58 protein-coding genes and 1 tRNA gene (2 of these 59 cut by a window edge) are annotated in these 57,010 nt (G+C 48.7%); 24 read left to right on the forward strand and 35 right to left on the reverse strand.

Annotated elements, in window-relative coordinates; translation table 11 throughout:
• Both QWY27_RS02750 and QWY27_RS02755 read left to right on the forward strand, forming a co-directional pair.
• Nucleotides 1-757 carry the final stretch of a DHHW family protein gene (locus tag QWY27_RS02750; RefSeq protein WP_290194466.1) on the forward strand. 1,205 nt of this gene lie to the left of the window's left edge, so the window shows 757 of its 1,962 coding nt (coding positions 1,206-1,962); the start codon falls outside the window, past its left edge; the stop codon is at nucleotides 755-757.
• Nucleotides 758-780: 23 nt separating this feature from the next.
• Nucleotides 781-2,253: an SGNH/GDSL hydrolase family protein gene (locus QWY27_RS02755; protein WP_290194467.1), complete on the forward strand. Its 1,473-nt coding sequence runs from the start codon at nucleotides 781-783 to the stop codon at nucleotides 2,251-2,253.
• 16 nt (nucleotides 2,254-2,269) lie between these two features.
• Here the strand turns inward: QWY27_RS02755 and QWY27_RS02760 are convergent, their stop codons facing one another.
• The gene (locus QWY27_RS02760; protein WP_290194468.1) at nucleotides 2,270-3,226 is read right to left on the reverse strand and encodes a transglycosylase SLT domain-containing protein; all 957 of its coding nucleotides are present in this window, start codon (nucleotides 3,224-3,226) and stop codon (nucleotides 2,270-2,272) included.
• A gap of 245 nt (nucleotides 3,227-3,471) precedes the next feature.
• Between QWY27_RS02760 and QWY27_RS02765 the strand changes: the two genes are divergently transcribed.
• From QWY27_RS02765 to mmsB, 5 genes are read left to right on the forward strand one after another with little or no spacing between them, the layout of a single operon-like run.
• Nucleotides 3,472-3,906, forward strand: a complete 435-nt coding sequence (locus tag QWY27_RS02765) for a type II toxin-antitoxin system RatA family toxin (RefSeq protein ID WP_290194469.1) — start codon at nucleotides 3,472-3,474, stop codon at nucleotides 3,904-3,906.
• Nucleotides 3,903-4,262, forward strand: coding sequence for an RnfH family protein (locus QWY27_RS02770; RefSeq protein ID WP_290194470.1), 360 nt, complete (start codon nucleotides 3,903-3,905; stop codon nucleotides 4,260-4,262). The genes QWY27_RS02765 and QWY27_RS02770 overlap by 4 nt, the downstream gene beginning before the upstream one ends.
• Before the next feature lie 57 nt (nucleotides 4,263-4,319).
• Entirely contained in the window at nucleotides 4,320-5,474 is a 1,155-nt protein-coding gene (locus QWY27_RS02775; RefSeq protein WP_290194472.1) for an acyl-CoA dehydrogenase family protein, read from the forward strand.
• Nucleotides 5,471-6,664, forward strand: a complete 1,194-nt coding sequence (locus QWY27_RS02780) for an enoyl-CoA hydratase/isomerase family protein (protein WP_290194473.1) — start codon at nucleotides 5,471-5,473, stop codon at nucleotides 6,662-6,664. Before QWY27_RS02775 ends, QWY27_RS02780 begins: the two co-directional genes overlap by 4 nt.
• On the forward strand, nucleotides 6,661-7,545 hold the full coding sequence (gene mmsB / locus QWY27_RS02785) for a 3-hydroxyisobutyrate dehydrogenase (protein WP_290194475.1): 885 nt from the start codon (nucleotides 6,661-6,663) through the stop codon (nucleotides 7,543-7,545). Before QWY27_RS02780 ends, mmsB begins: the two co-directional genes overlap by 4 nt.
• 16 nt (nucleotides 7,546-7,561) lie before the next feature.
• Here the strand turns inward: mmsB and ygfZ are convergent, their stop codons facing one another.
• A complete protein-coding gene (gene ygfZ / locus QWY27_RS02790) occupies nucleotides 7,562-8,599 on the reverse strand; it encodes a CAF17-like 4Fe-4S cluster assembly/insertion protein YgfZ (protein WP_290194477.1) in 1,038 nt (345 codons plus the stop codon).
• Nucleotides 8,600-8,653: 54 nt separating this feature from the next.
• Between ygfZ and mltG the strand changes: the two genes are divergently transcribed.
• From mltG to QWY27_RS02815, 5 genes are all read left to right on the forward strand, one after another.
• On the forward strand, nucleotides 8,654-9,664 hold the full coding sequence (gene mltG, locus QWY27_RS02795) for an endolytic transglycosylase MltG (RefSeq protein WP_290194479.1): 1,011 nt from the start codon (nucleotides 8,654-8,656) through the stop codon (nucleotides 9,662-9,664).
• The gene (gene tmk / locus QWY27_RS02800; RefSeq protein ID WP_290194480.1) at nucleotides 9,661-10,299 is read left to right on the forward strand and encodes a dTMP kinase; all 639 of its coding nucleotides are present in this window, start codon (nucleotides 9,661-9,663) and stop codon (nucleotides 10,297-10,299) included. Before mltG ends, tmk begins: the two co-directional genes overlap by 4 nt.
• Complete coding sequence (gene holB, locus QWY27_RS02805; RefSeq protein WP_290194482.1) at nucleotides 10,299-11,366, forward strand: DNA polymerase III subunit delta'; 1,068 nt, start codon at nucleotides 10,299-10,301, stop codon at nucleotides 11,364-11,366. The genes tmk and holB overlap by 1 nt, the downstream gene beginning before the upstream one ends.
• Nucleotides 11,367-11,384: 18 nt before the next feature.
• A complete protein-coding gene (locus QWY27_RS02810; protein ID WP_290194485.1) occupies nucleotides 11,385-12,152 on the forward strand; it encodes a TatD family hydrolase in 768 nt (255 codons plus the stop codon).
• Between the two features lie 128 nt (nucleotides 12,153-12,280).
• Complete coding sequence (locus QWY27_RS02815; RefSeq protein WP_290194487.1) at nucleotides 12,281-12,967, forward strand: ankyrin repeat domain-containing protein; 687 nt, start codon at nucleotides 12,281-12,283, stop codon at nucleotides 12,965-12,967.
• Here the strand turns inward: QWY27_RS02815 and QWY27_RS02820 are convergent.
• From QWY27_RS02820 to QWY27_RS02835, 4 genes are read right to left on the reverse strand one after another with little or no spacing between them, the layout of a single operon-like run.
• On the reverse strand, nucleotides 12,958-13,785 hold the full coding sequence (locus QWY27_RS02820) for a DUF3298 and DUF4163 domain-containing protein (RefSeq protein ID WP_290194489.1): 828 nt from the start codon (nucleotides 13,783-13,785) through the stop codon (nucleotides 12,958-12,960). The two genes, QWY27_RS02815 and QWY27_RS02820, sit on opposite strands and share 10 nt — an antisense overlap.
• Nucleotides 13,786-13,817: 32 nt before the next feature.
• Nucleotides 13,818-14,297, reverse strand: a complete 480-nt coding sequence (locus tag QWY27_RS02825) for a glutathione peroxidase (protein WP_290194599.1) — start codon at nucleotides 14,295-14,297, stop codon at nucleotides 13,818-13,820.
• 10 nt (nucleotides 14,298-14,307) lie between these two features.
• Nucleotides 14,308-15,723, reverse strand: coding sequence for a deoxyribodipyrimidine photo-lyase (phrB, locus tag QWY27_RS02830; protein WP_290194491.1), 1,416 nt, complete (start codon nucleotides 15,721-15,723; stop codon nucleotides 14,308-14,310).
• A 5-nt stretch (nucleotides 15,724-15,728) separates the two neighbouring features.
• Entirely contained in the window at nucleotides 15,729-16,268 is a 540-nt protein-coding gene (locus tag QWY27_RS02835) for a peroxiredoxin (RefSeq protein ID WP_290194492.1), read from the reverse strand.
• Nucleotides 16,269-16,361: 93 nt separating this feature from the next.
• On the opposite strand from QWY27_RS02835, the gene QWY27_RS02840 reads away from it, so the two are divergent.
• Nucleotides 16,362-16,718 (forward strand): hypothetical protein, encoded by a 357-nt coding sequence (locus QWY27_RS02840; protein ID WP_290194494.1) that lies wholly within the window; start codon nucleotides 16,362-16,364, stop codon nucleotides 16,716-16,718.
• Between the two features lie 12 nt (nucleotides 16,719-16,730).
• Here QWY27_RS02840 and QWY27_RS02845 read toward each other — a convergent pair whose 3' ends face one another.
• Complete coding sequence (locus tag QWY27_RS02845; RefSeq protein ID WP_290194495.1) at nucleotides 16,731-17,135, reverse strand: DoxX family protein; 405 nt, start codon at nucleotides 17,133-17,135, stop codon at nucleotides 16,731-16,733.
• Nucleotides 17,136-17,235: 100 nt separating this feature from the next.
• Here QWY27_RS02845 and QWY27_RS02850 point away from each other — a divergent pair, with 100 nt between their 5' ends.
• The 3 genes from QWY27_RS02850 to QWY27_RS02860 all read left to right on the forward strand — a co-directional run bounded on the left by QWY27_RS02850 (nucleotide 17,236) and on the right by QWY27_RS02860 (nucleotide 20,526).
• Complete coding sequence (locus tag QWY27_RS02850) at nucleotides 17,236-18,036, forward strand: crotonase/enoyl-CoA hydratase family protein (RefSeq protein WP_290194497.1); 801 nt, start codon at nucleotides 17,236-17,238, stop codon at nucleotides 18,034-18,036.
• A gap of 74 nt (nucleotides 18,037-18,110) precedes the next feature.
• A complete protein-coding gene (locus tag QWY27_RS02855) occupies nucleotides 18,111-19,469 on the forward strand; it encodes an MBL fold metallo-hydrolase RNA specificity domain-containing protein (protein ID WP_290194499.1) in 1,359 nt (452 codons plus the stop codon).
• 73 nt (nucleotides 19,470-19,542) lie between these two features.
• On the forward strand, nucleotides 19,543-20,526 hold the full coding sequence (locus QWY27_RS02860; protein WP_290194500.1) for a ketopantoate reductase family protein: 984 nt from the start codon (nucleotides 19,543-19,545) through the stop codon (nucleotides 20,524-20,526).
• 33 nt (nucleotides 20,527-20,559) lie between these two features.
• On the opposite strand, the gene QWY27_RS02865 is transcribed toward QWY27_RS02860, so the two are convergent.
• From QWY27_RS02865 to QWY27_RS02925, 13 genes are all read right to left on the reverse strand, one after another.
• Entirely contained in the window at nucleotides 20,560-21,327 is a 768-nt protein-coding gene (locus tag QWY27_RS02865) for an aldolase/citrate lyase family protein (protein ID WP_290194502.1), read from the reverse strand.
• Nucleotides 21,328-21,365: 38 nt separating this feature from the next.
• Nucleotides 21,366-22,466, reverse strand: coding sequence for a tartrate dehydrogenase (locus QWY27_RS02870; protein WP_290194504.1), 1,101 nt, complete (start codon nucleotides 22,464-22,466; stop codon nucleotides 21,366-21,368).
• Between the two features lie 115 nt (nucleotides 22,467-22,581).
• Nucleotides 22,582-24,192, reverse strand: coding sequence for a vWA domain-containing protein (locus tag QWY27_RS02875; protein ID WP_290194506.1), 1,611 nt, complete (start codon nucleotides 24,190-24,192; stop codon nucleotides 22,582-22,584).
• 4 nt (nucleotides 24,193-24,196) lie between these two features.
• Entirely contained in the window at nucleotides 24,197-24,715 is a 519-nt protein-coding gene (locus tag QWY27_RS02880) for a hypothetical protein (RefSeq protein WP_290194508.1), read from the reverse strand.
• Between the two features lie 59 nt (nucleotides 24,716-24,774).
• Nucleotides 24,775-25,488, reverse strand: coding sequence for a coiled-coil domain-containing protein (locus tag QWY27_RS02885; RefSeq protein WP_290194510.1), 714 nt, complete (start codon nucleotides 25,486-25,488; stop codon nucleotides 24,775-24,777).
• A gap of 10 nt (nucleotides 25,489-25,498) precedes the next feature.
• Complete coding sequence (locus QWY27_RS02890) at nucleotides 25,499-27,088, reverse strand: formylglycine-generating enzyme family protein (protein WP_290194512.1); 1,590 nt, start codon at nucleotides 27,086-27,088, stop codon at nucleotides 25,499-25,501.
• Nucleotides 27,081-28,229 carry an ABC transporter permease gene (locus QWY27_RS02895; RefSeq protein WP_290194514.1) on the reverse strand — a complete coding sequence of 383 codons (1,149 nt, stop codon included), beginning with the start codon at nucleotides 28,227-28,229 and terminating at the stop codon, nucleotides 27,081-27,083. Before QWY27_RS02895 ends, QWY27_RS02890 begins: the two co-directional genes overlap by 8 nt.
• An 82-nt stretch (nucleotides 28,230-28,311) precedes the next feature.
• Nucleotides 28,312-29,025 carry an ABC transporter ATP-binding protein gene (locus QWY27_RS02900; protein ID WP_290194516.1) on the reverse strand — a complete coding sequence of 238 codons (714 nt, stop codon included), beginning with the start codon at nucleotides 29,023-29,025 and terminating at the stop codon, nucleotides 28,312-28,314.
• 5 nt (nucleotides 29,026-29,030) lie between these two features.
• Nucleotides 29,031-31,019 (reverse strand): vWA domain-containing protein, encoded by a 1,989-nt coding sequence (locus QWY27_RS02905; protein WP_290194517.1) that lies wholly within the window; start codon nucleotides 31,017-31,019, stop codon nucleotides 29,031-29,033.
• A 1-nt stretch (nucleotide 31,020) separates the two neighbouring features.
• Nucleotides 31,021-32,028, reverse strand: a complete 1,008-nt coding sequence (locus QWY27_RS02910; protein ID WP_290194519.1) for a hypothetical protein — start codon at nucleotides 32,026-32,028, stop codon at nucleotides 31,021-31,023.
• Nucleotides 32,025-34,739 carry a putative virulence factor gene (locus tag QWY27_RS02915; protein ID WP_290194521.1) on the reverse strand — a complete coding sequence of 905 codons (2,715 nt, stop codon included), beginning with the start codon at nucleotides 34,737-34,739 and terminating at the stop codon, nucleotides 32,025-32,027. Before QWY27_RS02915 ends, QWY27_RS02910 begins: the two co-directional genes overlap by 4 nt.
• Nucleotides 34,740-34,745: 6 nt before the next feature.
• Nucleotides 34,746-37,727 (reverse strand): virulence factor SrfB, encoded by a 2,982-nt coding sequence (locus QWY27_RS02920; protein ID WP_290194523.1) that lies wholly within the window; start codon nucleotides 37,725-37,727, stop codon nucleotides 34,746-34,748.
• Nucleotides 37,728-37,741: 14 nt separating this feature from the next.
• The gene (locus QWY27_RS02925) at nucleotides 37,742-39,289 is read right to left on the reverse strand and encodes an SrfA family protein (RefSeq protein ID WP_290194524.1); all 1,548 of its coding nucleotides are present in this window, start codon (nucleotides 39,287-39,289) and stop codon (nucleotides 37,742-37,744) included.
• Nucleotides 39,290-39,553: 264 nt separating this feature from the next.
• Here QWY27_RS02925 and puuE point away from each other — a divergent pair, with 264 nt between their 5' ends.
• From puuE to QWY27_RS02955, 6 genes are all read left to right on the forward strand, one after another.
• Entirely contained in the window at nucleotides 39,554-40,504 is a 951-nt protein-coding gene (gene puuE / locus QWY27_RS02930) for an allantoinase PuuE (protein WP_290194527.1), read from the forward strand.
• Nucleotides 40,505-40,602: 98 nt separating this feature from the next.
• The gene (locus QWY27_RS02935) at nucleotides 40,603-40,983 is read left to right on the forward strand and encodes a DUF6072 family protein (protein WP_290194529.1); all 381 of its coding nucleotides are present in this window, start codon (nucleotides 40,603-40,605) and stop codon (nucleotides 40,981-40,983) included.
• Nucleotides 40,984-41,092: 109 nt separating this feature from the next.
• On the forward strand, nucleotides 41,093-41,833 hold the full coding sequence (locus QWY27_RS02940) for a 4'-phosphopantetheinyl transferase family protein (protein ID WP_290194531.1): 741 nt from the start codon (nucleotides 41,093-41,095) through the stop codon (nucleotides 41,831-41,833).
• 31 nt (nucleotides 41,834-41,864) lie between these two features.
• Nucleotides 41,865-42,926, forward strand: a complete 1,062-nt coding sequence (locus QWY27_RS02945) for a threonine aldolase family protein (RefSeq protein WP_290194534.1) — start codon at nucleotides 41,865-41,867, stop codon at nucleotides 42,924-42,926.
• Nucleotides 42,923-43,282 carry a hypothetical protein gene (locus tag QWY27_RS02950; RefSeq protein WP_290194536.1) on the forward strand — a complete coding sequence of 120 codons (360 nt, stop codon included), beginning with the start codon at nucleotides 42,923-42,925 and terminating at the stop codon, nucleotides 43,280-43,282. Before QWY27_RS02945 ends, QWY27_RS02950 begins: the two co-directional genes overlap by 4 nt.
• 65 nt (nucleotides 43,283-43,347) lie before the next feature.
• The gene (locus tag QWY27_RS02955; RefSeq protein WP_290194538.1) at nucleotides 43,348-43,764 is read left to right on the forward strand and encodes a hypothetical protein; all 417 of its coding nucleotides are present in this window, start codon (nucleotides 43,348-43,350) and stop codon (nucleotides 43,762-43,764) included.
• Nucleotides 43,765-43,844: 80 nt separating this feature from the next.
• On the opposite strand, the gene QWY27_RS02960 is transcribed toward QWY27_RS02955, so the two are convergent.
• The 9 genes from QWY27_RS02960 to QWY27_RS03000 all read right to left on the reverse strand — a co-directional run bounded on the left by QWY27_RS02960 (nucleotide 43,845) and on the right by QWY27_RS03000 (nucleotide 51,048).
• Nucleotides 43,845-43,921 (reverse strand) — tRNA-Pro (locus tag QWY27_RS02960).
• Nucleotides 43,922-43,932: 11 nt separating this feature from the next.
• On the reverse strand, nucleotides 43,933-44,322 hold the full coding sequence (locus QWY27_RS02965; protein ID WP_290194540.1) for a MerR family transcriptional regulator: 390 nt from the start codon (nucleotides 44,320-44,322) through the stop codon (nucleotides 43,933-43,935).
• 40 nt (nucleotides 44,323-44,362) lie between these two features.
• Complete coding sequence (locus tag QWY27_RS02970) at nucleotides 44,363-44,680, reverse strand: integration host factor subunit alpha (RefSeq protein ID WP_290194542.1); 318 nt, start codon at nucleotides 44,678-44,680, stop codon at nucleotides 44,363-44,365.
• Between the two features lie 36 nt (nucleotides 44,681-44,716).
• Nucleotides 44,717-47,128, reverse strand: a complete 2,412-nt coding sequence (gene pheT, locus QWY27_RS02975) for a phenylalanine--tRNA ligase subunit beta (RefSeq protein ID WP_290194545.1) — start codon at nucleotides 47,126-47,128, stop codon at nucleotides 44,717-44,719.
• Between the two features lie 27 nt (nucleotides 47,129-47,155).
• Nucleotides 47,156-48,178, reverse strand: coding sequence for a phenylalanine--tRNA ligase subunit alpha (gene pheS / locus QWY27_RS02980; RefSeq protein ID WP_290194547.1), 1,023 nt, complete (start codon nucleotides 48,176-48,178; stop codon nucleotides 47,156-47,158).
• 95 nt (nucleotides 48,179-48,273) lie between these two features.
• Entirely contained in the window at nucleotides 48,274-48,633 is a 360-nt protein-coding gene (gene rplT, locus QWY27_RS02985; protein ID WP_259659573.1) for a 50S ribosomal protein L20, read from the reverse strand.
• A 13-nt stretch (nucleotides 48,634-48,646) separates the two neighbouring features.
• Complete coding sequence (rpmI, locus tag QWY27_RS02990) at nucleotides 48,647-48,844, reverse strand: 50S ribosomal protein L35 (RefSeq protein ID WP_259659572.1); 198 nt, start codon at nucleotides 48,842-48,844, stop codon at nucleotides 48,647-48,649.
• Nucleotides 48,845-49,084: 240 nt separating this feature from the next.
• Complete coding sequence (locus QWY27_RS02995) at nucleotides 49,085-50,629, reverse strand: YifB family Mg chelatase-like AAA ATPase (RefSeq protein WP_290194553.1); 1,545 nt, start codon at nucleotides 50,627-50,629, stop codon at nucleotides 49,085-49,087.
• Nucleotides 50,630-50,784: 155 nt separating this feature from the next.
• Nucleotides 50,785-51,048: an accessory factor UbiK family protein gene (locus QWY27_RS03000; RefSeq protein WP_290194601.1), complete on the reverse strand. Its 264-nt coding sequence runs from the start codon at nucleotides 51,046-51,048 to the stop codon at nucleotides 50,785-50,787.
• A 280-nt stretch (nucleotides 51,049-51,328) separates the two neighbouring features.
• Between QWY27_RS03000 and glnK the strand changes: the two genes are divergently transcribed.
• Both glnK and amt read left to right on the forward strand, forming a co-directional pair.
• A complete protein-coding gene (glnK, locus tag QWY27_RS03005; protein ID WP_290194555.1) occupies nucleotides 51,329-51,667 on the forward strand; it encodes a P-II family nitrogen regulator in 339 nt (112 codons plus the stop codon).
• Nucleotides 51,668-51,694: 27 nt separating this feature from the next.
• Entirely contained in the window at nucleotides 51,695-52,933 is a 1,239-nt protein-coding gene (gene amt / locus QWY27_RS03010) for an ammonium transporter (protein WP_290194557.1), read from the forward strand.
• A 64-nt stretch (nucleotides 52,934-52,997) separates the two neighbouring features.
• Here the strand turns inward: amt and ptsP are convergent, their stop codons facing one another.
• The 6 genes in view from ptsP to thrS are tightly spaced (at most 42 nt apart) and all read right to left on the reverse strand, a layout consistent with a single transcriptional unit that may run on beyond the window.
• Nucleotides 52,998-54,710, reverse strand: coding sequence for a phosphoenolpyruvate--protein phosphotransferase (gene ptsP / locus QWY27_RS03015; RefSeq protein ID WP_290194602.1), 1,713 nt, complete (start codon nucleotides 54,708-54,710; stop codon nucleotides 52,998-53,000).
• 28 nt (nucleotides 54,711-54,738) lie between these two features.
• A complete protein-coding gene (locus QWY27_RS03020; RefSeq protein WP_290194559.1) occupies nucleotides 54,739-55,008 on the reverse strand; it encodes an HPr family phosphocarrier protein in 270 nt (89 codons plus the stop codon).
• 42 nt (nucleotides 55,009-55,050) lie between these two features.
• Entirely contained in the window at nucleotides 55,051-55,446 is a 396-nt protein-coding gene (locus QWY27_RS03025; RefSeq protein WP_290194561.1) for a PTS sugar transporter subunit IIA, read from the reverse strand.
• Nucleotides 55,447-55,449: 3 nt separating this feature from the next.
• Nucleotides 55,450-56,415: a glutathione synthase gene (gene gshB, locus QWY27_RS03030; RefSeq protein WP_290194563.1), complete on the reverse strand. Its 966-nt coding sequence runs from the start codon at nucleotides 56,413-56,415 to the stop codon at nucleotides 55,450-55,452.
• 3 nt (nucleotides 56,416-56,418) lie between these two features.
• Nucleotides 56,419-56,961 (reverse strand): translation initiation factor IF-3, encoded by a 543-nt coding sequence (gene infC / locus QWY27_RS03035; protein WP_290194604.1) that lies wholly within the window; start codon nucleotides 56,959-56,961, stop codon nucleotides 56,419-56,421.
• Between the two features lie 18 nt (nucleotides 56,962-56,979).
• Nucleotides 56,980-57,010 carry the end of a threonine--tRNA ligase gene (gene thrS, locus QWY27_RS03040; RefSeq protein WP_290194565.1) on the reverse strand. Its footprint extends 1,919 nt past the window's final position, so 31 of the gene's 1,950 nt are visible here — the last part of the coding sequence; its start codon lies off the right edge, out of view; it ends in the stop codon at nucleotides 56,980-56,982.

Raw genomic sequence — 57,010 nt, forward strand, 5'->3', positions numbered from 1 at the left:
GCGCTCTGCGCTTCTGCCTGAAGTGCGTTTTGCTGATGTGATTGCCGAGATGGAAGGTCATCAAGATCAACCTTTATTTTATAAGTCGGATCATCACTGGACCGGGCTGGGCGCCTATTATGCTTATCGTGCGTGGGCCCGAGCTTCAGGTGTTCAACCGCTGGATCTTTCGGCTTTTGATAAGCGTTCTGTGCCCGGCGTGGCAGGATCCTTTTGGAGTTTGACTCAGGCACCGGAACTGCGTCATGCTGACAAAGAATCCTATTATTACGTACCCAAAACTGTGACATTTGATGGCACGCAGTACACCGGATCTCAACAGAGAACGCCGATTCCGCAGCCTTTTTTTGCTGAAAAAAGTCGTGGTTATATTGTGTTCTTAGGTGGTGACATACCACTTCTTGTTTCAAACACGAGTGCGGGGACGGGTCGTACAGCACTTGTTGTCAAAAATTCTTATGGCAATGCCTTTGCCCCTTATTTACTTCCTCACTTTGATCGAGTTGTTGTTTTAGACTATCGCTATGTTTCACGTAACATTCAGGATATTGTTGATACATTCGGTGTCACTGATCTTGTTTTTGTGAACGCAACCATCACGGCAAACTCAGGTGCTCATCAGGAGCGTATGCGCCAAGTCGCTCGAGGCACATCTACCGCTTGGCTCACCGAAGCTGAAAAACGCAAAATTAAACAAGATCAGGAGGCCGCTGCACAGGCCCAGTCTTCTGCCGTTTCAACAAGTCCTTCGCAATGACAAAGTACCCACCGGAGAACGCTATGTTCCTGACTCAATCACTTTCATCTCCTAAGCAGACACGGCACAATAGAGTTCTTTTAGTTGGTATGCTCAGTGCGCTCAGTTTTATTCTTGCTTCTTGCGCGCAAGCAGACAGGGTTTCTGAGCAATCCTCAACCCTGACTACTTCACAAGCTCTCACACAATCCGTTCAAGTACCTCAGCCCAGATTGCCCTCCGGACCGCGTCCATCCAGTGGCTTAGTATTTGTGCCGGGTGACCGGATTGTTTGGCTGGGAGACAGTATTACAGCCGCACATACCTATGGTCGCTATGTAGAAACTTTTTTTCTCCTTAGACGTCCCGATTTGAACTTAACCTTTATTAATGCCGGGATTGGTGGACATTCAGCTCTGAATGGTCTGAATCGAGTTGAGCAGGACGTTCTTGCTCTCAAACCCTCTGTGGTGGTTGTGAACTTTGGCATGAATGACGCAGGCTATCCAGCGGGTAGCCCTCATGCGGCGTTCATTCAAAATATGGATGCCATCATTGCACGTTTGCGTCAGGGCGGGGTTCAACGCATTATTTGGGTTGAACCTACACCTGCGCATATTGCAGGCATTCCGGCCCAGTCTAAACTTGTTGAGAGACAGAGGCAACTTGAACGTTATGTGGCAGAAATGCGTCGCCATTCTGTCGGTTCTGACGTGATCAAAGTGCAATGGCATGATCAGATGAAGCAGGCGCTCAATGCTGCCGCAAGCAAGCCAGATTTCAAACTAATCCCCGACCGCATTCACCCCAGCGCTGCGGGTCATGCTGTGATGGCTGTTGAGTTTTTGCGCCAGATTGGCGCGAATCTTGAACCATCTGTCATTGAGAGCACACTTCGCAACAACACCCTAGAAACTGAATTCAGGCAAGTCAGTGCTGACAATAAAAAGACTTTCAACGTTCGATCCAGTATGGAGCGTTCTACAGGTGCCAGTGTGGATATTTCCACTGCGATTCCTCCAGTGCCTATGCTTTATAGTGCCGAGCAAACCAAGCTGCTGGCCAATCAATCTCTTGAGGCACTCAGAGGCTTGACTTGGCGGGTCAAAGGCTTGGAGCAGGGCGCACGTTTCACAGTCAAAATCGATGGGTTTTCTGTTGGCACGTTTAGTGGTGCTGAATTGGCAAAAGGCGTAGATGTCATGCCAGGCGATCAATCTCGCAAGCCATTGTCTGTCGCAGCCAAGAGAGAACTGCAAGCCTGCGCGCTGAAAGATCAATACGTGTTTTTAAACGATTTCGAGTGCTTGTTTGACATGCTCTACCAAAAAGATCAGCTCCGTATGCTGATGCGACCAGATCGTGTCCGTGACTTGCCAGATTTTGGCTCAGTTCGTCTTGCGACTTACACAAACTTTACGAATGCTTGGATTGATTCGGCGAGTCAGGCTATTACGGAAAAGGCCCTGCAAATAAGACGAACACCGCATATCTTATCTCTTACCCAAGTACGCTAATCGTTTCATTTACAGATCAATCTTTCAAACTTGGTTTGGAAATCACGACGCTGGTTCCCGCTTGGAGGGTTTGGCCCAAGTGAAAGCCATTCATCTGTCTTGTTCGATTAGGATCGACCTGTAGTTTTTTAGCTAATACTTCGACGGTTTGGGGTATGTCCACGACAACTGTGCTCCATGGTGAGAGCGGTTGATCGTAATTGCGATAGTTTTCCTGAAATCTCTCAACATTGGCCACAGGAATTAATAGACTTTGGTTCTTTGTTGCGGGGATAAATGTCTTGTTAAACGACGGATTTAAATCCACAAACTCATCGTTTGATATACCAGCCAGTTTCGTGACAACGCTGATGTCGATTGTCCGTGTGACATCTAGGCGGGTAAAGTAAGGTTTGTTGCGGATATCGGGTAAGGTGATTTTATATTTCTCGGGATTCTCTATGATGTGTCTGATTGCAAGCAGCTTGGGGACAAAAACCATGGTCTCGATTGGCATGTTCAAACTCAAATAATGAGTAGGTAGCTTTCTGCGCTGATTATTCGCGATCGCTTTTGAAACATTGCCCGGCCCCCAATTGTAGGCTGCTAGTGCAATATGCCAGTCACCATATTTGGCGTGAAGTTCTTGCATCAGATCAAGCGCTGCTTCGGTTGAACGGACAATATCGCGACGCTCATCTTTGATAGGTGTATGGACTAAATTCAGGTGTCTGGCAGCTACCGGCATCAACCCCCATAATCCAGCCGGATTCAGTCCTTTTCCTCGTCGAACATTAAAACTGCTTTCTAAAAAAGGAAGCAATGCAAGTTCCGCTGGCATATTGCGTTTCTTGACTTCTTCAAGAACGTAATAGATATAAGGTCTAGAAAGCTCAAGGGTGTCTTTGAAATGCGTCCCACTTGCGCTGTAAAGTGAAATTTGACGTGCGACCAGAGGTGTGTCGAGCGGCGCAAGGGCAAAACCTTCACGCATAGATGTCCAAATGCTAACGACTTGTCGTTGCGCATGCACGCGATCTTGTGTTTCAAGGTCATTCGCAGTTGACTGACTAATGTATGCACAGCCTGACAAGATAATTGCGAAGCAGAGCAGCCCGAAGAGATAGGCATTATTTTTACAACTACACATAAATTCAGCCCTTATTCAAGCTGAAAGACGCTCCCTAAGATTAACGTCTAACGGTAAAATCTGGACATTCTAGCTAATCACGACCCATCATGCATTCCGTAGAGCGCTCCGTTCTGGTGCCCCACAGTGCCGGACAAATGTTTGATCTGGTAGCCGATGTTGAAAAATATCCCCAATTTATGCCTTGGTGTGGAGGAGCCACAGTGTCTTCTCGTGACGCAAACGGGATGCAGGCCTCCATTACTATTTCGCTTGCCGGAATCAGACAAACATTCACTACTCGTAATAAACACCAGTATCCACACTGTATTGAACTCGAGCTTGTGGATGGCCCCTTTTCTGTATTGACAGGAAAATGGGAGTTCATTTCTTTATCAGAAGATGCTTGTAAGGTATTGTTTACACTGAGATATGCGTTTTCCAACCGTGCCCTTGAAACCTTGGTTGGGCCTATTTTCAATCGCATTGCGACGAGCTTCATTGACTCCTTTACTCAGCGTGCTCAGGTTTGCTACGGCGAATGAATTCAACCACTGCACCTCAAATAAGCTTGGTGATGATCAATATTGCAGTGGTCTCGGCACCTGATGGGCAGCTCTGGTACCGTGAGTGCTCAATGCCTGTCGGCACCACGATCGAGGAAGCTTTAGTTGAGACGGGGTTTTTTCTGGCATTTCCGGAGCAATCTAAGGACAAAGTTGTCGTGGGTGTATTTGGCAAGCGGTTATCACTGAGCCATTGCCTGGAGGATCATGATCGAATCGAAGTTTACGCCCCATTGCGCGTGGATCCGAAAATTGCTCGGAGACGTCGCGCAGCGCATCGCGAAAAAACCAGACATATCAAAAAGAAAATGCCGGTTAGTGATCTCACCCGCTAGGTGAACACTGAGATTATAAAAAACGTCCAGACTCGGGCTGTTGTCAGGAGGAAATAAATGGAGTTTGAACTAAATGAGGAACAAACAGCCTTTGCAAAACTAGCAAAAGATTTTGCCGCGGGAACTTTTGCACCTCATGCCGCGCGCTGGGATGAAGAAGAGATTTTTCCTCGTGAAGCGCTCAGAGAAGCTGGCAGACTAGGATTTTGCAGCGTGTACGCCTCGCCAGTTATTGGTGGTTTGGGATTGTCCAGACTGGACGCAAGTCTGATATTTGAAGAAATGGCTGCGATTGATCCTTCTACCACGGCCTTTCTCACTATTCATAATATGGCCACCTGGATGATCGGCCAATGGGGAAGCTCAACAATTCGCGACCACTGGGGGCCATCACTTGCCACGGGCGAACACCTAGCTTCTTATTGCCTAACGGAGCCAGGTTCGGGGTCAGATGCCGCGTCTTTACGGACCTCAGCCACCTTTACTGACGGTCACTATGTTCTAAATGGATCCAAAGCATTTATTTCTGGAGCAGGTGAAACGGATCTATTGATTGTGATGGCACGAACCGCAGGTGCGGGTGCGGGTGGAATCTCTGCTTTTGCGATACCCGCTCATTCACCCGGTATTACTTACGGTCGAAAAGAGCGCAAGATGGGTTGGAATAGTCAAAGCACACGCGCAGTGACATTCGATCACGTCAAAGTGCCTGCTGATCATCTGCTCGGCCAAGAGGGGGAGGGTTTTAAAATCGCAATGCGCGGTCTCGATGGTGGCCGGATCAACATTGCGAGTTGTTCTGTTGGCGCCGCCCAAGGTGCGATCGAGACATCAAGAAGTTATATGCAAAACCGCAAACAGTTTAATCAACCCCTCACGAGTTTTCAGGCCTTGCAATTTAAATTCGCGGATATGGTGACCCATACTGTGGCTGCACGGCAAATGGTTCGACTCGCAGCTTGTAAACTTGATGCCGGAGCTGCCGATGCAACGACCTACTGCGCGATGGCCAAACGTTTTGCCACAGATATAGGATTTTCTGTCTGTCTGGATGCTCAACAATTGCTCGGTGGTTATGGTTATTTGCGTGACTATCCTCTTGAGAGATTGGTGCGAGATACGCGTGTCCACCAGATTCTGGAAGGCACGAATGAAATCATGCGTGTCATCATTGCACGTCATTTTTTAGAGAAGGGCGGAGAGTTGAGATGATTGCTGGTTCGCAAGATTTAGTTATTTGTGAAGAGTTGAGTGGTAAAGACGGCGCAAAGATAGGTATCGCACAGCTCAATGCACCCAAAACTTTAAACGGTCTTTCACTCGAGATGACACGCATGCTGACCGCCAACATGAAAGCATGGGCTGACGATCCGGCTTTGGCGGTGATTGTCTTAAAGGGCGCTGGAGAAAAAGCATTTTGCGCAGGTGGGGATCTTCACGCCCTCTACCACAGCATGAGGGAAAATGTTTCTGGTCAGCCTATGCAGAACGCGTACGCAGGGACATTTTTTGCCGAGGAGTACGCGTTGGATTACCTGATCCACACCTATCCAAAACCCATTTTGGTATGGGGCGACGGGATTGTAATGGGCGGTGGAATGGGTCTCATGATGGGCGCGAGCCATCGCGTTGTGACTGAAACCACTCGCATGGCGATGCCTGAAATCTCGATTGGCCTGTTTCCCGATGTTGGCGGTACATGGCTGTTGAATCGACTTCCTGGAAATGCCGGCTTGTTCCTCGGCTTGACTGGCGCGCAAGTAGGTGCAAGCGATGCCTTATTCGCCGGCATGGCAGACTATCATGTTCAGCGTGATCGGTGGAATGATCTTCTGGTTCGCCTGTGTGCTCAGGAGTGGGAGCGCGTTGCACAATCGCCCACTCATCCGCTCTCTGATAAAGAGTCAGCAGAACTGGCTAACAATCACGATCGGTTGCATCTCCTCTTGACTAAACTTTCATCTGAGCCAGACAGCTCAGTACAACCTTTACAAGTTCATCTGCCCTTGATTCGGCAACTTTGCGGTGGCGAGGATCTGGATCGAATCGTTCGTAACATTCAGCAATTAACCGATCATCCAGATCCCTGGCTTCAGCGCGCTGCTCAATCCTTAGCGCATGGCTCCCCGGGTTCTGTGCGTCTGACCTTTGCCTTATTAAGACACAATAAGCTGTTGTCTCTGGCGGAGGTTTATCGAGTCGAATGGTTCGCAGGACTCATGGCTGCCGCCCATGGAGATTTTGCAGAAGGTATTCGCGCTTTATTGATTGATAAAGACAAGCAGCCCAAGTGGAATCCCGCCACGCTTTCTGAAGCCGATGAGAAGTGGGTGAAAAAGTTTTTGACTATGCCGTTTCCCGCTGACCAGCACCCACTTTTTCGCCTTGGAGAATCACAATGAGCAAGATTGCATTTATCGGACTCGGCAACATGGGCGCCCCCATGGCCGCAAATCTTTTGAAAGCCGGACATATGCTCAAAGTATTTGATTTAATGGCGCATGCTGTGCAGTCTTTGGTTGACCAAGGCGCCGAGGGCGTCTCCTCAGCCACCAAGGCTGTCGAAGATGCAGAGTTTGTCATCACGATGCTTCCGGCAAGCAAGCATGTCGAGGCACTCTATCTTGGTCACGATGGCTTGCTCAGACATTGTCCGAAAAGTGCCTTGATTATTGATTGCAGCACGATTGCTGCTGAAAGTGCGCGCCGTGTAGCCAGCGCTGCTCAACAACGAGGACTAAGCATGTTGGATGCGCCTGTCTCTGGTGGAACAGGCGGAGCCATTGCGGGAACACTGACCTTTATTGTGGGGGGGGAAGCCGTTGATCTCGCCCGCGCCCGTCCAATACTTGAAAAAATGGGGAAAAATATTTTTCATGCGGGTGCAGCCGGTGCCGGTCAAGTTGCAAAGATTGCCAACAATATGCTTCTTGGGATTGCGATGGCAGGAACAGCCGAAGCGCTTGCCTTGGGTGTAGCCAATGGCTTGGATCCAAAGGTTCTGTCTGAAATTATTTCAAAGAGCTCAGGCTGCAATTGGTCTGTTGAAAAATATAACCCCTGGCCAGGGGTCATGGAAAATGTTCCCGCCTCTAAAAACTATTCAGGAGGATTTGGCGTTGATCTCATGCTCAAAGACTTGGGTCTCGCGTCTGAGGCGGCAATCAGCACGGGTTCGGTGATCGCGCTTGGTGAGCTTGCAAGAAACCTCTTTGCCTTGCATAGTAGTCAAGGCAACGGCCAGCTTGATTTTTCGAGTATTGTGAATTTGATTAAGCGGTGAGCTGTTTAATCTGGGTTCAACGTATCGTGTAGGGTAGCGCAACTGTTTCTATCATGGCCCCATTTTCAGCAGCTGTACTAAGCTGCTGTCGATCTAATGCCTCAAATGTCGTTTCAAACAGAAGCCAGCTAAATACTTGCGTGCCACTTTTTTCGGTTGAGACGTTAATGAGCCTTCCGCAGGGTTCTCCAGATTGTGAGACATCGAAAATGTCCGCACCCGGGGTGAGTATTCCAGCAGATTCTGCGGACACTTTACCAAGCACCATGCGTTTTTTCAATGTGCCGCGATAATGACTACGCGCGACAATTTCCTGACCTGGGTAACACCCTTTGGTGAAACTCACCCCGCCAATCAACTCTAGGTTAAGGGTTTGGGGGATGAAGAGGTCTTGGGTCTTTGATTCGATCCAGGGGAGTCCGGTTTTGATGTCTTGGGTCTCCCAATCTGAGGGAAGACCAATGGTAAATGCATGGCTGAGCGCCTCGCAAGCGCAATGATGTTCTGAACTGGCCATCCACCACCAGCGACGCAACGGCTCGCCGGATGAAGCGTTCAGCCCAGAGGACGGTGCGGCGATCCATATGCCAGTCGAGGCATGATTGGTTTCCCACTCATCTATTGGCAAAGGATGTCCCAGCACATTGCTCAGGCTCTGGACGTTTGTTTGGGAGGCCGCAACGCCAACGACATGGCTTTCAATAGTCTTTAAAACCAGCTTTGAGCGCAAGACAAACATCGAGAGACGCTTGAGTACAGCAGAAAGAATGTCTTGACGCATCATGCCAATCACTAGAGGCACATCCTCGGAATTTGGGGCCTGTCCGAGAACCATCGTCGACAACAAACGACCTTGTGCGGTGCAATATCCAGCTAAACGAGACTGACCGATTCCCGGTGAAACGATGTCATTAGTGAGTTGTCCCTGAAGAAAGGTCAACGCATCCTGCCCCCTGGCCTCAAACACTGCCAGCGTGTCCAACGGGTAGGCAGTCGCGATGCAGTGAGATGTATTGGCAATGTGGCTCGGGGAAGGTGTCAAAATCGGATGCATGAGGCCTCTTAGCGCGATGAAATGCGATAACTTACATATTAAACTGTCGGACATATGAATGCTCTCAATAAACTATTCCTCTTTGTGGTCTTACCGGCACTGATTGCGATCGCCGCAGCGATCGGTGCAGTGTATTACTGGGTCAATCATCCGCTCACACTTCCAAGTCCAAAAGTCGATCTGTTGGTTCCCAAGGGAGCGACACCTGCCAGTATCGCTTCCCAAATCAATCAAGCTGGAATTGAGCTCAATTCAGCCGCCTTTGTTTTAATGGCAAAATTGACTGAACTTGACACCAAGCTCAAGGCCGGCGGCTACCAGCTCGTGACCGGGGACAGCCCTCTCAAAATCTTAAGGCGAATGGCACAAGGCGACGTGACCTCCAGGCAGATCACGCTTGTTGAAGGCTGGAATATGCGTCAAATTCGTGCTGCGCTTGCCCAGCATGGTGATCTGAAGAAAACGCTAGAAGATTTATCTGACGCCGATTTGGTTAAACAGATAGGCTTGCAACACCAGCATCCCGAAGGATTATTTTTTCCGGATACGTATATTTTTCCAATCGGCACGACTGATCTGGATATCCTTGAGCGTGCCGCGCGCGCGCAGCAACAAATACTGGAGCGAGCCTGGGCCTCACGTCAAGAGAACTTACCGTTGACTTCACCCTATCAAGCACTGATTCTAGGGTCAATTGTTGAAAAGGAAACTGGAAAGGCATCGGATCGGGCACGAATTGCCGGTGTATTTATCAACCGACTTAGACTCAACATGCCGCTACAAACTGATCCAACCGTCATTTACGGCATGGGAGAAGCTTATCAGGGAAAAATTCGCAAAAAAGATTTGCAAACTGATCATGCATGGAACACGTACACGCGAGGTGGATTACCTGTCAGTCCGATTTCGAGTGTTGGCCAGGCATCGCTCAATGCCGCGCTGAATCCTGAAAAGCATGACTACCTTTATTTTGTAGCCAAAGGGGACGGCACCAGTGCTTTTGCACGGACGCTACCCGAGCACAATAAAAACGTCGCGCAATACATACTGGGGCGCAAGCCATGACGCATACAAGAAGAGGCTTGTTTTTGACGTTCGAAGGCGTTGATGGTGCAGGTAAAAGTACGCACGTTGAATGGACGGTCGAGCAGCTTAGGGCGCGCGGCCTTTCTGTCGTATCGACACGCGAACCTGGTGGGACCCCAATCGGAGAACGCTTGCGCGAACTTCTTTTGCATGAGCCAATGGGATTGGAGTGCGAGACGTTGCTGATGTTTGCCGCCCGAGCGCAACACATAAAAGAGGTAATCAAACCCGCCTTGGCTTCAGGTGCTTGGGTAGTCTGTGATCGCTTTACTGATGCGACCTTTGCTTATCAGGGTGGCGGAAGAGAATTGGGGACGGCGCGTATTGCTGCGCTCGAGCAGTGGCTGCACCCCGATTTGCAGCCCGACTGCACCTGGTTGTTCGATGTGCCTCTTGAAGTTGCACGCGAACGTCTGGATCGAACCCGAGACAAAGACCGCTTTGAAAAAGAAGCGAGCGCATTTTTCATACGAACGCGAAATGTTTATCTGTCGCGAGCGGCTCAACAGCCAGAAAGGTTTAGTGTGATGGATTCAACTGTCCCAATCGAGGATATCAGGGTGTTACTGGCCCAACAAATTGATCTGCTTGTCGCTCGGAGCGCAGCCCTTTGATGCAACCACATTTTTTGCCATGGCATACGGAGCTCGCGCGGAAATGGCTCGGCGATAAGGATCGCTTCGCACACGCTTGGCTCATCCATGGTCTGGCTGGCATTGGTAAGCGCGAGTTCGCCTTTGCTGCAGCCGCCTCTTTGCTTTGTGAGACACCCATTCAAGGATTGGCCTGTGGTCATTGTCTGGCATGTGGGTGGGTTGCCCGCGGCAATCACCCTGATCTCAAGCGTATTCGTCCTGAAGCTGTCGCCGCAGAGGAGGGGATCGATCTTGGTGCAGAGGATGACTCAGGAATCAGCGACGAAAAGACGGCTGCTGAGACCGGATCTTCAACAAAACGTGCACCCTCGAAGGATATTCGGGTAGAGCAAATACGTGGGCTAGAGCCTTGGTTCAATCACGCCACCCATCGTGGCGGTTGGCGTGTTGCGCTGATCTATCCCGCCGAGGCCCTCACAACGATCTCAGGAAATACTTTACTTAAGGTGTTAGAGGAGCCTCCGCCTTCCACGATATTTTTACTTGTCGCCGATGGCCCGGATCGACTACTCCCGACGCTCCTGTCTCGATGCCGTAGGCTGCCTTTGGCCACACCGAGCGATGAGATTGCTCAACAGTGGCTGCAAAGCAAAGGTGTGCAACAGCCTTCGACATGGCTCGCCGCAGCGGGCGGTGCGCCACTTTTAGCCAAGCAACTTTCGGAGACGGAAAGCAGTGCCTGTCCTGAATGGATAACGGAGTTTCTTGCAACTCTTGATTCAAAACATCATATAGATGTTGGCGCATTGGCCGATCGCCTCACGAAATTCAATGCAAATGTTTGGCTCGATGCCTTACAACGGCTTTCGGTTGATTTGAATTTGTGCGCACACGGTCTGCCGTGTCGTTATTATCTAGCTCAGCAGTCAAGGCTCTCTCAAATTAGCCTACATGGGGATGTTGTCCAGTTTTCTCAACTTGCATCATGGCTCAATGAACAAAAGCGTGTCGCGAGTCATCCGCTCAATGCAAAATTATTCGCTCAAGCCGTATTACAGCGACTGATAAATGTTTGTAAATTTTAAGTATCCGGATATTAATAAATGTTTGTTGATTCACATTGCCATGTAAATTTTCCTGAGCTCGCAGCGCAAATGCCAGATATTCTGACCCGTATGGAGCTGAACAGAGTGGGTCGTGCGCTCTGTGTGAGTGTGAATTTACCTGACTGGCCAGGCCTTATTGAACTAGTCGAGCAGCATGAGGCGCTCTACGCATCAGTAGGCGTACATCCGGATTATGAGGATACGATCGAGCCTACGGTCGAGGATCTGATCGAACGCAGTCGGCACCCGAAGGTGATCGCTATAGGTGAAACGGGACTTGACTATTTTCGCCTGTCAGGTGATCTGACATGGCAGCGTGACCGCTTCAGACGCCATATTCAAGCTGCCCGGCAAACTAAGCTTCCATTGATTATCCATACTCGGTCATCGTCTGAGGACACGCTTGCCATCATGAGGGAGGAGGGAGCATGTGACGCGAGAGGGGTCATGCATTGTTTTACTGAGTCTTGGGAGGTTGCCCAGGCCTCAATGGACATGGGGTTTTATATTTCTTTTTCGGGTATTGTTACTTTTAAGAAGGCACTTGAACTTCAGGATGTTGCCCGAAAGATGCCTTTGGATAGGATCTTGATTGAAACTGATTCGCCCTACTTAGCTCCGGTTCCGCATCGCGGTAAGCTTAATGATCCTTCAAAAGTCATTCATGTGGCGGAAATGATTGCTTCTCTTCGCAACGTCCCTGTTAAAGAGATTGAAGAGGCATCAACTAGTAATTTTTTCAATTTATTCAATAAGTTAAAGTAAAAATTTAAATTAATTATTAAATGTTAATTATTAAAAGTAAATTATTTTTAAATTTAAATCTTATTCTTACAAAATTATCTAACTTATTGTTTTTAAATATTTTAATTATAAAATTTATCCGGATTGATATGCATAAACAAGCTCTTCGAACATTTTTACGACAATCCATCTTTGCCTTTGTTTTGCTGGGTGCGACCGTGTCAGGATTTTTACAAACAGCTCAGGCTGCTGATCCGAAGGATTTCTGGTTCTACATTATCAATGACCGTGACCAGCAGCTAAAAGAACTTTTGCGCAGAGGGATGGATCCCAACCAGAAAAGCCCAAATCAGCAAACACCTCTGACCATGGCCGCGAGAGAAAACTCTTGGCGCGCTTTTGATGTGTTGCTTGCGAGCCCCAAAATCGATGTGAATCTCGCAAACTCCTACAGGGAGACGCCCTTGATGTACACCGCACTTTTGGGTGATCTCCCACGTTCGCAAGCACTCTTATCGAAAGGTGCAAAGGTCAATCAATCGGGGTGGTCAGCGCTTCACTATGCCGCAATCAAGGGTCACACTCAAATTGTGCGTCTGCTGCTTTCAAATGGGGCTGCTGTCAATGAACCTTCGCCGGATGGCGATACGCCCCTCATTTTGGCTGTTCGTTCGGGTGATGTGGATACTGTACAAGCACTGATTCGGGCGGGGGCAGATCCTTTGCTTTCGAATTTCAAAGCTCAAAATGCAATCGAAACTGCTCGCTCAGAGGGTAAAGGCTCGCTTGCGACCGCACTTGAAAAAGTTGCTGCTGCAAAGAAAACTCAGCCCTGAGCCTGAATTCTTTTTAAAAGTCCGATATTGACGATACCTTTCAGCTCGGAGAAGGGAACAAGGATGGTTGGCATCCCGAGCGCATAGGGTCCCAGAACATAGTGACCAAAAGTAATTGCGATGCCGTCTTCCATCAGGGCGGCGTTATCAGAAAACTGAAAGGGCCACATTTTTAGATAATCTGCCCGATTGGATTGGGCAAACTCGTTTGATTCAAGCCATTTGTAATATTGCTTTTGAAGTGCCATCTCAAAAGCGTTCATTCGCCCAGGCAAAATTAAATCATTCAGTGTGATAATTCGGTCAAAACGAGGCAGCCAGTTGATGTACTGGGCACTTGACATGCCGTGAGCGCCTCCCGAGTACAAATAGTTCTGTAACTCAATCACGACTACGGATGGTGTCGATCGTTTGACCTCGGCTGACAGCACAATTTCATATCTTGGTTCGGCAGTTTTCCAGAAGGCATTTGCGAGTTCAGAGAGACTCCGGATAGGCTGATTCTGACTGGCATCCACTTGCCCCATCGCAAGTAATGATCGCTCGAGAAACGCATTGAATCGTTCATTTCCTTCAAAACTCAGGCGTTTCAATGTGATGGAAGGACAGGTTTCCCCATGACAGTCAGGTTGAGTGCGCACAACATTGATGACACGGTAAGAGGGACCACCCGTGCTGGTTCCCACAGTGGCTTGTGGATCAATTGATTGAGGCGTATTGGTAGAAAGCGTAATGTCTTGGGCACGCTCAACTGGTGCACTGCAGCCAAACAAAAACACGAGCATCGCGATCACAGAAGAGCGAACAGAAATATTCATTTTTTTTGCTCAAGATTGTTTGTAAAGATCAATCACGATAGTGCATCCATAATTTCTTCTCGAATTGCCTCCGGCGTACTGCTTGGGGCAAAACGTTTGATCACTTGGCCATCACGACCAACTAAAAATTTAGTGAAATTCCACTTGATCATCTCTGTGCCTAGTAAGCCGGGACGGCTGCTTTTTAGCCATTCATACAGCGGGTCCGCCTGTGCGCCATTTACATCAATTTTGGCAAACATGGGAAAAGTCACACCAAAATCAAGTTCACAAAAACTTTTTATGCTTTGTTCGTCCCCAGGTTCCTGATGTCCAAATTGATTACAAGGAAATCCCATCACGACTAAACCTTGCTCTGCAAAATCCAGATGGAGTTGCTGCAGACCTTTGTACTGTTTGGTGAAGCCGCACTGAGAGGCGACATTGACAATTAAAAGAACTTTTCCGGCGTAGTCAGAAAAAGGGACGAGTTGACCGGTAATCGTTTTCAAGGTCAGATTGGGTAGCGCCACAGTTTCTTCCTTAACGAAGAGATGAGAAAGCTTCGATTGCACGCAAACGACTGCTTCGCAAATCGACAATCTGTTGGGGGTAGTTTAGTGCCTGACGACTGAGGGGGGTCGGATCATGTATCTCTTTATTGGAAAGACCGGCCAACTCCGGTAACCAGTGTCGAATAAAGGCTCCCTCGGGATCGAACTTTTCGGACTGACTGATCGGGTTGAACACGCGAAAGTAAGGCGCTGAATCCGCACCAGTCGAGGCGCTCCATTGCCACCCGCCATTATTTGCCGCTAGCTCACCATCAATGAGATGTTGCATAAAAAATTTCTCGCCTAATCGCCAGTCAAGCAATAAATTTTTAGTTAAATACATGGCGACCACCATGCGCAAGCGATTATGCATCCAACCCGTCTGGACAAGTTGACGCATAGCGGCGTCCACGATTGGCACGCCGGTTTTGGCTTGACACCAAGCGTCAAAATCGGCTGGGGCATCACGCCATTTGACTGCGTTGGTTTCGGGACGCATAGGTTGATGCATCGAGAGGGTAGGATAGCCGTAAAGAAGATGTTGGTAAAACTCTCTCCACAGCAATTCGTTCATCCAAGTCATGATTCCCGCTTGACCTGTTTCAAGCTCTCCTTGATTAAAACGAAGTGCTTGTTGCCAACAGTGTCTAACCGATAGCAGACCGGAGGCAAGGTAGGGCGAAAGGGTACTGGTTCCTGGGATTGCGGGATAATCACGGTCGCGTTTGTAATGCACCATTCGTTCACTTGCAAACATTTCAAGACGCTCGAGCGCCGCTTGTTCGCTTGCCGGCCATCCAGATCGAATCGTTTCCGTCGATGAAGGCCACCCGGTTAAAGCGGCTGGGATAGGGTCTCTTTTAACAGATGCAGAGGCGACCTGGGCTTTTGGAGTAGGCAATAGACGCAGGGGAGCAGTTCGCAATTTTTCACGACAAGCTTTAGCAAAAGGTGTGAAGACGCGGTAGTACTGATCGGAACCTGTCTTGACGCTACCGGGAACAAGCAAGGTTCCACCATGATGGCCCGTCATTTGAATCTCGTTTTGCGCCAACAAAGCATAGGCTGCACGGTCTCTTTTTCTTTCGTTCACACCGAATTCACGGTTGCAATGCACCTCAGTGACTGAATGCTTTTTGCAAAAAGCAAGCAAAGAATCGGGTAAGTCTCTCCAATGGGGAACATTAAGGATTTTCAAAGGAACATTGAGCGCATTCAGAGCGTCAGATAACTCGCGCAGTGCGCGAAGCCAAAAGTCGACTTTGTGAGGAGAGTCTCCGTGTTCAAGCCATTGCTCAGGCGACAAGACGAAAAGTCCAATGGCATCGCCTTCAGACATCGCCGCACTTAAGGCGGGTTGATCGCTTATACGCAAGTCACTACGAAACCAACAAATTTTTGCCATGATTTTTACTTTTCCGCCCAACGCTTAACCGCAGCAAGCGTGCTGCTGACGTGCTGGTCTGGACTCATGCTGTTGTGCGTGAAATAGATTTTAGAATCTGGTGTGACAACGTATGACACTCTACTGGCCATATTCGATGATATAAACATCGTGGCGTCATACGCGCGCATCACCGATCGATCAGCATCCGCAGCCACGGCGAATTTTCCACCACAGGGACCTAAAGAAAAACGTTTTAATGTCTCGATATCATCGCCTGAAACGCCGACAACAGTCGCGCCATATTTTGCAAATTCTTCATTTGCTTGGGCAAAAAGATTAGCTTCAATCGAACAGCCACTTGTAAAAGCTTTTGGATAAAAATAAACGACTACGGGTCCTTTTTTTAAGGAATCCGAAAGTGAAAAACGATAAGGCTTGCCCGCCAGTGCTGCATCCAGTGAAAATGATGGTGCTTGTTGTCCAGGTTTAAGTTGTGCCTGAGCTGTACCAAACAGCACACTGAGCATGAGCAATAATAGAATGCGAGGCAATGTAAGCGTCATGAAGTGTGTTCCTTAGATCCAAGGACAAAAAAAGCGTACAGTAGAGTAAAGTCAAATCCAGTTATCAATATACAACTCGCGTTGGGGTAAAAGATGGCTAAACCATTCGAAAAATCATTGATTATTGTTTTATCTGGTTTGTCCTTTTTTGCAGGTATGGGTCTTTTCGGTCAGAGCCATGCTCAGCGTGTGGTTCCACTACCGCCACCGCCGCCCATTATCTGGCCTGATGAGCGTCCCGCAGATCCCGCACGCTGGACTCAAGAAGACGTCACTCCCGAACAACGCTACGACACTGCCCGCAAAGAGTCGGTCGCCGCGCATCAGATTGCTAAAGACTACTGCCTATCGTTGCCTAAAGCAGATCAAGCGGTATGCCTAGCTCAAGCGCGTCTCGAGTATGAACGAGAAATGTCAGAAATCAAGATGCGCTTTGGCGTGACACCCTAGTTTTTATAGAGTTCAGTTCAATCGTCCGTTTGCTCCGCCCACACTGATCCGTCCAGCGCCTAAGAGAGCGATTGCGAGGGCCCCAAACAGGTACAAACCTTGCAGCTCAAGAAGCCACCCACCCGTTTTAGTGAGGTGAAAAAGCTGGTGACTATGTGCCAAGTAGATTGCGACCAACATATTGAGCACCACGATCAAAGCGCTCGCACGAGTGAGTAGTCCAACAATAATTAAAACCGGGGCGATAATCTCGCCAATAAATACGCCATAAGCGACCCACGCAGGCCAGCCATTGGCTTGAACCATTGCTGAAATTCCGCCAATACCGTGCATCAGTTTATGCAAACCATGCATCAATAACAAAATACCTAAAGACAGGCGAAGTACTAATTTGCCAATGTCATCGAAGCGATTCATGCAGACCCCTAAATTCATTCGTACCGTAAGAAGCATCTTAACTTGCGATTAGGTATTATTACCAACAGAACATTTTGATCAAGCAAATTAGGAGATTATTATGAGTCAAGCAGTTAGATATGAACAAGAGGGCGGAATCGTCACACTTACGCTCAATGAGCCCGACACACGCAATGCGATATCTCCTGACATTATTGAGGCGCTTGTTGGATATTTCGCGCGCATCAATGCTGATCTTTCCGTTGGTTGCGTGATTCTGACAGGTGAGGGCGAAGGCTTCTCTTCAGGCGGTAATGTCAAGCGTATGCAAGATAGAACGACCGCAGCCGTTCAAAAAGCACCAGTCGATATTCGTGCCTACTACACAAATGGTATTCAACGCGTTCCGCTTGCGTTCAACACCCTTGATGCTCCGATCATCGCTGCAGTCAACGGTGCAGCCATCGGTGCTGGGTGCGATCTGGCTTCCATGTGCGATATTCGAATTGCAGGGCGAAGTGCCAAGTTTGGCGAAAGCTTTGCGCGGGTAGGACTTGTGTCGGGTGATGGTGGCGCATGGTATTTACCGAAGGCTGTTGGGCTATCTAAAGCCTATGAGATGACCTTTACCGGTGATTTTCTGGATGCTGAGGAGGCTGCGCGGATTGGACTGGTGTCCAAGGTTGTCGATGATGCGGACTTGATGGCCGAAGCTCGCGCCATGGCATCGCGAATCGCTGCGCACCCTGTACATTCTATTCGGATGAGCAAACGATTAATCCGCGACTCTCAACATGTCAGCTTGCCGATCGCGCTTGATATGGCGGCCGCTTCACAGGCACTTGTGCAAACCACGCACGATCACAAAGAGGCTATCCTGGCTTTTGCCGAAAAACGTAAGCCAAAATTTGAAGGACGCTAAGCGAAGACCGTGAGAGCAGGGGGACTTTAACTCTGTATGATGAAGGCAATATCACGGAATGAGAGGATGCCAAAATGAAACTGACTTTCCTGGGGGCTGCCAGTACCGTCACAGGTTCTAAGACACTTCTGACGACTGAGAGCCGCCAAATTTTGGTGGATTGTGGGCTCTTTCAAGGGTTTAAAAATCTACGGGCGTTGAATTGGACTGCGTTACCATTTGATGCTCAAAAATTGGATGCGGTTGTTTTAACGCACGCGCATCTCGATCATTCCGGTGCCTTGCCTTTGCTTGTGAATCAGGGTTTTAGAGGTGCAATCTACGCGACTGCTTCAACCATCGATTTATGCAAAATCCTTTTGATTGATAGCGCCAAGCTTCAAGAGGAGGAAGCCGACTTTGCCAATCGCCACCATACGACTAAACACGAGGTGGCGTTACCTCTGTACACCGTTGCTTACGCTAAAAAAACTTTCAGGTTTTTTAAAGCAATCGAATTTAACCAATCGATTGAAGTCACAAAGGGGATTCATTTACGATTCCGCCCCGCAGGACATATTCTTGGCGCAAGTTCCGCTGAAATAACGGCTGAAGGAAAAACAGTCTTGTTTTCAGGTGACTTAGGACGTCCAAACGATCCGATTATGCATGCACCAGCACCCATTGAGCGGGCAGACTATATTGTCGCTGAATCAACTTATGGAAACCGAATACACGGCTCGGTGGATCCCGCTGATTTACTGGGCGATGTGATCAAACGCACATCTGAGCGAGGCGGAATCGTTTTGATTCCATCCTTTGCCGTGGGACGGGCGCAAGAGATATTGCTAGCCATTTACCGCTTAAAACTTAAAAAAGCCATTCCTGATTTGCCTATTTACCTGAATAGTCCGATGGCAATCGACATGACTGAAATTTACCAGCGTCATTGCAATGAACACCGTCTTAACGGACGCGAGTGTGCCGGTCTGGGCCATGTTGCAAAAATGGTGAGAACCCAAGAACAGTCAAGGGCGCTGAACGCTATTCGTTATCCATCTGTAATCGTTTCCGCAAGCGGAATGGCAACGGGCGGGCGTGTCCTGCATCACATTAAAACTCTTGCGCCCAATCATCGAAACGCCATTGTTTTTGCAGGTTTTCAAGCTGGCGGAACGCGAGGAGCCCGAATGGTGTCCGGTGAACGAACGATTCGCATCTATGGTGAGGATGTGCCTGTCAATGCGGAAATTATCGCGCTTGATGGCATGTCCGCGCATGCGGACTCATCGGAAATCATGTCATGGTTGAAAACATGCAAAAAAGCACCCAAAGCTGTTTTCTTAAATCATGGTGAACCGGACGCGGCGGATGCCTTACGTATACAAATCAAGCGATCGCTTGGTTGGAATTCCATTGTTCCTTTATTAGGTCAACAAGTGGACCTTGAGTAAAGGGGTTTGGATCATTTGATCAATTAGCAATAACCGCATAATGTATATTATGTAAAGTAAAGGATTCGAGTCGATGAAAGTATGTATTTATGGCGCAGGCGCCGTTGGTGGTCATTTGGGCGCCCGCCTTGCCTCAGCTGGCCAACACGAGATATCCGTTATTGCCCGCGGCCCGCAGCTCGCAGCGATCAAACAACGCGGTTTGACTGTTTCGCGTGGCGATGAGGTACATACAGGTTCTCCTCAACACGCAACAGACGACCCTCGAACATTGGCGCCACAAGATATTGTGATTGTCACGCTTAAAGCGCAGGCACTACCGGATGCAGCGGCCTCGATAGAAGGTTTGCTTGCGCCGGATGGTGTGGCGGTTTTTGCGATCAATGGCATTCCTTGGTGGTGGCACAAAGGTCTAGCTGTGCCTCAAACTCCCCTTTTCTCCCTTGATCCACAAGGCGAGTTATGGACGCGGTTGAAAGATCGCAGCCTGGGATGTGTGATTTACTCACCCAATGAAGTCATTGAACCAGGTGTGATTCGAAGTGCGCCAAAGGATCGCTGGATGCTCGGTGAACCTGACGGCTCGAAGTCGCCTCGCTTGGATCGCGTTGCCGAGGTTTTTCAGTCGGCTGGCATACGCGGACTGGCGACAACTGAACTGCGTCATGAAATATGGACAAAGTTATTAATTAACTGCGCGTTGAATCCTGTTGCCGCGCTCTCTCGGCTACCAACGCCTTTGATGAACAAAAATCCCGACATTATCGCGCTCAGAAAATCCATCATGCTTGAGGTCACGGATATCGCTTTGGCTTGTGGAACTGATTTGCGCGGAAAGATTGATTTGGACGAACTCTGTACGCCAACAAAGCGCTCAGGTTCAAATCGAGCCTCCATGCTGCAAGATGTTCTGGCAGGCAGAACGCTTGAGCATGAGGCTATTTTGGGGGTTGCAGTCGCGTTCGCAAAAGACCATGGCGTATCGGCCCCGCGTTGCGAGCTCATGCTGGGCTTGATGCGCGGACTTGCTGAGTCTATGCAACAACCTGCAAACTAGTCCGGCTGGATGAGTCTGGATTAGATGATTCTTTTAAGACTTGAACGCCGCGCGTAACTCTCGCACGCCTAGTGCGAGTATGCGAGCGTCTACGCCCACAGCAACAAATGTGCAACCCAGTTTCAGATAATGTTGAGCCAAGGCTCGATCAGGCGTCAATATTCCGGCAGCCTTGCCATGTTTAAGAATAGTAGTAATGCCTTTTTCAATCGTTGCGACGACTTCAGGGTGACCGGGGTTTCCTAAATGACCCAGAGCGGCTGAGATGTCTGAGGGGCCCAGAAACACGCCATCTACGCCTTCCACCGCGCAGATGTCGTCCAGATTGCTCAGTCCGGTTTTCGTTTCAGCCTGCACAAGTAAACAAATCTCGTCATTGGCTACTTTTACATAGTCTTTACGAGCGTCCCATCGTGACACTCTCGCAGAGCCATAGCCTACGCCACGAATGCCATGAGGAGGATAGCGCACCGCTTGAACAAGCTCTCGAGCCTGTTCAGCGGTGTCAACCATCGGGATTAGCAAGTTTTGAACACCAAGATCCAGCAATTGTTTAATGAGATGTGTCTGACCAATCGGTGGACGTGCCACCACTTGAGTGTTGTAGGCTGCACAGGCTTGCAACTGACTCAGAATGGTTAAGGGATCGGTTGGCGTATGCTCACCGTCGAGCAGCATCCAGTCAAACTCCGCCGTCGCACAAATCTCTGTCGCAAAGGCATCAGGGAGAGAAACCCATAAACCGATGTTTGCCTCCCCTGCTTTCAGAGACTTTTTAAAACGATTGGAATAGTCAGGCATCAATTTTCTCGCTTGCTAGATTTGCTACTTGAACTGCATTATTTGGCAAGTACTTTACTGATGGCTTCACCAATCTGTGTGGTGTTCGCCTTGCCACCCAAGTCTGGCGTATGCGGACCTTTGCTCAATACTTCCTCGATCGCTGTCACGATCGCATCATGCGCATCGAGATAGGGTTTTTGATTGGCCTGTGGCAAACCACGACCCAAATAGTCAAGCATCAAGGCACCGGACCAAATCATTGCGATCGGGTTAGCGATATTTTTGCCATAAATATCTGGCGCAGAACCGTGGACAGGCTCGAATAAGGACGGGAATTTACGATCGGGATTCAGGTTGGCCGATGGGGCTAATCCGATAGTGCCAGTACAAGCAGGCCCGAGATCCGACAGGATGTCGCCAAACAAGTTCGACGCAACGACAACATCAAAGCGGTCAGGTTGGAGGACAAAACGAGCAGATAAAATATCAATGTGCTGTTTGTCTGTTGTGACACTCGGATAGTCTTTGGCAATCACAGCCGCACGCTCATCCCAATAAGGCATGCTGATTGCGATACCGTTTGATTTAGTCGCAATGGTCAGGTGTTTACGCTGACGGCGCGAAGCCATTTCAAAGGCGAAACGTAAGACGCGGTCACAACCGATGCGAGTAAAAATAGACTCCTGCAACACGATTTCACGCTCGGTGCCTTCGAACATTTTTCCACCAACGGCAGAATATTCGCCTTCAGTGTTTTCACGAACAACAAAAAAGTCGATATCACCAGCTTTACGGTTTGCAAGCGGGCAAGGCACACCATCGAACAAACGCACAGGACGCAAGTTGATATATTGGTCAAATTCGCGTCGGAATTTGAGCAAGGAACCATACAAAGAAGTGTGATCCGCCACAATTGCAGGCCAGCCCACAGCACCGAAATAAATCGCATCGCAATCCTGAAGATGGCTCTTCCAGTCAGCGGGCATCATTTCGCCGGTTTTGGCGTAGTAGTCACATGAGGCCCACTCAAAATGTCGGTACTCGAGATTTAGACCAAATTTCTCTGAAGCGGTTTTCAAGACCCGCAGGCCTTCGGGCATCACTTCTTTACCAATACCATCACCAGGCAACACTGCAATACGAAATGGGCGACTCATGCGCTTATCCCCTTGTTAAAAGATACAGAATCTTACTCTTTTCCAGATGCGTATCGGAGGCTATAAAAATGTTGCGACGCAGCGTGAAAAGCGATAGCCAAAATGGGTAGTAACGTTATTTTTTACAATTGCTGGGACCTAGAGCATCCTGAGCGGCGCGGTCGATCCCCACTTTTAATTCGGAGAGGTTGGATACAGTGAAGACCTTTCCGCCCGTCGCTTGTGCAACGCACGCGGCAGCGCCTGAGCCACCGATGTCCACGACATTGATTTTCAGATGCGGCTTTTGACGCGCTAAATTTCTGGCAACCATGCAGGGATCACCACCACAGGACTCTCCTCCATCTGACACTATCAAAATGGTGCTTTCTTTGTTCACACCATCCACCAACTGCCCTGCTTCTAATATCCCGTCAGCCAAAGGGGTCCCCTGGCGAGGGCTCAAGCCACGCAAACGATTGATCATCTGACCTCGCTGGGACGGCGCGTAACGCCCCAAATTACGCGATGCCGGACACTCGTCAACAACGACTAAACCCGTGCTGACATCCGAGGGGAGTCGTTGAAGAACGTTCACTGTGGCTTGCTGGGCAGTGACCATACGAGTCGGTTGACTTAATAAACGCTCAAGTCTCATGCGATCTTGGGAACTGAGGAATTGCATCCCAAGGGGTCCGCGATTCAGAATGGAAAACGCCCACATCTCTTCTTCGCGCGTCGCATTAACATTCACCATCATTGAACCGGACGCATCAAATACAACCACCATTTCAGGGGCGAGTTGAGCTGGCCGATCCTCCGGGCATAAATTTTTGGCCGTTGTAATTGTTGCAGGTGGCTTCACCACAGGTTTTGGTTTTGGTGGTGGAGGTGGCGACACGGGTTTAGGAGGTTCAACCTTAGGCGGCTGCGGCGCTGGCTCAGGAACAGGCTCAGCTACTGGTTCAGCAACTGGCTCAGGATCAACAAATGGCGGATCTGCTGGTTTAGGTTCTGGTTCTGGCTCAGGGGGCACTTCAGCGACAGGCGAAGGAAGCGCAGCAATGGGCTCCTGTTGTTCAGGCGTAAACGGCGCCGGAATTTCAGATCTGGAAGGCTCTGATGCCGATGGATCTTGAGCAGGTTGCGTGCTGATTAACGCATGGAGTGGATCCACTGCATGCAGGGGTGAACGCGGGCACCAAATCCACCACACCAGTACCAGCAACAATAACAGTAAGGCTAATACCAACAACAGCCATCCGCGACGTAGAGTCAATACAGATGAAGAAGGAGAAATAACAACTGGTGGAACAAGTTTCTTTCGTGATTCTTGTGAGGGGATTGCCTGATCCCAAAAAAGTAGGACAGGTTGTCCGCCAACTGAATAGATCGCCTCTATAGGTGGATCTGCACTTGCATCGCGCAAGATTTTTAAAATTGCAGGATCATGCTCAGGATTTAAAGAATATTGATCCGCAAAATGTTGAATGGCTTTAAGGCGTTCAAAAAGCTTGCTTTTAAAATCATGTGTGGCTGGATCCGGCAAGTCTTGAAAAGCTGTCGGCTGACCCGCAAACGAAGTCTGCCACTGCACAAGACCTGCCGGCATGACTTGTGGTCTGGCATACAGCGCACTCACCGTTGGCGGAACATTGTTGCCAAGTGCACCCAATAAAGAATCGTACAGCGCCTCTAAATCCTTTACGGATTCAACAGGTAACTGACGCTGCGCGATTCTATTCATACGATTACTTGTACAAATCAGCTTCTATTTTACGCAACTTAGCAACTTCATTTTCGACTGCTTGAATTTTTGCACTCAGCTCTTGTGCATTTGCAGACCCTGTCGTGATGGGAGTTTTTTGCAAGGCATCCAAGCGCGCGCGCGCCTGATTCACCTGATCTGTGAGTGCTTGATTGCTTGGATTGCTATTTTGAACTTGTCGAAGATAGGCTGCTACGCTGCGATTAATGTTCGTGATGTCCGCGCGGCGCTTTGTAATATCAGCACTCACAAGTGTATTTTTCTTTTCCATATCAGTCATGGCTTGTCGCAGCAGCGCATTTGTTTGCCTTTCAGCGGCCAACTGAGACTCTTTATCCTTGGCTCGCGCTTCATAAGAGCCTGAAAAATCACAATTCATTTTTGTGAGTAGTCCAGCATCACGCATGGCACGAGGATCACAGCCTGCTTTGTCCATCGTGCAAGCCGCCAATAATCCAGAAAACCCAATTACAAGGGGTAACTTTAAATATTGTTTCATCATGTCACCATTATTTAAAAAATAGCTCGTTTCAACATGCCAAGCAGGTCGAATGCATCCATTTAGCCTGCAACTTTGATGGAAGACGACAGAGCCAGAGCTGTATCAATATTGCGTTGCATCAAGTCGCGGTCGCGAACGAGTACATCGAGCTTTTGCTGAAGAGGTCGAACATCGGCACCCACTGCCCGTTCCTTTTCAATGATGTCCTGAAAACCATCGATACGTGCATTGATATTAGCGAGCTCTTTTTCCAAGTAAGCTTTGTTCGCTCTGATTCGATTGAGTTCAGTTTGAGCCTTTTTCTGATCAATCTGCTTGGTTGCAATTTGTTGTTGAAGTTGTTGTAAGGTTTTTTGATTTTCACGCAGGACGACATTCACTTCTTGAATGCGTTGTCTGAGATTGTCGTTATCTTTTTGAACATCTTCTATAAAAGACTGTATGCGCTGCTCATTGTTTGAGTATTTGGCTCGACGCTGATCCAGCACATAGGCACCACCTGCTCCGATGCCACAACCTGCTACAGCTGCAATAGCCATGCATGCCGCTTTATTGCTGGAATTTGTCAGCGCACAGGCTAGTACTCCAGTTAACGCGCCCGCAGCGCATGCTTGTGCACCCGCTTTTGTAAAGAACTTTGCTGAATCTCCTTGAGTCAGTCGAGGATCCACATCGCCATCCCCTCCCCCTGTCGTTTGGCAGCCTGCCAGAAAAAATAAACTGACAAGAGCGATAAAGGCCATTCGGAATTTTAATGTTGCTTGCGACATCATTGTTTTCTCCTTAATTGACTGGAACTGCTTTACAACTGGCTAGCCATTCGGCTTGAGTAATTTTTCTATCTGTTAAGTACTTGCCCAGATGCGCCCAGTATGTATCAATATACGAGCCGAGGTTGCTGCTTTTACGGGCAAGCAATTGTTGTCGTTTAACGACGACTTCAGGGGAGATCATTTCTTTCGTATAAATTGCTCCCGCTTCTACGATGCTGTCTGAGTAAAGACTCATCGCAAGTTCCTGAGCGGCTAAACGACCGTCAACATTACGTTTGGTTAAATTGCAACGTGTTTGATCTTCTTTAGACATGGCTGAATGATTAGTACAGCTTTCGTCATAATTACGTTTGATTGCATCGTAAAAACGCCCTTCGCGATTGAGTAACACGCACATGAAGGCACCTTGTTGAAGCGCGGATCGAATTGCGATTGAACGCTGCTCATCTCGAGTTTGATTACTGCTTCGCAACTCTGTGCGCAGATTCTCTAGCTCTTTTTTAAGCTTGTCGTCCTTGAGTTCGGACATCAAGTTACCGAGACGTTCAACTGTGCTCGGACTATTCGGATTGGACAATGAACCCGTTGCATTGGCAGTGGCAGTATTGTCGCGCACACCAAGCTCTGCCCAGTCTCTTTCAATTTCTTTGCTTCGATTCGTTGAGGTCAGTGATGGCGCAACCATAACCAATCTAAAGCCAGCTGTTCGTTGTTTATTAGGTTCGGCATCGCGATAGTAGGTTTGCTCTTGACGCCAAGAGGTACGCACATCGCTTTCTGGCGTCATAAAGTTGGCACCGCGGACAATAAAGCCACCTGCCTGGCCATGAAAACGATCCAGCTTATTCAAACGAAATGATTCAAACATCATTTCGTCTGCATTCCCTAACATGTCATGTAGACCAAGTGGGTTGGGCTTGAGCAATCCAGCGAGCTGCAATTTTCCATTTGCAGACTGGGACCCCGCAAACCAGACGTATTTATTCATACCATCGGGCATGGGAAATGTGGCCTCGCGAAATTCGGTACTCGACACACTGTTGCCGCCACGTGCAGCGAATTCCCACTCGACCTCAGTTGGGAGTCGCACGAAACCGGCAACACCGTCTTCAGTTGGCAAACTTTTGAGAGCATTTTTTCTTAACCAGATATTGAGCTTGTCACTAAACTGCATGGCATCAAACCAACTTAATGAAACCTTCGGTAGCATCAGTTTCATTGATGGGCGGGGACAAGGCTCTTGCATTACAGCCTGATATTGCAATTCCGTAACTTCGTACTTTGCCATTAAGTAGTAACGACCGGGATTTGGTTTGTCCGTGGTGAAGCTTCCTGCTATGAAAGCAGGATGCGCTTGCTCAAGATAGCGTAACGCCGCACCTTCAGAGCCTAATGTCACACCAAAATCATCCAGAGGCTTTTTGACAGGAACTAAAACTTTTCGAAAGGCCATTGACCCTTCACAAGGAAGCGGCAACACCACATCGTCATCGCTTGGTTTTGGATTAAAAAACTTTTGATCCCATGCTTGGGCATTCACGCTCGAGCACGCCAAGAACATGGCTGATATAACAGTCATTCGATTAAAAAATTTATACATCACGTAGACTCTCCGCTGGCTCGATTTTGGTCGCAAAACTTCCCCCTGCACCAGACACGATAATCGCGACCACTAGCGCAGCACCCAGTGCAACCAAAAAATGAATAGGCTCAAGAAGACAGACAAATTGTCCAGCAGGCATATAGGCGCCTAATAATTGATTAAACAAATAACTGCCGAATACATACAAAATACAACCGGTTGCAAAGCCTGCAAGGGTAAGCACGCAGGCTTGCGCGACAACATAGAGTTGCATCGCCCGCCTTCCATATCCCATCAAACGAAGTAACGCTAAATCCTTGCGCTTTCGATCGATGTTGGCCATTAATGCGCCAATCAATGACGCAGCGCATCCAAGTAAAGCAATCCAGGCGATAACGGCAAAAATAAGTCCAAGGACCTTATCAATAGACTGAACTGACTTGATTTCAGCAAGGCGACTGGAGGTTTCTATGCCCTCACTTTGTAAAAGTGTGGAAAGAGGTTCGACACTTTCAAGTCGTTCGGCATAAATACGTGCTCTTGCAAAATAATTTCGCGTTTGACGCGTATCCCCTGTGTCAACCCCACTCCCCTCAACCTTGAATCCGTCCCTAAAGTCCTCGATATCGACAAGCAGAGGGAGCGTGAGAAAGGCGGCAGGACGATTGAAAGCTGTTGCTGGTAAAACACTCAGCACGCGCAAGGGGATTTGCGCTCTTTCAGAACGATTATCAAAGACGCGCGCGACCCGTAGACGAATCGTATCGCCCTCGCCCACCCCCAGTTTTGAGGCCGCTGATGCCGTTAGTACGACTTCATCATTTTTGACAGGGATCTGTATGTTTTTAAGTACTGGATCACCTTGGGCAGTAGGTATCAACTCAGCATTTTCGACAAATCGTCTGCCATCCACAAAAAGATCACCAATCGTATTGAGCGAGCGTGTCATGGGCTGCACAAAGCCAACCCCAGGAGTTTGACTCAGTCGCGCAAACCATTGATCGTCAAGCTTTGCGCTTGCCAGCATCCGGATTTCCAGATTTCTTGGGTCTGATAACAATTCGGTACGCATTTGACTGACGATGCCAAATTTCAAACCAAATAAAAGCAACAAAGGCGCGACAACAGCCACAATCGAGGCGATGATGAAAAATGACACTTTTCGGTCATGCAACAAATCGCCAATACTTAACTTAAGCAGCAATCTGAGAGGCGGCTTTGGCAGTCGGAGGAATGGGTCGTTACATCGCATCAAAAATTGTCCGACGCTGATGGCTGATCGTGCCAACAATGGATCTGATGCCAACTTCATCTACTAATGACCACTCATGGGTCACAATGAGTGCAGTGACATTCAATGCACGGGCAAACTCGACAATCAAGGCAAACAATTCTTTGGCAAGAATTGGATCCAGGGCTGCAGTGGGCTCATCCGCCAATAAAAGCTTAGGTCGGTGCGCGATGGCTCGCACAAAGGAAACACGTTGTCTTTCGCCGATCGAGAGTTGCGCAGGTGACTGCTTCAGCAAGGGGACGAGTTTCAAACGATCGATGATTTCGTCGAGTAATGAATCCGAGCCCTTTAAACCCACTAACTGGCGGGCCAAATAAATATTGTCATGGACGTTTAGGTAAGGCAAAAGCCCCCCACTCTGTGGGACAAATCCGAGATAATTTTGACGAATGCACGCCCAGCGACGTTCACGCTCACGCAAACTAATCCCCATATCGTGTGCAATGTCAAAATCAACAAGCTGATAGCGTTCAGCCGATTCAGGCTCCAGAAGTAAACCGATCGCCTCAAGCAAGGTACTTTTTCCACAACCACTTGGACCCACAATCGCGGTCACGTCGCCTGCGTTGAGCATTAAGGAAGTGAGCACCACCTCATAGGTTTGCCCCGCCAAGCCGCGGGAAACCTTTAGATTCTGTATATCGAGAATCGATTCATTCACAGTAATTAGGGTAACGATTCAAGTGGAACTGGGTAAACCGATTCACTGGGGTCGCTGCCTTTGGCAAGCGATACCCATGCGCTTGTATCCTCATTGAAGCTTTGATACTGCCTGAGTTTTGTATTGAGGCGAATAATGAATTGAGTTTGGGCTGCAACAGACATTGATTTCCAAGCTTCTTCATCTAGACCCAATACATCACTTTTGTAGGGTAAGCCTTCTAGATACTCTCCAAGAACCAGCTTGCTAAGATTTTCCGATCGTCCTTGACGAAGTTGATTTGGATCACGCCCCATTGTCGCGGCAACGGAACGCAGACGCTCAAACATAGCTGTTGGGGAAACAAGCGATGAATTGGCGGCCTCAACAATCTCTTTAACTGCCGTGCTCATGTCGCTGAGTTGTCCCTTTGTTAATAAAACGCGCACCTCAGTCGTCGGAATATTTTGTTTAACAAGATCCCGGTCGCTTATCCATGCTTTAAAGAATGGAGGCGCCTGAGTACCTGTCACGCTGCCAAGATATGCCAATTGCATGGCATGACCAATGAGAGCGGCATCACGTGCAATCGCAGCGGAGGGCGTGGAAGGTGCAGGCGCAGCAGTAGAGGGTGTGGGAGAAGCATTCAGTGCACTGCCTGCAACAGGCTCGCCTGCAGAGGCTTGTTTGATTTGGTTCACCAGAGAGTCGCCAAGCGTCGCAATCGTGTCACCAAAAATGTTTACTTGTCCAGCATCAACAGGGTAATAAAGTGGACGATTGGTAATGGAGTTAAAAGCGAGAGTCTCGTATTGACGTTGAGCAGACTGATGATTTTTAACGCCAGCGGGAGTTTTTAAATGCAAGACGTAAAGAGCAACGCCTTTTTCCTTGGCGAGTTCACGTACTGCCTGTGCATCCAGTCCGGTTGTAGAAAGAGGATCGTTCGAATCTAGTGCGCCGGCATCGGTGACCAATACGATATAACGGGCACCAAACTCATTCCAATTAATCTTCTCAAGCGCCTCTTTGACTCCAGCATAAGGATCTTCGTCAAACTTAGGCGTGGATACCTTGGTCGCTTTGAGCTCTTTGATTTTTTCAAAAAAATCAGCGCCATTTTTAACCTTTGTGGGATCGGCGTACATACGCGTGTTGTATTCGATCCCAGGTACAGCGCTCAAGGCAGAACGAAAAGCAATCAGACCAAATTTGACTTTGTCGTCTAACTTTTCCTTTTCCATGCGCGCGTAAATATTTTTAATCACTGAGCGGGTGCGTTCAATATAAGGATCCATTGAAAGCGTAGAGTCAATGACAAACACTACGCCTGCGCTGAAAGCTTTGATCGAGCTCTGTACTACTTTTGGATTCACGGCGGGGTTTGCAAGAGGATCTTGTCGACTGACAGAGGCCACCTCGAGCAAACGCACATTAAATCCACTATCACTCATCACCTCCTCTGCTTGCAAGATGGGTAACAAGTAAAAGTTTTTGCGGAAATCGACAAATAGCTCAGGTTCGCGTGCCACAACGAGTGGATTTCTTCCCGTTTTACTCATGCTGTCGAGAATTGGCGCATAGGCTGCAGCAGGATTTGAAGAATCAAGAATTTTTTCGATTGGTTCGCGATCTTTAAAAAACAAGGAAAGATTCCGATTGGCGGGATTGGTAAACGCAAGCGACATTTGCATTTTCCACTCCACAGTGCAGGCAGAGTCCAGCCAGCCAATTTTCTTACCGGTTGTATCCGGGCCGACTTCAACGAACTGTTTTCCGGAATTTTGTTGTCGCTGATAAACATAGTAACGACTGAAAGCTTCTTGGGAAGCGCCAGTTTGATCACCAGGTTTGGCAAATAACTTGCAAGTCGGAGTTGTTAACACTCTTTGATAAAGAGTGGTTTTACCTTCTTGCAAAAGAGGTTTGTTGGATTGTCCTTGGCCATGACTTGCAGCAGAAATAAATAGGAAACACACAATCAGTGCGATGCTGAAGGATCGGGATTTATTCATACTATTTCCTCAAGGCGTCGAGACGTGCTTTGGCTTCAGAGTGGTTCGCGTCCTTAGAGAGCACCACTTCATACCAGTAAATGGCAGTTTCTTTGTCTGCTGTTTTGAAACAACCTATGGCAAAACTTGCGGGATCGAACTCTTTTGCATAGGCCAAGGCAACCGGAATATCACCAGACTGGCCTTTAAAAGCGTACAGTCTTTGTGCGAGATCGCACCTGTTCGCCTTTTTGGCAGCGTCAATCACTGAAAGAACCTGAGTGGAATCCGGGTTGGTTTTTAGACAGCTTTGAATAAATATCAAATCATCTTTAACTGTTGCCAATGCCTCCGCACTACATGCAGGAGGCTCAGCCGGGGTAGCTGCAACAACTGGGGCGGGATTGGATGACTCAGTCACAGACTCACTTGACGGAGTCGCAACCGCCACAGGCTCCTGATTCATTTTCAACCACGCAAACAGTCCGACCCCGGCAACAAGCAAAACCAAGGCAAGAGCAATAAGCAGTAATTTATTTGATTTTTTTGTCTCAGGAACGATAACTGGCTCAGGTATGGGAGCGACCTCGACAAGCGCAGGCTCTGGTTCAGGCTTGACGACTGACTGCGAAACGTGTGAAACAGGGCTGACACTTTGTCCAGCGGCATGAGATGACAATACGCCCTCGCGGATTCGCATCACACCAATACCATTTTCAGCATCGATTCTAATTTGGACCTGATAAGTCATCTGAGGATTTTCAACCAGAGGATCCACAACGACAGGATCAAGAGCCAACACAACAGTATCGGCAACGACTTCCTCAGAAAGACTCACTTGATGCCAGGTTTGAGACGCCGTCCACTGACGTCCATCACCAAGAAACCGTTGGTCCTGATTGCGTTGGATACAGACTTCGGCGCGGGCACCGATTTGAATATTTTCTGTTTCCCAGCCAGTCAAAACAAGGACTGCATAGCCTGGGCGACCGCTCGCACTTGGTCTGAGTTCTGGTCGAGTTTTTTTCATGGGTGATTCACTTTTGCAGCATTCAATTTTGCGATTAAGGCACCAAGTTCCGCGTTTTGCTCGGGCTTGATCTCTCTGCCGCCGTCATGGCCGGCATTGTCGAGAACCATTTGCGCAAAACCAACCAACCAATCACCCATAAAGACCCGAGTGTGATCAAACGCCTCGCTACCTATTCCTGGAAGTTTTCCTTTGGGAATACGGCTGGGCGGTTCAAATAACTTATGTCCGGCATTGATGCGGCTATCTGAGCGATCACTTAAAGGAACATTGATATAGCCAAGCCAGGCGATGAAGTCTGACATCGAGGTCCTGGCTGCCATGACCTGACGATCGACTAACCGTTCCCGCTTAGTCCCCACCTGCTCATGACCGCTCACCGCTTGTAAGATTTGTCCTTGCAAATCCATTCGCGTTGCTGCAGTAATAAGTTCATCGCAGAGCATTTCCATCGCTTCTTTCGATAACCCAAAGTAAGTGAGTAATCCTGATTGACTCGGTATATCTCGCAAATGTTCGATCCATTCTCTTACAACAGTCTGTGCGAATCGTGCATCACCACTCGCGGGCTTGTTAGCTGCTGTGTTTGGTTTAGGACTCGATGCAGGTTGATCACCAAAAATATCAAGCACATCATCCAAACCGAAGGGATCATCACCAAGGTTTAGCGCAGAAGTCACTTGTTTTTCTGATACATCTTGTGGTTCTGGTACAACCTCGTCGGCACCCATGTATAGATCTTGCAAGACAGCATCAGACAAGCGAAGCTTTTCTTGCAGCTCCGCAAGAAGGGTAATACGTGGTCTAAGCGCCGTCACAACTGATTGCGCAATCTTTCGCTTGGCTTCCACCTCTCCGACTCCGTCTTGGTGAAACCAGCGTCCCAAGCGGTTATCCACCAAGTCATGCAACAACGCATCCATTTGTTCGGCGATACGATCGAGCTTGATTTGACGAATCGAGACTTTCGCCAAATATTGACTCAATCTTTCGACACCACCATCGTTGAGCGCCATCATGGCGTGCCAGGCCGACTCGGGTTCGGCGACATGACTCTGGATGAGTTCTGCACCTTCAAATGTCTGCTTCATTAAATGAAGTTGGTTTTCAACGGCAGGCGTCACGCATTTCTCTTGACCATTTTCCATATCAAGGAAGGCGACAGGCATCCTGGGTTTACGCACTAAAAACGTATTGTTAAATGCAGCGCCATTGGCCCAGTCTTGCATCCATTGATAGCCACCGAATCGCTCAAGCATCGTCATCTTGATCAGGTTGTTCCAGACCGAGTGAAGCATATCCTCATCTTTGCTGAGAGAGTCTGTAATCTTCATATCGAACATTGTCACTGCCCAGATCAAGCCTGGATCGCGTTTACTCCGATCCTCTGGCTGGTCCCCTTGAGTTTTGCGAATCCATTCTGTCAGTACAGGCCCCACCTCAGTCACATCCGATTGTTTATGTGAGGCAGTACATACCACCAACACATTCATCTCTTGTGAGTCGGTATAGCGCTCAAATAGATAGGCGACTTTGCCGCGCAATAAGAGTTGCGCAACAGGATTGCCAGATTTTTCCCGAGCCTGAGCAGCACTGATATCAGAGAGCGACTCAAGACCGAGCCTTCCGCGATAACCAGGAAAATCAAGCAAATCCACTTCAGAAAAAACTTTTTGATGCGGGGAATTAACCAGAGGAAAAATCATCTCGGCAGTCAGCGCCGCCAACTGAGCTAAAGTGAGCGTCTGGGCAGTTTTAACCTCCCCTTCACAAACAGGTAAAACCTGGATATTCAAATCCTCAGGTCGTCCTAGTCTTTCAAGCATATCCACGTTCATAATGCTGTCGGCTTGTGAGAGCGCCCCGCCCTGACCGGTCGGTCGAACGATCGCATCAATCGGTGCAAAGACGCGCGAAGGATAGCCAAGCGAATGTAGCGTTTGTGAAAGCATTAAAAACGTTTGCGTCAACGCAGGTGATTGTCGCCAGAGACATGAAAAAAGCGTCGCACGATCAGTGAGAGACAAGTAAGGCGCTAACTCAACCGCTCGAGGTAAAAACTCCCCTTCAAGCACGCGAATAGACTCGCCATAACTTTCACGAAGATAATCCCATAATGAGACCATGTCATCTTCAGAGACACCCGGCACACGTTGCGCCAAACGCTTTGTCTCAAGTATGGAAAGCTGTTGACGAGCCATTGTCAAATCGACTGCTTGTCCAACTTTTTCAAAATTAAAGTCATTGAAGTAGGAATTAGAGAGGATTTTGACGAGCTCGATTTCCTCGAACAGTTTGAGCTCTAGAGGGTATCCTGTTGGTCCTGGTTTGGCTTTGAAACTAAAGCGTGTCACAAGCCCCGTTGCTTCTTTACCACCGCCAGGCGGATTAATATGACTCAGAAAGTCGAGTCGCTTGCCGTCAACTTCGGTTTCAAGTTTGCCGTCAGAACCTGCGGCCAACGCAGAGATTAAATAGGACTTGCCAGCTTGTGACAAACCAAAAAACCCCACAGTTGAGGGCAAGCGCGAAGCGACGGCAAGACTTTTAGCTTGGTTGCGAATACGACGCAATTTTGTCACCAGGCTATCGGCTTCATTATCGACGCTTCTGGCGTTGCCGCGAACACGTCCCACCCACTCGATCGCACGTCCGGACTCTTGGTGAATCGTCAGCCAGCCTTGGGACAATTTATCAGTTAAATCAGTCATGTTGCTCTACCTCACGCTGCCGCTGTCAAGCCAATACTGCGAATCACCCAAACCGCTATCCACCATCGTGTTTAATCTGAATTTAACTTTACTTTTCGATCCGCCCTCCACTCTGGCAAGTTCGAAGCTTTCGGGACCTGTGCGCTCACTGCGTCGAAGCGCAACTTTTAGGACAACGCCCTTCGATGCCAGTTTTTCCCTTAACTCTGGATCGTCCACACTAAGCGTATAAAGCGGTGAGGCAGGCCAGCGATCAGCTGCCAACTGTCTGAAGCCGATTCTCATCGAGCCGCGCATCTCAAACGTTGTGTCGGGAAACTCGTATTCGTCATTGTCAAGATCGATATCGCGATAAAAAACATTGGAGTCTTTGATCGCATTGTTGTTATCGATCATTCCAATAAACCGCAACGTTGAATAGGGTTTAAATGCTGCGGAACGGAAAAAGAAATTCGGCAACCTTAAACTGCGGCTCAATAAACAGAGCATCGCGCCGACCGCTGCAGTACTTTTGGGGTCATCGATCCGGCCATTTTTATGAAAGGGATACCACGGACCTGTCCGGTACTGATGCATAGGCAAGATCCTGCCTGGTGGCAAGGACAACAGCGAGCGGACATAAGCAAGCACCCCGGGCATACGAGAGGGTCTTCCTGTCAACAACAGTACATCTGGCTGATAGGCATAGACCACTTCACATAACGCTTTGAGCGTCTTGCAGATATTGAGCTCACCCCGGATGAACTGTTCGTGGAGGCGGCGCAGGTTGATCCCGACGCCAACATTCAAAATACTAAAGCCCTGCGCACTCGTCCCACCCGCTCTTTGGACTGCAGTATTGACATAATCAAGGACATCTTGAGTCGGTTGACCGGCATCAGACATCAATTCAGACAAACTCATCACACCTAAATTGCCTGAATCAAGCGGATCGTACTTTTCATATTCTTTAATGACGCGCAGGGCAGCAGGGTAAAGAACCTGCAAGGTAAGCTGCTGGCGCAAGACAGCGACTTGGGCATCAAGTGATTCGCTTCCCATCAACCGTGAAAGCAGCGCATCTGGCTCTAGTACGCCTGCAGTCTTGAACGATGCCGCAATGGAAGGCAAGACAACCAAACGAATCACATCCAGTACGATGTCATCACCGGCGATTTTGAAACCATCTCTAAACCGTTGCTCGGGGATGATGTAGGCACTACCTCCTACTTCACGGCCGGCATTATCCGGGCCTTTATCGAGTGAGTATTCATTTATCACCAGATCAGTGGTGCCGCCACCAATGTCGATCGATGCAATCGAGACATAAGGATCGTTTGAGTCCTCACGCTTAGGCTGATCGGGTCGCGCGAGTGCTGCAAAAAACTCCTCGGGACGTCCACCAAAATTATTGTGTGTTTCACTAAACACATAGACGACCTGACCACACGTCGCTTCGTCCCACTGCACGTGCACATCGGGAAACTCGGGAAAGGCGAGTTTCCGGTCTTCCTCAGTCTCCATACCGGCGTCTTCAGGATGCCATCCCATACTTTTCCAAATCAAACCAATCGCCTGATTCATACAAGACTGAAAAATCTTGCGTTCTGGTTGGGGCATTGCGGGTGGAACTGTCAAAATAATTGAGCGCAAATGACGCGGCACACGCGCATGACTTTGACGTAAACGTTGTGCCGGACTATTGATTTGAGCCAATGCTTGTGCGAGAACCTCGCACAGCATAAAGGTCATCAAAGAGCTGCGTGAATAATGCGGATGAAAAACCGGCATGCGATCGTCTGGGTCCAGCGTGTAGAGCGCCTCACCCATTTCATTAATCAGACGAGAAACTGGTGCCGCGGTCGCGTGCGGTTCAGCCTCAGTCTTGACATACGAGGTGTTGAATCGCCAACCTGGTTCGAAGCTTTCCTGATCCCACAGGTAGCGCTTTGGACTGGAAAGGCCCGTCGCACCTTCTGTGCCGCGTCTTAAGCTGGCCAGACGACCCGCCTCATGACCGATCCGGGCAATAGTTGGCCACAAAAAAGCATCATTTCGTCCGCTTTGAACTGAAAAATGATCCTTGCCAAAAGAAGCCTGTGAAAACTCGACCCGACTCTCAAAAGGATCGACATAGACCTGTTCAGGTTTTGTCAGATCTCTAAGTTCAAGTTCATAACGTCTGCGCAACCCGTCATTTTCCTGAGGATGGTCTTCGATCAGAATGCCACAACTACGTGAGTTGCCTATATCAAGAACCAAATCAACTGGAATAGGTTTGTAAAGATCGTTACGCGCGTTGGAGATGACCTTCACTTCGGGCAAACTCAACTGCGTGCCGAGCAGGTGCAGTACGTTTAAATAATGAGCTTGATGCTGTAACTCTGCAGTTTCAAGGCGAATATCCTCAGCGTCTTTTTTCAAACGTGGACGCGCGAGCTCAGCAAACAATTCCCTCAACCATGCATCGACCCACTGCTGATCTAAAAACCAACCCATTTCATGTGAGCGATGCGCAAAGGCGAAGCTTGTCCCCGCTTTGACATCGTCTTCAGAAGGTCCCATGTAGGCAGTATCGGTTCGATTCGGTAAAACCTTGGTATCAAAAGCAAACGTGATGCGATGGGTATGACCGTCTGGATCAGAACCTGTAGGCACTTCGGTGATGCGCACGCGCGACCAATTTGAAGGACCTTCCTCAAAGCGCGAGGGTGGACTGAATCGAAAGAAAGGAACAGGTAACCAGACATCGGTAAAAAGTTTGAGCGACTGATCGAGGCCAACGTCCAAACGAGAGGAAACTGGCGATTTTTTTTCATCAAAAGAAAAATGTAATTTTCCAGTTCTTTCATCTTCCTGAAGACGACCGAGCGGTCCAGCTTCACCAAGTTTGGCGAACTCTCCCGTCTGACCTTTAACAACGAAGCTTGCGGCAAAGTCCAAAAACTGGATGCCGCTTCCCATAATCAGTGTGGTCTGGTCTTCATAAGAAGTGATTTCTGACAGCATAGTGTCGCGTCCTGCTATTTGGGTGCGTGTCGCATGGACACGGGAAAAGTTGCGCCGTTTTCATAACGGCCTTGACAATTTGCCTGACCATTAGGCTGAGGAATACAAGTGACCTTGGGCAATGCGATCGTTCCGCCGTCCGAGCATTTCGCAACACCTTGATCATTAATTTGTAGAGATTGTCCTTGCATCTGTGCGCTGACAGCGCCTACGCATTGTGAACCATCCGCGCGGCGAATCGTGACCTTCCCCTGACCTTTGCCTTGACTGAAGTCATATTCAATTCGCAAAGGCTTGCCAGTCTTTGCATCCTGTATGCCTGTACCCGCTGTCCAGGCGCCATCAAGAAAGCGTGTGTCGCCAGAGTTGATAGCCTGTTGCGGGATCGTCATTGGTTGGCCAGGCGGCTGACTGCCAGCTGCATCCGCCCTATTGCCAGATTGTCCTGGTTGCGGAACTGACTGCGGAGGTTCTGCTTGTGAAGGTGTTTGTGGTGGTGTTGGATTTGGTGTTGGTGTTGGTGTACCACCGGGCAATTCGGAAACAGGTGTTTCAATATTGGCAGGTGTGGTGTTTGGTGTATCCGCGTTAGGTGCAGTTTCACTGCCGGAAGCCGGGAGATTAAGTTCCGGTGTGGCCGCACTCGGTGCCTCTACCTTTGGTGCATTAGCAGAGGGGGCATCCATGGCACCTGCTCCGGGAACCGTTGTCCCAGCCACAGGATCGCTACCAGACCACCAACGACGTACACTCGTGACACCGCGACCTATCCAGCCATCTGGTGCTGTTCTGGGCGTTGTTTCAAGCGTGGCAGAGGGTTGGCCTGATACACCCGTTGGAGTGGCGATTTGATTGGGCGCTAAAGGTAAGGCTGAAGGCAACGTTGCGTTGGGTACCGAAATAACAGGCGTTTGACCGCTCCCGAACCATGAAACGGGTGCGCAACTGCGCAGCAAAATAAATAAAAGCAAAAGTAGGAGAAGTAAAAGCAGCAGCCACCACCACCAGGGCCTACGCGACGCTGCAGCGACAGACAGATTGGTATTCGCAACAGTTGCGTGGGGCAAAGGACGCAGTGAAACAAAAGGGTCAGAAGGCAACCCAGCACCTTGACTATGGAACCCCCAAAAAGCAATGACTGGCTCACCATTCACCAAATAGATGAAATTATTATCCGGAAAGTAAAACACCTTGCTCATGAGAGGTAAGACGGTGTTTCGTTCACGCTCTGCTTGATCATCCCTTGCCTGAGCAAGCTTCATTTTTTCGATGGCTGATTCAAGCGTGCGATGCGCGGAATCCAATCGAGCCAGTGCATGCTCTCTTTCTTGTGCAGAGGCCGTAGACCAAGGCACAACGTCTCCCGCAATCGGTGAGTACCAATCAACCATGCTGCCATGTTGATTGGATTGCGGAATCGCAAGACAGTTTGCTGTGGAGGCACCCGCTTTTAAGCGAATCGCTTCGCGCAATTGAAAGGCCACCGAATAAACAGGCTGCCCACCCTCGCCTATCGCCTTGTAATGTTGAGGGTTACCACTGACTAGCAGACTTCCAGACATTCAATCTGTTCCTCTGTGGAGACAACAAAATTTGTACTCGAAAAGATAAGTATCTTAACCGATACACCTTTTTCTTTACCTATGAAAATCGTTTTACAACAGAGTGAAATAAAACAATTCTTAATGAACCGATTATTCACAAAAAAGCCATTTCGAACAGGATATCTGATTCTAAGAAAAAGTCTTTCGCTTTATTATCTAGTCAAATTTTCAAATGCTTGCTGTCGATCTCTTTTACTCCATCCATTCATTCGAGTTTGCAAAATGAAATCTTCCACTGCACATTTTTCTGAGCACTACCCCCGCGATTTAGTTGGCTATGGTGCGACACCGCCACAGGCCAACTGGCCAGGCCGAGCAAAAATTGCTGTGCAATTCGTCTTGAACTACGAAGAAGGTGCAGAAAATACTGTTTTAGATGGAGATCCTGGATCTGAGCGTTTTCTGTCTGAAATCGTTGGAGCAGAAAGCTTTCCTGCTCGCCATATGAGCATGGAGTCGATTTATGAATATGGTTCCCGCGTGGGCGTTTGGCGTATTTTAAAAGAATTTGAAAGAAGAAAACTACCATTAACGGTTTTTGGTGTTGCAGTCGCCCTCAAGCGGCATCCCGAGTTAACTGCCGCTTTTTTAGAGCAAGGACATGAAATTGCCTGTCACGGACTGCGCTGGCTCCATTATCAGAACATGGATATCACGACCGAGCGTGCACATATGCAGGTGGCCACGGCCATGATTAAAGACCTGACTAAAGGTCAATGGCCTCTGGGCTGGTATACCGGCCGAGACAGTCCAAACACTCGCCAGCTAGTCGTTGAACACGGCGGATTTGAATACGACAGCGACTATTACGGCGACGACCTGCCGTTTTGGACGCAGGTCACTAAAAGCGACAATACAAAAGTGCCTCAGTTGATTGTGCCTTACACCCTCGACACCAACGATATGCGCTTTGCCACGCCTCAAGGTTTCAACACAGGACAGCATTTTTTTGAATATTTACGTGATAGTTTCGATGTGCTGTATGCCGAGGGCGAAGACCATCCGAAAATGCTGTCAATCGGCATGCATTGCCGCCTGTTAGGCCGTCCGGGAAGACTGATCGCTTTACAGAAGTTCCTTGATCATATTTCGAGACATGACAGAGTATGGGTGTGCCGACGTATCGATATTGCTCGCCACTGGCAAAAAAACCATCCTTTTGTGCGCAATTGACAGCATTGGCATTGTTCAGGGTGGTAAAAAATGCAATACTTCTTAAGTGAACTGGCTATATGTCCAGTAGTCGTCCGGCCAACCTAGGAGATCGATCAATGACTGAACATCAAACACAAACTGCAGAAGTTCAACCCATTCAGGCCAACGCTACCAATGTTTTGGCTAATGGTGCCAAACTCATCGGAGAAACAGTTTTGCCCGGTGCGAGCTTGCTGCTAGATGGTAAGTTTGTAAACGGTGCTGTTCATACTGTTGCGGGTTTAGGTGCGCGACTCGCTTTGGGTCCGATCGGCGTTGCACTGATCTGTGCTGACTCGTTTTCTAAGTCCGTTACAGATAAAAATTTATGGGATCATGCCTCTGAAGCCTTCAAGGCAAATGCTGAAAAGCGCGCTGCCGCAAAAGCTGCAAAAGCCGAAGCACAAGCTGCTGCGCAAACAGCTGAAGCAACGCATGCAGAGCCAGTTGCTGCCTGATAAAAAAGGCTGCTGTCATATGTTCTAGTGAGTTCTTGACTCAATAGACTAAAAAGCGGACGTTAATCGTCCGCTTTTTTTACGATCAAGGGTATCGATTGCAAATCATATGTCCCCACCCAGTCTAATGATCGCGCCTAACGAAATCAAAGTCTGCTATCTACAGCCAGATGTCCTGCAAGATGTCGCATTGATTAAGCACTATCTCAGAGCGTTCGATGCCGATGAGTTGAACACTTATGCGAACTTTCGCTTTGCCAAAGACAGGCATACCTATCTCGTTGCGCACGCTCTGCTGAGAGGCGCCCTTTCAAGATATGCTGGCAGCGAGCCCGGTGAGTGGGCGTTTAGAAGAAATGCAAACAACAAGCCCTTTATCTTAAAGCCAGAACATGCCGGTGATCTTCAGTTTAATTTAAGCCATACTCAGGGCATGGTAGCCGTGGCGATCACAAGGATGGGTCAAGTAGGCATTGATGTTGAATGTCTGAATCGTGACAATACTTCCTTGGATATCGCCATGGAGATATTGAGCGAAGACGAATATTCCGACTTCATACAACATAAAGAAAACTACAAAAGATTATTGGATTATTGGACGCTCAAAGAAGCCTATGTCAAAGCAACGGGTCTTGGGCTGACGTCAGGATTAAAAAATCACGCATTTGATTTGTCAGAGCCGAATGAGCCAAAGATTCGTTTTTTAACGCCCAATCAATACAGCTCCAGAGATTGGAAATTTTGGCAAAATTATTTGCATCATGAATACTTGCTTGCTGTTGCATGCCATATGCCTGAAAAACAAGACGCCCGGCTTGATATGGAAGAAGCTTTGTGGCTACTAGACTAATAAAAAGTCGGTTAAGGTATTGGTATGAATCATGACAGCTTTAGCTAATAAACACCTCTCGGAAATGAATACTCAAACACTTGAATTCAGAAGTGACAACTGTGGCAGTGCTGCGCCTGAAATCATCGAGGCATTGGTTCGTGCGAACACAGGGTCTGCAATTGGTTATGGCGCAGATGCCATCACGACACAGCTCAATACTCGGCTCAGTGAACTATTTGAAACCAGCGTGCGCGTTTTTCCCATTCCGACAGGAACTGGGGCGAATGCATTAGCCCTTGCTGCGACAGGCTCGCCATTTGGTGCTGTATTTTGTAGCCCCGAAGCCCATATCAATACTTCCGAGTGCAATGCCGTCGGTTTTTTTGGAGGTGGTTTAAAAGTCACACCGATTGAAGGCATATACGGAAAAGTTTGTCCGGATTCATTTGAAAGACACCTCGACTCAGCTGGCTTTGGTCTTGCACACAAGAGTCAACCTATTGCAGTCAACCTTGTACAAGCCACCGATCTGGGCGTTGTTTACACCTTACAAGAAATCAGTCGCATCAGCGTCCTTGCCCATGCTAAAGGATTAAATGTTCACATGGATGGCGCCCGCTTTGCCAATGCGCTTGTTCATCTCGGTTGCACACCTGCTGAGATGACTTGGAAAGCCGGTGTAGACATTCTTTCACTCGGCGTGACAAAAAATGGCGGCTTGTTGACCGATGCCATCGTAGTCTTTAATCCTGACATCGCTGAAAATATCGGATTTCACCTCAGACGCGCCGGCATGATCTGGTCCAAAATGCGTTTTGCTTCTGCACAAATCCTCGCGTATGTGGAAAACGATCTGTGGCTCAGGCTTGCACGGCAATCCAATTCTGCTGCTCAGCGACTGGCACAAGGCATCGAGCAGTCCACCACAGCTCGTCTCATCGCCCCTGTGGAGGCCAATGAATTATTTGTGGAGATGGCACCGCAGGCGCTCGATCAGCTGGCTGATGCGGGTGCGTTGTTTTATCGACGTGGCCCTACTCTGGCTCGATTTGTCTGCCGCTGGGATACAACGGAAGATGAAATTACTCAACTTCTTAAATTAATAAAATGAAAAAAATTTTTCAAAAATTCATTCTTTTAAGTTTTGTCAGCGTATCCTCTATAGTCGGATCTGCATGGGCAAACGGTCTCACCATTGCACAATACAACGAATGGAACCGGGATCCCATTAAAAAGGAAATGCTGAATACTTATACGGCGGGCATGGGGCAAGGGGTCGTATTTTCAAATATTTACAATAAAACTCAAAAAATTCCGATGATCTTTTGCCCACCAAATAATTTGCAACTGACTGGGGATCTGACCAATTCGATCCTCGCAAAATTTATCGCAAAAAATAATTTCAAGCTCACTGATGAAATATCAATCATTTTGATTTTCGCAATGAAAGACGCCTATCCTTGTTGAGGCTGACGTTTGAAAATCAGAAATCATAACGATGGATATTCGTCTATGTATTCGGAGATGAGTGTATGAAAACAATTGCAATCATCATGGCGATTTCTTCAATTTTAATTTCAACACCTGCTCTCTCTCAGCAAACCTCCTTCGCTTGCCAATTCGTCGAGTCTGCAGGTCTAAGTTGGGAGAACAAAAAATGGGATTTAAAAAAATTCAATAAAAATGGCTCATTTTTTCTTTCCTCTACAAACGCAACTTTGGACCTTCAGTCCGTATCCAAAGTTTTAAATGTCAGCCAGGCAAACGTTCTGTGTCATCCCCCCTTTGCGGGGACTCAAGCATGTGCTGATGCGCTTGGCGGTGGATTAATCTTTAATTTTAAAAATATGAATGGTGGGATTTCACAGCTCTTAGGCGCTTCGATGTCTGACAGAGAAGCTCTGAAGGATGACGTCCGTGTCATGACTTTTACTTGTACACAAATGTAAATGAAGTGTGTATGTCAATAAACGGGTACAAAAATGCTCAAGGGGTTACAGTCATTTAGACTGTAACCCCTTGATTTATATGGTCGGAACGGAAGGATTCGAACCTTCGACCCCTTGCACCCCATGCAAGTGCGCTACCAGGCTGCGCTACGCCCCGAAAGACAAAGATTATAGCAGAGTAGTTGAGACACTCGAGAGAAGATCTTTGATCCCCATCAGCTCAGTGCGTAGGGCATGAAGTTCTTGAGCGGTCAGACGCACGGCTGCATCTGGATCTTGCGCGGTCTCCCGACCTTCGCTCAGGCGATTTCTTGCACCACTAATGGTAAAGCCTTGTTCATATAACAGCTCACGGATTTTGCGGATTAATAACACCTCGTGGTGTTGATAATATCGCCGGTTGCCTCGTCGCTTGACGGGCTTGAGCTGCGTGAATTCCTGCTCCCAATAGCGTAAAACATGCGGCTTCACCCCACATAAGTCGCTGACCTCACCTATGGTGAAATAGCGTTTTGCAGGAATAGAGGGGAGCACAACGGACTTATCAGTAATTGTCATAACCCAGCCGAATACTAAATACAGTTAAACCAGTGTATCGCTAACTGGCGGAAACAGGTTCACCTGGATGTTCAACAGCTCCTTTGAGCTTCTGGCTTGCATGAAACGTGACAACGCGCCTCGCAGCAATCGGAATTGTTTCACCTGTTTTTGGATTGCGGCCTGGACGAGGTGGTTTGTTACGTACCTGAAAATTGCCAAAACCAGAGAGCTTGACTGGTTCGCCCCGCGCAAGAGCATCGCGAATTTCTTCAAAAAAGGTGTCAACGATATCTTTTGCTTCGCGTTTGTTTAATCCAACGCGATCGAACAGCATCTCAGCGAGTTCAGCCTTGGTTAACGTTCTTGGTTCAGTCATTTTATCAATTATCTAATATTGGGCGATTAACCAAGGCTAGCGTGAACGTGCCTGATGGCCCTTTTCGAGCGCTTCACGGATCTTGCTCATGCAAGCATCCACACGCGCATCATCAAGGGTTACCTCATTGTCTTGCAGTGAAACTCTAAATGCCAAGCTCTTTTCCTTTGAATCGGTCTTAGCAGGATCTCTCCACACATCAAACAACGCAACGTTTTGGACCACCCCTAAAACAGGATCCTCAGCAACGGCATGCGCTATCGTATCCAATAAAGCCTGTACTGGCGTATCGGTAGAAACCCAAATAGCAATGTCTCTTTGAACAAGCGGCTGACGAGACAACTCCCTCACGGCAGGCATTGATACTGCGGTCAACGCATCGAGTTTTACCTCTAGCAAGACAGGTGCAGAAGAAAGCTCCTGCTCTTGTACCCAGCGGGGATGCAGTTCGCCTATCCAGCCTATATGCTGCCCGTCAAACTCTATGGCGGCACTTCGTCCGGGGTGCAATATAGGATGCTGACGAACATTGAATCTAAGGGCGGGCGCTCTCACACCAAACAATACTTCAAGGTCGTGCTTGACATCGTAATAATCGACGACGCGCGTATTCTCACCCCATTGATCCTCATGCACAGGCCCCCATGCAGCCAGAGCAAGATATTGAGGCTGATGAATACCCGCAACGGTTAGTGCCCCATCCTGAATCGCAGTGTCCCGCATAAATACTCTGCCAAGCTCAAACACACGGACACGAGATTGCTTGCGGTTGGCGTTGTACTTAATGTTGGCGATCAAACCAGGCAGTAGCGAAGAACGCATGACAGCTAATTGGCTGGCAATCGGATTGATCAACCGAATAGGGTTCGACTGATCACACATGCCCTCTTCCCATGCCGCTTCAACAAAGGAGAAGTTAATCACTTCTTGGTACCCTAAGCCGGCTGCTTGATGGCGAATTGTATGCGCTGAACGCGAGACTTCAGGAGCCATACGCATGCGAGCCGGTGCGACAGGTGGAAGCGCGGGGATATTTTCAAAACCGATAATTCGAGCGATTTCCTCAATCAAATCCTCTTCGATCTGAATATCAAACCGATAAGAAGGAGGATTCACAACAAAAATACCGTCACTTACAGAGAAAGAAAACCCTAGTCTTGTAAATGTCTGCTCAGCCTCTGCTTGGCTCACGCGAATCCCTAACACTCGGCAACAGCGATCCAGCCTCATTTTTACAGGCTGACGTTCAGGGATATTGATGTGCTGATCATCAATTGGACCTGCCTGCCCCCCACAAATATCAAGGATTAAATTTGTAATGAAATCAATATGTTGTGGGATATTATTAAAGTCAACTCCACGCTCAAAACGGTGACTGGCTTCGGAGTTGAGTTTAAGCTTACGCGCACGGCCCGCTATAGCTTCTGGAAACCAAAATGCGGCTTCCAAATAAATATTTTGAGTATCCAGCGTCACTGCGACATCAAGTCCGCCCATGATGCCGGCAAGGCTCTCAGGGGCACCGCCACTCGTAATAACGCCGTATGTATCGTCGAGCTCGATTTTCTGTTCATTGAGCAAAGTCAATGACTCTCCCTTGCGTGCCCAGCGAACTTCAAGCTTTGGCTCAGCAAGTTTATCCAAGTCGAAAACATGGGTCGGACGACCAAGCTCGAGCATCACGTAATTGGAGATATCCACCAAGGCGGAAACAGATCGCTGCCCCGCCCGCTCAAGACGCTCAACCATCCAAGCAGGAGTGGCCGCGCGAGCATTCACGCCGCGCACAATTCGACCGGCAAAGCGACCGCACAAGTCTGGTGCCGAAACCTTTACCGGAAGTATCTCATCGAGCGTCACCTGAACAGGCGTTATCGCAGGGGCACAAAGCTCGGCACCAGTCAGGGCGGCAACTTCGCGCGCCACACCCAAAATCGACAAGCAATCTGCGCGGTTGGGCGTGAGTTTCAGAGTAAACAAGGTATCGTCAAGATCTAGCGCTTCACGCAGGCTAGCACCAGTAGTCGCGCTCTCTGGCAAAACCAATAAGCCACCGTGATCTTGAGACAAACCAAGCTCACGAGCGGAGCAAAGCATTCCGGACGACTCGACACCACGCATTTTTGCCGTGCCAATTGTCATGCCACCGGGAAGTTTGGCACCGACCGTTGCAAGAGGCACTTTAATACCTACCGAAGCATTCGGTGCGCCACATACGATCTGAAGGGGGGCACTGCCGCCAGCATCGACCATGCATACGCGCAACTTGTCTGCATTAGGGTGCGGCTCTGCACTGATGATTTGCGCAACTACCACGCCAGAAAAATCTGGAGCGACAGGGTTCAGTTCCTCGACCTCGAGGCCAGCCATCGTCAAGCGATGTGACAGCTCCTCGGTGGAGATCTCAGGATTTACCAAGGCACGTAGCCAGGACTCAGGAAATTGCATAGTGAACCGTCTCGGGTCTGAACTAAATTAATCGTTGAATTGTCGCAAGAAGCGCAAGTCACCCTCAAAGAACTGTCGAAGATCGTTAACCCCATAACGCAACATCGTCAGCCTCTCGAGGCCTGAGCCGAAAGCAAAGCCAATGTAGCGCTCGGGATCAAGTCCGAAATTACGGACAACATCGGGGTGAACCTGACCCGAGCCGGAAATTTCTAGCCAACGGCCTTTGTTAGGACCGGAGGTAAACATCATATCTATCTCTGCAGAAGGCTCTGTAAAGGGAAAAAACGAAGGACGAAAACGCAACTCTAAGTCTTCGGTTTCAAAGAAACACCGAAGAAAGTTGGTGTAAACGCCTTTTAAATCAGCAAAGGAAATATTTTCATCAATCCAAAGCCCTTCGACTTGATGAAACATCGGCGAGTGCGTCGCATCGCTATCAACGCGATACGTTCTGCCAGGTGCGATGACTTTGATTGGAGGCTTGTTCATACGTGCGTAACGGACCTGCATAGGACTGGTGTGCGTACGCAACAACAATGGCAAGCCCTTATCGTCCTTCATATCAACATAAAAAGTGTCCTGCATCGATCGAGCCGGGTGATTTTCTGGATTGTTGAGTGCGGTGAAGTTTGTCCAGTCATTTTCGATTTCAGGACCATCCGCCACATCAAAACCGATCGATTTAAAAATCTCCTCTACGCGCTGCCAAGTCCTAATAACAGGATGCACACCTCCAGCCCCCATCCCTCTTCCGGGCAAGCTGACATCGATAGTTTCTGCGGCAAGGCGAACATCAAGTTGCGCTTGTGCAAGCGCGGCTCTGCGTGAATGAAGCAATGCCTCAATCTGCTGTTTGATTTGATTGATCCGCGCACCCTCTAAACGCTTGGCTTCAGGATCAAGCTTGGCTAGCCCTTTCATCATTTCCGTCAGACTGCCTTGCTTGCCTAAGAAACGCGCCTTGGCGTTCTCAAGAGAAGCGGCATCTGTGGCCTGTGCAAATTGCTGCTGGGCCTGCTCAATCAGGTCATTGACTATCTGAGTCATTTCGAAAAACCTTAGAGAAACGAAGCTTAAAAATGAAGCTTAAAAATGCAAACGGAGCCAAAGAGGCCCCGTTTACAGATACATCTAGTCAGAGCTTAAGCAGCCAACGCAGATTTGACCTGATTGACGACGGCAGCAAAGCCAGCCTTGTCATGAACAGCCATATCTGCCAAGACCTTGCGGTCAAGTTCGATTGCCGCTTTCTTAAGGCCTGCTACAAAAACGCTGTAGGTGACGCCATGTTCACGGACTGCGGCATTGATACGCGTAATCCACAAAGCGCGGAATGTACGCTTTTTGTTACGACGATCACGATACGCGTACTGACCTGCACGCATAACCGCCTGTTTGGCAATACGGAACACATTACCGCGGCGACCGCGATAACCTTTCGCTGCGGAAATAACTTTTTTGTGACGGGCACGTGCCGTGACACCACGTTTTACGCGAGGCATTGTTTATCTCCTATCAAGCGAAAGGCATCATGGCTTTAACTGAAGCCACGTTTGTTTTGTCGACCGCTGCTGAACCGCGCAACTGGCGCTTGTTCTTAGTGGTTTTCTTGGTGAGGATGTGGCGTTTAAAAGCCTGACCTCGCTTGATCGATCCGCTGCCGCGAACCTGAAAGCGCTTTGCAGCACTTTTCTTGGTCTTCATCTTGGGCATATCAATTCCTGTTTATTGACTTGTACTCTGTAGGTGCCCTGAAAAGATGATTTGCCAGAGACGGCTAAATCCAACTTTCAGTTCTTGTTAACCCCAGCGCACTTTTTGTACTGCATCACTTTTGAACTGCATTTTTTTACTGCAACGACTTTTCCCGTGTAGCTTTACCGAGAAAGCCTTTGATTATATGACATATTTTCATTGTTTGCAGACTCCATCCGCTGAAACCTCAAAAAGCGCTTAACTCGACTTGAAACGATATTGAAAAGCCTCTGCAAAATGCTGCGAATCGATTTCTCTATCCAAATCTAGATCAGCGATTGTTCGTGCAACACGCCTGACGCGCTGAATCGCCCGTGCTGAGAGATAGTATCGATCAATCAATACGGTCAAGAGAGATTTAGCACCTTCAGTCATCGAGCAATACTCATCCAATTGACTATCACTGAGTCGCGCATTGAGATTTCCCTGTCGGTCTTTCTGTAAAACCCTAGCTTGGCAAACACGAGCGCGCACTTTTTCTGAAGTCTCACCAAGTGGCAAGTCCATCCACTTTTCATTTTCTTGAGTTAAATGCACATGTAAATCGATTCTGTCCATCAACGGACCGGATACCCGAGCTTGATATGAAAGTAATTGCTCAGGACGACACTGACACGCGCGTTTGGGATGACCGCTCCATCCGCACGGGCAAGGATTCATCGTTGCGATAAGTTGAAAGTCTGCAGGGTAAACAATCTTCATGTTGGCCCGTGCGAGCGCAATCTCGTAATTTTCAAGCGGTTCCCTAAGCGCTTCACGTACTTTACGGTCAAACTCAGGTAATTCGTCTAAAAAAAGAACACCGCGATGTGCAAGGCTTGCTTCACCTGGTTTTGGCTTGAGCCCTCCTCCAATGATGGCCGCAAGAGAAGCTGAATGATGTGGCGCACGAAACGGACGCAGCACATTGAACGGTTGAGAAATGCCGGCATATGCCGCAATGGAAGCAACTTCAAGAGATTCGGCCTGGGTCAACTCAGGCAAAATATCAGGCAAGCGTTTTGCCAACATGCTTTTACCTAGGCCTGGCGTGCCGTTAAATAATAAGCTGTGCCCGCCCGCTGCCGCGATTTCGAGCGCCCTTCGGGCAATGACTTGACCGCGTATCTCTGATAAACACGTCTTGGGCCTGGCGACTTCAAAGGTTTTTGCAGCAACTGCGGGCTCAAGCGTAGCCGTTCCATTCAAATGTGCAACGACCTGTTCCAGACTTCTAGCGCCCAAAACGTTGACGCCCGGCACACGTGCTGCCTCACATGCATCGGTAAAAGGCAAAATCAGTGTTGCGTTGCGAACTGTTCGCGCAACAGCCAATGCAATCGCCAGCGCACCTCTTGTCTGAACCAGTGCACCAGTTAAAGAAAGTTCCCCGGCAAAAACGATATCAGCCAAGAGTGAAGAAACTTCGTTGGATCTTGGGCTGAGTGGATCTGAGTGTTGGGTGACTGGCAACAATATTTGTCCAGAGACCAACAGCACACCCAGAGCAATCGGCAAATCGAAGCGCCCTGATTCTTTAGGAATATCGGCCGGAGATAAGTTGACTGTCAGTCGCCCGAGTGGGAACTCAAAACCGCTGCTCAGGATAGCGGCACGCACACGCTCACGACTTTCGCGGACTTCGGCGTCTGCCAAGCCAACAATTCCAAAACTAGGGAGCCCGCGTGCCAGATGGGTTTCAACGCGAACGACTGGCGCATCCAAGCCAATGAGTGAGCGGCTAAGCAAAACAGCAAGTGACATGGCTTTTTCCAAACAGCCAAGTATGTCGTGTTTAAGTACTCTTTCACGCCCGGACGAGCTGAAAGATCCAGCTCGTCAACTCCTCATTGACTTGAACTTAACTTGCACTTGCAACAATCGGGCATTCGGACAAACGAAAATTAAGCGCTCAACGATCAATCAGACTGATCGGCATTTTCAAGCTTGGCTACACGAGCCTCGAGAGCATGCAACTGTTGCTCCAGGGTCTCAATACGAACATGTGCACGGCTCAATAGTTCAGCCTGAACATCGAACTCTTCGCGTGTGACAAGATCCATTCGATTGAAAGCCTGCCCCATAAAGGCCTTGACGTTGCGTTCAATATCGGCAGCTGGACTTTTAGCGATAAGTTCCGAAACATTTTTTTGAAATTCTTCAAACCAAGCATTTGCTTTCATCACGATGTGCTCCTGTAGCTAATACGGTAGTTTAGAGGGAGTTGCGATCACCCTTACCCTCAAACACTTTTAAAAATTCGAAAAATATCCAAAAAATAACCGTCAACCCAAGAAATAAGCTAAATACTTTCGCACCAACATAGTGCTCATTTATGTTCTTTGCACTTATTTTGAGCCATTCAAGCCAAACAAGTTCTATAGCAGTGCCTGAAATCAATTTATTTGGCTGGCACGGCTTTTGCTTAATCCTCGACACACCCCTTTTATCGAGGAAACACACATGAAGCTCATCATTGCCATTATTAAACCGTTCAAGCTTGACGAGGTCAGAGTTGCCCTCTCCTCGTTGGGCGTTCAGGGCCTCACTGTCACCGAGGTCAAAGGTTTTGGTCGTCAAAAAGGCCACACAGAACTCTACCGAGGCGCAGAGTACGCAGTCGATTTTTTACCGAAACTGCGCGTTGAAGCTGCCGTTGCGGACAACCTTGTTGATCAAGCAATTGATGCAATCGAACAGGCGGCACGAACGGGAAAAATTGGCGATGGAAAAATATTCATCGCGCCACTCGAACAAGCTATTCGCATCCGCACAGGTGAAACCGGCGAAGCCGCACTCTAATTTCATTGAATCAATGGAGCATTAAAAATGGATAAAGCCGATATTGCATGGGTAGGTGTTTCAACCCTGTTAGTTCTTCTGATGGTTGTACCGGGCTTGGCCTTGTTTTATGGTGGATTGGTGCGATCGAAAAACGTCCTGTCCGTGTTGATGCAAGTCATGTGTACTTTCGCCGTAGCAGTGCTGCTTTGGTTTGCATACGGCTATTCGCTTACATTTACTGAAGGCAATGCCTTTGTAGGTGGATTTTCACGTTCATTCTTCAGTGGAATGTTTAATCCAGCAGATGGCGTGTATTCGATGACAGGCTCCATTCCTGAGTTTCTTTACGCAGCTTTTCAAGCGACCTTTGCTGGGATCACCTGCGCACTGATCGTAGGGGCCTTTGCCGAGCGCGCCCGTTTTTCTGCAGTACTCGTGTTTACTGTTTTATGGTTCACTTTTGCCTACATTCCCGTCGCACACATGATCTGGTTTACTTCAGACACTTCTAAAGGCTTGCTTGCAGCAAAAGGTGCGCTTGACTTTGCTGGTGGAACAGTCGTTCATATCAATGCAGGCGTAGCAGCTTTAGTGGGAGCGTTTGTAGTTGGAAAGCGTCTTGGATATGGTAAGGAAGCCATGCAGCCACACAACCTACCTATGACGATGATCGGAGCTTCGTTGTTGTGGGTGGGATGGTTTGGTTTTAATGCAGGCTCAGCGCTCGCAGCGAACGAAATTGCCGCGCTTGCCTTGTTTAACACCCTGATTGCAACCGTGGGTGCGGTCTTAGCCTGGGTATTTACCGAATGGGCTGTCAAAGGCCGTCCGTCCATGCTCGGTGCAGCATCAGGTGCAATTGCCGGCTTAGTGGGTGTCACCCCTGCTGCTGGCTTGGTTGGACCTGTTGGAGCACTTGTTATCGGAATCGCTGCAGGTGTCATCTGCGTGTGGGGAGTCAATGGTCTGAAACGCATAATGGGCGCTGACGATACGCTGGATGTCTTCGGCATTCACGGTGTCGGCGGCATTGTCGGTGGCGTTTTAGTTGCCTTCTTCAACGCAAAAGCACTCGGAGGCCCTGGTCTCGATTCGATTAGTTTGATCGGCGGACAGTTATTTGTTCAGCTCGAGGGTATGGTTATCACGATCATTTGGTCTGGAATCGTTGCTTTTGTTGCCTTTAAGATCGCAGACATGATGTGCGGCTTGCGTGTGAGTGAGGACATGGAACGCGAAGGTTTGGACATCACGACCCACGGTGAATCCGCATACCACCGTTAATTGGATGGATTGAGTTTGATATTTGCCGACGCTGCTGTGTGTAGCGTCGGTTTTTTTATTGTGACTACTGAAGGATAGATGGGTCGATTGTGCTTTGGCGATTCAAAGCAGTGGCGACTTGTTGGCGCAGCGCATTGGAATGCCCTCTCCTGATTTCCCGTTTCACATCAAGAAGTTGCTGGGGGTGCATGGAAAACTGGGTCAATCCCAGTCCAAGTAGCAATCGAGTAAGTTTAGGATCACCGGCCATTTCTCCGCAGACTGCTACAGGAATACCTGTACGCATGCCAGCATTGATCGTATTTGCGATCAGCTTCAGAACCGCTGGATGCAAAGGATCATATAGCGCTGAGACCTCATTATCCGCTCGATCGATCGCGAGCGTGTACTGGATCAAATCGTTAGTGCCGATCGATAAGAAATCCAAGGCATCAGCAAAAGGATCAATTGCGATTGCAGTCGCAGGGATTTCCACCATGCAGCCAACCTGAATATTTGCAGAATAGCGTTGGCCGCGCGCATCAAGCTCACGTTTAGCCGACTCAATAGCGGCCTTGGCCGCAACAACCTCATGCATGTGTGCAACCATGGGAAATAAAATCCGTACTGTCCCGTGGGCCGAGGCTCTCAAAATTGCCCTGAGCTGTGTGGCGAATAAATCAGGATGAGCCAGGCAATAACGGATGGCACGCAATCCCAGCGCAGGGTTTGTTGCCACAGTCGCCTCACCATCCAAGGCCTTGTCCGCACCCACATCAAGAGTACGAATGGTGACAGGCAAATTATTCATCGCCTGAACAACCGAAGCATAAGCAAGATACTGCTCTTCTTCGCTCGGTAATTCAGTGCGACCAATAAATAGAAACTCACTACGAAACAGACCTATTCCACATGCGCCATTAGCAAGGGCAAGGTCCACCTCATCAGGTAACTCAATGTTGGCTTGCAACGACACAGCTATACCATCAAGCGTTTCGGCAGGTACATCTTTAAGAGCGATTAATGTCGTGCGATCGTCTAGGTAGCGCTCTTGTAACACTTGATACTGCTCAAGTGCGAGCGGGGAAGGATTGACGATCAAGACACCTTGAATGCCATCGATAATGACTAAATCTCCGTCTCTTAACAAGCTACGCGCATGTCCGAGTGCAACGACGGCAGGAACCGACATGCTGCGCGCCACAATGGCAGTATGCGAGGTCGCACCACCCAGATCAGTCGCAAAGCCTGCAAATCGAGCGCCACGCAACCGTATCATGTCAGCTGGAGAAATATCGTGAGCAATGACGATCAGTGGCTCGTCACTCTCACCAGCAAGCTCAAACGCACTTAATGCTCTAGAACCCGCAAGCTCGTGTAAAACGCGCTCGATGACATGGCGGACATCAGCACCACGTTCGCGTAAATACTCATCTTCCATTGCTGCAAACTGCTCACCAAGAATCTGACCTTGTGTGGTGAGTGCCCATTCAGCGTTGTAATGTTTGTCTTCGATCAGTTTAAGGGCCTCGTCTGCAAGCAAGGGATCCGACAAAAGCATGCCGTGCACACTGAGCAAAGCAGCCAACTCACGCGGCGCATCCTCTGGCAAAGTTTCAGCCAGTTCGAGCATTTCTCTGCGAGTCGTTTCTAGGGCGCGACTCAAGCGTGCTTGTTCAGCTTGTACTGCAGACAATGGCACGCGATAGTGGGCGACTTCTAGGGCGGCGGCGCCCATGACTAGAGCCCGTCCGATTGCATAGCCGCGTGCTGCCCCCTGCCCGTAAAGGCAAACCATTGGTGAAGGACGCAAGTCGTCCGTCAGGCTATTCGCCTTCGCCGAATTTGTCATCGAACAGTTTTTTAATAGCGTCGAGCGCACGCTCAGCATCACTGCCGTTTGCCTCGACTTTGACGTTGGAACGTATGCCAGCAGCCAGCATCATGACGCCCATAATACTTTTGGCGTTGACGCGCTGAGCGCCTTTAGAGATAAAAATTTCGCTTGAATACTGACTAGCGAGTTGAGTTAATTTGGCCGCAGCACGAGCGTGCAAGCCAAGTTTATTGGACACGACGATATCAAGATCAGGCATATCGAATATGGGTGAAGATGAGGTTAGCTCGCGCAGATACCGTCAGTCTACACGCAACACCGACTGTGTGGCTCCAAGCAGTGCCTTGTTCATGACAATATCTAATGTTGCATTGCGATAATTGATTACTTTGAGCAACATTGAGGCGTTTACCCCACCGAGCACTCTACAATCGACACCACGTTCCCGCAATGCGTGTGCGGCGACAACGGCGATATTTGCAGGTGTTGCGCCTGGCAAATCAGTGAGAACAAGAACACCTTCGCCATTGTCCGCTTCCAGTAATGCCTTGGCTAAAAGCGCCGAGGTCGAAGAAGCGCACTCATTAGGCTGAATATCAAAAATGAAGATGCCGGGATCCTCGCCGAGTACGTGTTTTGCACACACCTCCAAAGCGGATGCAAGGGGCTCATGCGCCACAACAAAAATTGAGACCATCTCTCAGGTAGCCTGAGCAACAGCTTGTTCTAACGCCTCGACAAATCGAGCGCCAACATCAAAACCTGTTTGTTCTGTGATTTCAACAAAGCAGGTTGGGCTTGTGACATTAATTTCAGTCACATATTCTCCGATGACATCCAGGCCGACCAGCAGTAATCCACGCTTGCTCAACTGAGGTGCTATTTCACGCGCAATTTCCCAGTCCCTTTTCGAAAGCGGTTGGGCAACGCCCCGACCACCCGCTGCAAGATTGCCACGCGTTTCACCTGCAAGTGGAATACGAGCAAGACAATACGGTACAGGTTCACCACCTATTAGCAGGATGCGCTTGTCGCCTTGTGTGATCTCAGGGATATAGCGTTGAGCCATGATGGAGCGTTGACCATTGTGCGTCAGTGACTCAAGGATGGCATTGAGATTGGGCTCGTTTACGGAAAGCTTGAAAATGCCAGTACCACCCATGCCGTCGAGCGGCTTGACAATCACATCACGATGTTCAGCGTGAAAGGCTTTGATTCTGGCCATATCTCGCGTCACAAGCGTGGGAGTTGTGAACTTGGCAAATTCTGTAATGGCAAGTTTTTCAGGGTGATTACGGATAGCTTCACCGCTGTTAAATATACGCGCGCCTTGTGCTTGTGCGTAATCAAACATATGGGTGATGTAGACATACTCCATGTCAAACGGAGGGTCCTTGCGCATCACTACTGCGGAAAAGTCCTTAAGGGGGATCTCAACAGCCGCACCTAAATCTTTCCACCAGTTCGATGCGTGCAAATCGGCACCATCGACTAGTCCGATGGGAGCCGCGCAAGCAAAGACATCTCCGTTTTGGATGTATACATCACCCTGCAGAGCAACACTTAGAGAATGACCACGGGCAACAAGTGCCCGCATCATTGCAACAGAGCTGTCTTTGTAGGCCTTTAGGGATGGAAGCGGATCCAGAACAAACAAAACATGCATGACTTAGGCCGCAGCTTCTTTTGTAGGCGTTTTCTTGCGTGGTGAAAGCACCATCACCATTTGGCGACCTTCTAGCTTGGGCATCGCTTCAACCACAGCCATGTCTGTCAAGTCATCCCGTACGCGTTCAAGTACACGCATACCGAGCTCTTGGTGCGCCATTTCGCGGCCTCGAAAGCGCAGCGTGACTTTGGCCTTGTCACCTTCATCGAGGAAACGCTTTAGATTACGAAGCTTGACTTGATAGTCACCTTCGTCAGTCGCCGGGCGAAACTTGACCTCTTTGACTTGGATAATTTTTTGTTTGGAGCGAGCTTCGGCTAAACGTTTTTGTTCTTGATATTTGAATTTGCCATAATCCATCAAACGGCAGACTGGCGGATCAGCGTTAGGCGCGATCTCAACCAAATCGATGTCGTTTTCTTCAGCCATACGAATGGCATCGAAAACTTTAACAATACCGAGCTGTTCGCCCTCTATACCTAATAAACGCACCTCAGGAACTCGGATTTCACCATTGATGCGATGTGGTTTTTCTGTTGCGATGTTGACGACTCCTAGTAGTTAGGCCGACTGCGGTGCAGGCGAACCGGAA

Source organism: Zwartia vadi, assembly GCF_030410375.1.
Classification (GTDB): domain Bacteria; phylum Pseudomonadota; class Gammaproteobacteria; order Burkholderiales; family Burkholderiaceae_B; genus Zwartia; species Zwartia vadi.

Bases quoted from the DNA above. Each gene is read 5' to 3' on its own strand.
- QWY27_RS02760 (WP_290194468.1), bottom strand. From the start codon at position 3,226: ATGCGTGAAGGTTTTGCCCTTGCGCCGCTCGACACACCTCTGGTCGCA.
- amt (WP_290194557.1), top strand. From the start codon at position 51,695: ATGGATAAAGCCGATATTGCATGGGTAGGTGTTTCAACCCTGTTAGTT.
- QWY27_RS02855 (WP_290194499.1), top strand. From the start codon at position 18,111: ATGAAACTGACTTTCCTGGGGGCTGCCAGTACCGTCACAGGTTCTAAG.
- QWY27_RS03020 (WP_290194559.1), bottom strand. From the start codon at position 55,008: ATGCCTGATCTTGATATCGTCGTGTCCAATAAACTTGGCTTGCACGCT.
- QWY27_RS02875 (WP_290194506.1), bottom strand. From the start codon at position 24,192: ATGAATAGAATCGCGCAGCGTCAGTTACCTGTTGAATCCGTAAAGGAT.
- QWY27_RS02940 (WP_290194531.1), top strand. From the start codon at position 41,093: ATGTCCCCACCCAGTCTAATGATCGCGCCTAACGAAATCAAAGTCTGC.
- QWY27_RS02780 (WP_290194473.1), top strand. From the start codon at position 5,471: ATGATTGCTGGTTCGCAAGATTTAGTTATTTGTGAAGAGTTGAGTGGT.
- QWY27_RS02840 (WP_290194494.1), top strand. From the start codon at position 16,362: ATGGCTAAACCATTCGAAAAATCATTGATTATTGTTTTATCTGGTTTG.
- mltG (WP_290194479.1), top strand. From the start codon at position 8,654: ATGAATGCTCTCAATAAACTATTCCTCTTTGTGGTCTTACCGGCACTG.
- QWY27_RS02920 (WP_290194523.1), bottom strand. From the start codon at position 37,727: ATGCTGTCAGAAATCACTTCTTATGAAGACCAGACCACACTGATTATG.
- QWY27_RS02810 (WP_290194485.1), top strand. From the start codon at position 11,385: ATGTTTGTTGATTCACATTGCCATGTAAATTTTCCTGAGCTCGCAGCG.
- rplT (WP_259659573.1), bottom strand. From the start codon at position 48,633: ATGCCTCGCGTAAAACGTGGTGTCACGGCACGTGCCCGTCACAAAAAA.
- QWY27_RS02950 (WP_290194536.1), top strand. From the start codon at position 42,923: ATGAAAAAAATTTTTCAAAAATTCATTCTTTTAAGTTTTGTCAGCGTA.
- QWY27_RS02880 (WP_290194508.1), bottom strand. From the start codon at position 24,715: ATGATGAAACAATATTTAAAGTTACCCCTTGTAATTGGGTTTTCTGGA.
- QWY27_RS03025 (WP_290194561.1), bottom strand. From the start codon at position 55,446: ATGGTCTCAATTTTTGTTGTGGCGCATGAGCCCCTTGCATCCGCTTTG.
- QWY27_RS02995 (WP_290194553.1), bottom strand. From the start codon at position 50,629: ATGTCACTTGCTGTTTTGCTTAGCCGCTCACTCATTGGCTTGGATGCG.
- QWY27_RS02865 (WP_290194502.1), bottom strand. From the start codon at position 21,327: ATGCCTGACTATTCCAATCGTTTTAAAAAGTCTCTGAAAGCAGGGGAG.
- ptsP (WP_290194602.1), bottom strand. From the start codon at position 54,710: ATGGTTTGCCTTTACGGGCAGGGGGCAGCACGCGGCTATGCAATCGGA.
- QWY27_RS02815 (WP_290194487.1), top strand. From the start codon at position 12,281: ATGCATAAACAAGCTCTTCGAACATTTTTACGACAATCCATCTTTGCC.
- QWY27_RS02755 (WP_290194467.1), top strand. From the start codon at position 781: ATGTTCCTGACTCAATCACTTTCATCTCCTAAGCAGACACGGCACAAT.
- pheS (WP_290194547.1), bottom strand. From the start codon at position 48,178: ATGACTCAGATAGTCAATGACCTGATTGAGCAGGCCCAGCAGCAATTT.
- puuE (WP_290194527.1), top strand. From the start codon at position 39,554: ATGAAATCTTCCACTGCACATTTTTCTGAGCACTACCCCCGCGATTTA.
- gshB (WP_290194563.1), bottom strand. From the start codon at position 56,415: ATGCATGTTTTGTTTGTTCTGGATCCGCTTCCATCCCTAAAGGCCTAC.
- QWY27_RS02770 (WP_290194470.1), top strand. From the start codon at position 3,903: ATGAATTCAACCACTGCACCTCAAATAAGCTTGGTGATGATCAATATT.
- QWY27_RS02885 (WP_290194510.1), bottom strand. From the start codon at position 25,488: ATGATGTCGCAAGCAACATTAAAATTCCGAATGGCCTTTATCGCTCTT.
- QWY27_RS02925 (WP_290194524.1), bottom strand. From the start codon at position 39,289: ATGTCTGGAAGTCTGCTAGTCAGTGGTAACCCTCAACATTACAAGGCG.
- mmsB (WP_290194475.1), top strand. From the start codon at position 6,661: ATGAGCAAGATTGCATTTATCGGACTCGGCAACATGGGCGCCCCCATG.
- QWY27_RS02970 (WP_290194542.1), bottom strand. From the start codon at position 44,680: ATGACTGAACCAAGAACGTTAACCAAGGCTGAACTCGCTGAGATGCTG.
- QWY27_RS02845 (WP_290194495.1), bottom strand. From the start codon at position 17,135: ATGAATCGCTTCGATGACATTGGCAAATTAGTACTTCGCCTGTCTTTA.
- QWY27_RS02850 (WP_290194497.1), top strand. From the start codon at position 17,236: ATGAGTCAAGCAGTTAGATATGAACAAGAGGGCGGAATCGTCACACTT.
- QWY27_RS02870 (WP_290194504.1), bottom strand. From the start codon at position 22,466: ATGAGTCGCCCATTTCGTATTGCAGTGTTGCCTGGTGATGGTATTGGT.
- QWY27_RS02945 (WP_290194534.1), top strand. From the start codon at position 41,865: ATGACAGCTTTAGCTAATAAACACCTCTCGGAAATGAATACTCAAACA.
- pheT (WP_290194545.1), bottom strand. From the start codon at position 47,128: ATGCAATTTCCTGAGTCCTGGCTACGTGCCTTGGTAAATCCTGAGATC.
- QWY27_RS02915 (WP_290194521.1), bottom strand. From the start codon at position 34,739: ATGACTGATTTAACTGATAAATTGTCCCAAGGCTGGCTGACGATTCAC.
- QWY27_RS02935 (WP_290194529.1), top strand. From the start codon at position 40,603: ATGACTGAACATCAAACACAAACTGCAGAAGTTCAACCCATTCAGGCC.
- rpmI (WP_259659572.1), bottom strand. From the start codon at position 48,844: ATGCCCAAGATGAAGACCAAGAAAAGTGCTGCAAAGCGCTTTCAGGTT.
- QWY27_RS02955 (WP_290194538.1), top strand. From the start codon at position 43,348: ATGAAAACAATTGCAATCATCATGGCGATTTCTTCAATTTTAATTTCA.
- QWY27_RS02775 (WP_290194472.1), top strand. From the start codon at position 4,320: ATGGAGTTTGAACTAAATGAGGAACAAACAGCCTTTGCAAAACTAGCA.
- QWY27_RS02820 (WP_290194489.1), bottom strand. From the start codon at position 13,785: ATGAATATTTCTGTTCGCTCTTCTGTGATCGCGATGCTCGTGTTTTTG.
- QWY27_RS02890 (WP_290194512.1), bottom strand. From the start codon at position 27,088: ATGTATAAATTTTTTAATCGAATGACTGTTATATCAGCCATGTTCTTG.
- QWY27_RS02965 (WP_290194540.1), bottom strand. From the start codon at position 44,322: ATGACAATTACTGATAAGTCCGTTGTGCTCCCCTCTATTCCTGCAAAA.
- tmk (WP_290194480.1), top strand. From the start codon at position 9,661: ATGACGCATACAAGAAGAGGCTTGTTTTTGACGTTCGAAGGCGTTGAT.
- QWY27_RS02765 (WP_290194469.1), top strand. From the start codon at position 3,472: ATGCATTCCGTAGAGCGCTCCGTTCTGGTGCCCCACAGTGCCGGACAA.
- holB (WP_290194482.1), top strand. From the start codon at position 10,299: ATGCAACCACATTTTTTGCCATGGCATACGGAGCTCGCGCGGAAATGG.
- ygfZ (WP_290194477.1), bottom strand. From the start codon at position 8,599: ATGCATCCGATTTTGACACCTTCCCCGAGCCACATTGCCAATACATCT.
- phrB (WP_290194491.1), bottom strand. From the start codon at position 15,723: ATGGCAAAAATTTGTTGGTTTCGTAGTGACTTGCGTATAAGCGATCAA.
- QWY27_RS02835 (WP_290194492.1), bottom strand. From the start codon at position 16,268: ATGACGCTTACATTGCCTCGCATTCTATTATTGCTCATGCTCAGTGTG.
- QWY27_RS03000 (WP_290194601.1), bottom strand. From the start codon at position 51,048: ATGAAAGCAAATGCTTGGTTTGAAGAATTTCAAAAAAATGTTTCGGAA.
- QWY27_RS02905 (WP_290194517.1), bottom strand. From the start codon at position 31,019: ATGAATAAATCCCGATCCTTCAGCATCGCACTGATTGTGTGTTTCCTA.
- glnK (WP_290194555.1), top strand. From the start codon at position 51,329: ATGAAGCTCATCATTGCCATTATTAAACCGTTCAAGCTTGACGAGGTC.
- QWY27_RS02910 (WP_290194519.1), bottom strand. From the start codon at position 32,028: ATGAAAAAAACTCGACCAGAACTCAGACCAAGTGCGAGCGGTCGCCCA.
- QWY27_RS02860 (WP_290194500.1), top strand. From the start codon at position 19,543: ATGAAAGTATGTATTTATGGCGCAGGCGCCGTTGGTGGTCATTTGGGC.